General features: G+C 68.0%; 74 protein-coding genes (1 of these 74 running past the window's edge). 14 read left to right on the top strand and 60 right to left on the bottom strand.

Features of this window, described 5'->3' with window-relative positions; genetic code table 11:
* From ACZ7DL_RS35080 to ACZ7DL_RS34930, 31 genes are all read right to left on the bottom strand, one after another.
* Positions 1-295, bottom strand: partial view of a hypothetical protein gene (locus ACZ7DL_RS35080; protein ID WP_470780542.1) — the 5' portion only. The gene continues 227 nt to the left of window position 1, outside the view; 295 of the gene's 522 nt are visible here — the first part of the coding sequence; the start codon lies at positions 293-295; its stop codon lies beyond the left edge, outside the window.
* A 29-nt stretch (positions 296-324) separates the two neighbouring features.
* Complete coding sequence (locus ACZ7DL_RS35075; RefSeq protein ID WP_470780540.1) at positions 325-750, bottom strand: hypothetical protein; 426 nt, start codon at positions 748-750, stop codon at positions 325-327.
* 149 nt (positions 751-899) lie between these two features.
* Complete coding sequence (locus ACZ7DL_RS35070; RefSeq protein WP_470780539.1) at positions 900-1,319, bottom strand: hypothetical protein; 420 nt, start codon at positions 1,317-1,319, stop codon at positions 900-902.
* Positions 1,320-1,587: 268 nt separating this feature from the next.
* Positions 1,588-2,088, bottom strand: coding sequence for a single-stranded DNA-binding protein (ssb, locus tag ACZ7DL_RS35065; protein WP_470780538.1), 501 nt, complete (start codon positions 2,086-2,088; stop codon positions 1,588-1,590).
* 107 nt (positions 2,089-2,195) lie between these two features.
* The gene (locus tag ACZ7DL_RS35060) at positions 2,196-2,759 is read right to left on the bottom strand and encodes a hypothetical protein (protein ID WP_470780537.1); all 564 of its coding nucleotides are present in this window, start codon (positions 2,757-2,759) and stop codon (positions 2,196-2,198) included.
* Complete coding sequence (locus ACZ7DL_RS35055; RefSeq protein ID WP_470780535.1) at positions 2,756-3,199, bottom strand: WhiB family transcriptional regulator; 444 nt, start codon at positions 3,197-3,199, stop codon at positions 2,756-2,758. The genes ACZ7DL_RS35060 and ACZ7DL_RS35055 overlap by 4 nt, the downstream gene beginning before the upstream one ends.
* Positions 3,196-3,687: a hypothetical protein gene (locus tag ACZ7DL_RS35050; protein ID WP_470780534.1), complete on the bottom strand. Its 492-nt coding sequence runs from the start codon at positions 3,685-3,687 to the stop codon at positions 3,196-3,198. The genes ACZ7DL_RS35055 and ACZ7DL_RS35050 overlap by 4 nt, the downstream gene beginning before the upstream one ends.
* On the bottom strand, positions 3,684-4,031 hold the full coding sequence (locus tag ACZ7DL_RS35045) for a hypothetical protein (RefSeq protein WP_470780532.1): 348 nt from the start codon (positions 4,029-4,031) through the stop codon (positions 3,684-3,686). Before ACZ7DL_RS35045 ends, ACZ7DL_RS35050 begins: the two co-directional genes overlap by 4 nt.
* Positions 4,032-4,244: a hypothetical protein gene (locus ACZ7DL_RS35040; RefSeq protein WP_470780530.1), complete on the bottom strand. Its 213-nt coding sequence runs from the start codon at positions 4,242-4,244 to the stop codon at positions 4,032-4,034.
* Entirely contained in the window at positions 4,241-4,849 is a 609-nt protein-coding gene (locus ACZ7DL_RS35035; RefSeq protein ID WP_470780529.1) for a hypothetical protein, read from the bottom strand. The genes ACZ7DL_RS35040 and ACZ7DL_RS35035 overlap by 4 nt, the downstream gene beginning before the upstream one ends.
* A 108-nt stretch (positions 4,850-4,957) precedes the next feature.
* Positions 4,958-5,308: a hypothetical protein gene (locus tag ACZ7DL_RS35030; protein WP_470780528.1), complete on the bottom strand. Its 351-nt coding sequence runs from the start codon at positions 5,306-5,308 to the stop codon at positions 4,958-4,960.
* Entirely contained in the window at positions 5,308-5,535 is a 228-nt protein-coding gene (locus ACZ7DL_RS35025) for a hypothetical protein (RefSeq protein WP_470780526.1), read from the bottom strand. The genes ACZ7DL_RS35030 and ACZ7DL_RS35025 overlap by 1 nt, the downstream gene beginning before the upstream one ends.
* A 16-nt stretch (positions 5,536-5,551) precedes the next feature.
* Positions 5,552-6,199, bottom strand: a complete 648-nt coding sequence (locus ACZ7DL_RS35020) for a DUF6197 family protein (RefSeq protein ID WP_470780524.1) — start codon at positions 6,197-6,199, stop codon at positions 5,552-5,554.
* A gap of 77 nt (positions 6,200-6,276) precedes the next feature.
* Complete coding sequence (locus ACZ7DL_RS35015) at positions 6,277-6,600, bottom strand: hypothetical protein (protein ID WP_470780522.1); 324 nt, start codon at positions 6,598-6,600, stop codon at positions 6,277-6,279.
* A 205-nt stretch (positions 6,601-6,805) separates the two neighbouring features.
* On the bottom strand, positions 6,806-7,033 hold the full coding sequence (locus ACZ7DL_RS35010) for a hypothetical protein (protein ID WP_470780521.1): 228 nt from the start codon (positions 7,031-7,033) through the stop codon (positions 6,806-6,808).
* A gap of 134 nt (positions 7,034-7,167) precedes the next feature.
* Positions 7,168-7,740: a hypothetical protein gene (locus tag ACZ7DL_RS35005; protein ID WP_470780520.1), complete on the bottom strand. Its 573-nt coding sequence runs from the start codon at positions 7,738-7,740 to the stop codon at positions 7,168-7,170.
* Between the two features lie 231 nt (positions 7,741-7,971).
* Positions 7,972-8,187, bottom strand: a complete 216-nt coding sequence (locus ACZ7DL_RS35000) for a hypothetical protein (RefSeq protein WP_470780519.1) — start codon at positions 8,185-8,187, stop codon at positions 7,972-7,974.
* A 925-nt stretch (positions 8,188-9,112) separates the two neighbouring features.
* Complete coding sequence (locus ACZ7DL_RS34995; protein ID WP_470780517.1) at positions 9,113-10,309, bottom strand: ParB/RepB/Spo0J family partition protein; 1,197 nt, start codon at positions 10,307-10,309, stop codon at positions 9,113-9,115.
* Positions 10,309-11,037 (bottom strand): nucleotide-binding protein, encoded by a 729-nt coding sequence (locus ACZ7DL_RS34990; RefSeq protein ID WP_470780515.1) that lies wholly within the window; start codon positions 11,035-11,037, stop codon positions 10,309-10,311. The genes ACZ7DL_RS34995 and ACZ7DL_RS34990 overlap by 1 nt, the downstream gene beginning before the upstream one ends.
* Positions 11,038-11,226: 189 nt before the next feature.
* The gene (locus tag ACZ7DL_RS34985; RefSeq protein ID WP_470780514.1) at positions 11,227-11,436 is read right to left on the bottom strand and encodes a hypothetical protein; all 210 of its coding nucleotides are present in this window, start codon (positions 11,434-11,436) and stop codon (positions 11,227-11,229) included.
* Entirely contained in the window at positions 11,436-11,630 is a 195-nt protein-coding gene (locus ACZ7DL_RS34980; RefSeq protein WP_470780512.1) for a hypothetical protein, read from the bottom strand. Before ACZ7DL_RS34980 ends, ACZ7DL_RS34985 begins: the two co-directional genes overlap by 1 nt.
* Before the next feature lie 68 nt (positions 11,631-11,698).
* Entirely contained in the window at positions 11,699-12,124 is a 426-nt protein-coding gene (locus tag ACZ7DL_RS34975) for an SLOG family protein (RefSeq protein ID WP_470780510.1), read from the bottom strand.
* Positions 12,125-12,135: 11 nt separating this feature from the next.
* Positions 12,136-12,933, bottom strand: coding sequence for a DciA family protein (locus ACZ7DL_RS34970; RefSeq protein ID WP_470780508.1), 798 nt, complete (start codon positions 12,931-12,933; stop codon positions 12,136-12,138).
* 2 nt (positions 12,934-12,935) lie between these two features.
* Positions 12,936-13,424 carry a hypothetical protein gene (locus ACZ7DL_RS34965; protein ID WP_470780507.1) on the bottom strand — a complete coding sequence of 163 codons (489 nt, stop codon included), beginning with the start codon at positions 13,422-13,424 and terminating at the stop codon, positions 12,936-12,938.
* A gap of 11 nt (positions 13,425-13,435) precedes the next feature.
* Positions 13,436-14,740: a helix-turn-helix domain-containing protein gene (locus ACZ7DL_RS34960; protein ID WP_470780505.1), complete on the bottom strand. Its 1,305-nt coding sequence runs from the start codon at positions 14,738-14,740 to the stop codon at positions 13,436-13,438.
* A 1,163-nt stretch (positions 14,741-15,903) separates the two neighbouring features.
* Positions 15,904-16,341, bottom strand: coding sequence for a hypothetical protein (locus ACZ7DL_RS34955; RefSeq protein WP_470780503.1), 438 nt, complete (start codon positions 16,339-16,341; stop codon positions 15,904-15,906).
* Positions 16,338-17,138 carry a WhiB family transcriptional regulator gene (locus tag ACZ7DL_RS34950; protein WP_470780501.1) on the bottom strand — a complete coding sequence of 267 codons (801 nt, stop codon included), beginning with the start codon at positions 17,136-17,138 and terminating at the stop codon, positions 16,338-16,340. The genes ACZ7DL_RS34955 and ACZ7DL_RS34950 overlap by 4 nt, the downstream gene beginning before the upstream one ends.
* A complete protein-coding gene (locus ACZ7DL_RS34945) occupies positions 17,135-17,422 on the bottom strand; it encodes a hypothetical protein (protein ID WP_470780500.1) in 288 nt (95 codons plus the stop codon). The genes ACZ7DL_RS34950 and ACZ7DL_RS34945 overlap by 4 nt, the downstream gene beginning before the upstream one ends.
* Positions 17,423-17,458: 36 nt before the next feature.
* Positions 17,459-17,716 carry a hypothetical protein gene (locus ACZ7DL_RS34940; protein WP_470780498.1) on the bottom strand — a complete coding sequence of 86 codons (258 nt, stop codon included), beginning with the start codon at positions 17,714-17,716 and terminating at the stop codon, positions 17,459-17,461.
* Positions 17,717-17,831: 115 nt separating this feature from the next.
* The gene (gene bet, locus ACZ7DL_RS34935; protein WP_470780497.1) at positions 17,832-18,872 is read right to left on the bottom strand and encodes a phage recombination protein Bet; all 1,041 of its coding nucleotides are present in this window, start codon (positions 18,870-18,872) and stop codon (positions 17,832-17,834) included.
* A gap of 86 nt (positions 18,873-18,958) precedes the next feature.
* Positions 18,959-19,828 carry a hypothetical protein gene (locus ACZ7DL_RS34930; protein ID WP_470780495.1) on the bottom strand — a complete coding sequence of 290 codons (870 nt, stop codon included), beginning with the start codon at positions 19,826-19,828 and terminating at the stop codon, positions 18,959-18,961.
* A 157-nt stretch (positions 19,829-19,985) separates the two neighbouring features.
* Here ACZ7DL_RS34930 and ACZ7DL_RS34925 point away from each other — a divergent pair, with 157 nt between their 5' ends.
* The 9 genes from ACZ7DL_RS34925 to ACZ7DL_RS34885 all read left to right on the top strand — a co-directional run bounded on the left by ACZ7DL_RS34925 (position 19,986) and on the right by ACZ7DL_RS34885 (position 24,942).
* Positions 19,986-20,384: a WYL domain-containing protein gene (locus ACZ7DL_RS34925; RefSeq protein ID WP_470780493.1), complete on the top strand. Its 399-nt coding sequence runs from the start codon at positions 19,986-19,988 to the stop codon at positions 20,382-20,384.
* A 9-nt stretch (positions 20,385-20,393) separates the two neighbouring features.
* Complete coding sequence (locus tag ACZ7DL_RS34920) at positions 20,394-20,741, top strand: hypothetical protein (protein WP_470780492.1); 348 nt, start codon at positions 20,394-20,396, stop codon at positions 20,739-20,741.
* Between the two features lie 126 nt (positions 20,742-20,867).
* Positions 20,868-21,068 (top strand): DUF6011 domain-containing protein, encoded by a 201-nt coding sequence (locus ACZ7DL_RS34915; protein WP_470780490.1) that lies wholly within the window; start codon positions 20,868-20,870, stop codon positions 21,066-21,068.
* Between the two features lie 349 nt (positions 21,069-21,417).
* On the top strand, positions 21,418-22,218 hold the full coding sequence (locus ACZ7DL_RS34910; protein ID WP_470780488.1) for a hypothetical protein: 801 nt from the start codon (positions 21,418-21,420) through the stop codon (positions 22,216-22,218).
* A gap of 358 nt (positions 22,219-22,576) precedes the next feature.
* Positions 22,577-23,437 carry a hypothetical protein gene (locus tag ACZ7DL_RS34905; RefSeq protein WP_470780486.1) on the top strand — a complete coding sequence of 287 codons (861 nt, stop codon included), beginning with the start codon at positions 22,577-22,579 and terminating at the stop codon, positions 23,435-23,437.
* A 64-nt stretch (positions 23,438-23,501) separates the two neighbouring features.
* Complete coding sequence (locus tag ACZ7DL_RS34900; RefSeq protein ID WP_470780484.1) at positions 23,502-23,657, top strand: hypothetical protein; 156 nt, start codon at positions 23,502-23,504, stop codon at positions 23,655-23,657.
* Between the two features lie 15 nt (positions 23,658-23,672).
* Positions 23,673-23,960 carry a hypothetical protein gene (locus ACZ7DL_RS34895; RefSeq protein ID WP_470780482.1) on the top strand — a complete coding sequence of 96 codons (288 nt, stop codon included), beginning with the start codon at positions 23,673-23,675 and terminating at the stop codon, positions 23,958-23,960.
* Positions 23,961-24,035: 75 nt separating this feature from the next.
* Entirely contained in the window at positions 24,036-24,398 is a 363-nt protein-coding gene (locus ACZ7DL_RS34890) for a hypothetical protein (protein ID WP_470780481.1), read from the top strand.
* Between the two features lie 16 nt (positions 24,399-24,414).
* Positions 24,415-24,942 (top strand): zinc finger domain-containing protein, encoded by a 528-nt coding sequence (locus tag ACZ7DL_RS34885; RefSeq protein WP_470780479.1) that lies wholly within the window; start codon positions 24,415-24,417, stop codon positions 24,940-24,942.
* Here the strand turns inward: ACZ7DL_RS34885 and ACZ7DL_RS34880 are convergent.
* The 5 genes from ACZ7DL_RS34880 to ACZ7DL_RS34860 form a co-directional block, all read right to left on the bottom strand.
* On the bottom strand, positions 24,939-26,087 hold the full coding sequence (locus tag ACZ7DL_RS34880; RefSeq protein ID WP_470780477.1) for a tyrosine-type recombinase/integrase: 1,149 nt from the start codon (positions 26,085-26,087) through the stop codon (positions 24,939-24,941). The two genes, ACZ7DL_RS34885 and ACZ7DL_RS34880, sit on opposite strands and share 4 nt — an antisense overlap.
* On the bottom strand, positions 26,084-26,401 hold the full coding sequence (locus tag ACZ7DL_RS34875; RefSeq protein ID WP_470780476.1) for a hypothetical protein: 318 nt from the start codon (positions 26,399-26,401) through the stop codon (positions 26,084-26,086). The genes ACZ7DL_RS34880 and ACZ7DL_RS34875 overlap by 4 nt, the downstream gene beginning before the upstream one ends.
* A 138-nt stretch (positions 26,402-26,539) precedes the next feature.
* Positions 26,540-26,863, bottom strand: a complete 324-nt coding sequence (locus tag ACZ7DL_RS34870) for a DUF6221 family protein (RefSeq protein WP_470780474.1) — start codon at positions 26,861-26,863, stop codon at positions 26,540-26,542.
* 75 nt (positions 26,864-26,938) lie between these two features.
* Entirely contained in the window at positions 26,939-27,253 is a 315-nt protein-coding gene (locus ACZ7DL_RS34865; protein WP_470780472.1) for a hypothetical protein, read from the bottom strand.
* Positions 27,254-27,336: 83 nt separating this feature from the next.
* Positions 27,337-27,552: a hypothetical protein gene (locus ACZ7DL_RS34860; protein ID WP_470780471.1), complete on the bottom strand. Its 216-nt coding sequence runs from the start codon at positions 27,550-27,552 to the stop codon at positions 27,337-27,339.
* Positions 27,553-27,627: 75 nt separating this feature from the next.
* On the opposite strand from ACZ7DL_RS34860, the gene ACZ7DL_RS34855 reads away from it, so the two are divergent.
* The 3 genes from ACZ7DL_RS34855 to ACZ7DL_RS34845 all read left to right on the top strand — a co-directional run bounded on the left by ACZ7DL_RS34855 (position 27,628) and on the right by ACZ7DL_RS34845 (position 28,996).
* A complete protein-coding gene (locus ACZ7DL_RS34855; RefSeq protein ID WP_470780469.1) occupies positions 27,628-27,972 on the top strand; it encodes a hypothetical protein in 345 nt (114 codons plus the stop codon).
* 13 nt (positions 27,973-27,985) lie between these two features.
* Entirely contained in the window at positions 27,986-28,186 is a 201-nt protein-coding gene (locus ACZ7DL_RS34850) for a hypothetical protein (RefSeq protein ID WP_470780467.1), read from the top strand.
* A 582-nt stretch (positions 28,187-28,768) separates the two neighbouring features.
* Entirely contained in the window at positions 28,769-28,996 is a 228-nt protein-coding gene (locus ACZ7DL_RS34845; protein ID WP_470780466.1) for a hypothetical protein, read from the top strand.
* 47 nt (positions 28,997-29,043) lie between these two features.
* Here ACZ7DL_RS34845 and dcd read toward each other — a convergent pair whose 3' ends face one another.
* From dcd to ACZ7DL_RS34805, 8 genes are all read right to left on the bottom strand, one after another.
* Positions 29,044-29,625 carry a dCTP deaminase gene (gene dcd, locus ACZ7DL_RS34840; protein WP_470780463.1) on the bottom strand — a complete coding sequence of 194 codons (582 nt, stop codon included), beginning with the start codon at positions 29,623-29,625 and terminating at the stop codon, positions 29,044-29,046.
* Between the two features lie 327 nt (positions 29,626-29,952).
* On the bottom strand, positions 29,953-30,294 hold the full coding sequence (locus ACZ7DL_RS34835; RefSeq protein WP_470780462.1) for a putative phage holin: 342 nt from the start codon (positions 30,292-30,294) through the stop codon (positions 29,953-29,955).
* Entirely contained in the window at positions 30,294-30,524 is a 231-nt protein-coding gene (locus tag ACZ7DL_RS34830) for a DUF7620 family protein (RefSeq protein ID WP_470780461.1), read from the bottom strand. Before ACZ7DL_RS34830 ends, ACZ7DL_RS34835 begins: the two co-directional genes overlap by 1 nt.
* Positions 30,487-30,822: a hypothetical protein gene (locus tag ACZ7DL_RS34825; protein ID WP_470780460.1), complete on the bottom strand. Its 336-nt coding sequence runs from the start codon at positions 30,820-30,822 to the stop codon at positions 30,487-30,489. Before ACZ7DL_RS34825 ends, ACZ7DL_RS34830 begins: the two co-directional genes overlap by 38 nt.
* Positions 30,823-30,899: 77 nt before the next feature.
* Positions 30,900-31,274 carry a hypothetical protein gene (locus ACZ7DL_RS34820; protein ID WP_470780459.1) on the bottom strand — a complete coding sequence of 125 codons (375 nt, stop codon included), beginning with the start codon at positions 31,272-31,274 and terminating at the stop codon, positions 30,900-30,902.
* Positions 31,275-31,307: 33 nt separating this feature from the next.
* On the bottom strand, positions 31,308-32,717 hold the full coding sequence (locus tag ACZ7DL_RS34815) for a peptidoglycan-binding protein (protein ID WP_470780457.1): 1,410 nt from the start codon (positions 32,715-32,717) through the stop codon (positions 31,308-31,310).
* Entirely contained in the window at positions 32,714-33,538 is an 825-nt protein-coding gene (locus ACZ7DL_RS34810) for a hypothetical protein (RefSeq protein WP_470780456.1), read from the bottom strand. The genes ACZ7DL_RS34815 and ACZ7DL_RS34810 overlap by 4 nt, the downstream gene beginning before the upstream one ends.
* A gap of 110 nt (positions 33,539-33,648) precedes the next feature.
* Entirely contained in the window at positions 33,649-34,011 is a 363-nt protein-coding gene (locus ACZ7DL_RS34805) for a hypothetical protein (protein WP_470780454.1), read from the bottom strand.
* Positions 34,012-34,502: 491 nt separating this feature from the next.
* Here ACZ7DL_RS34805 and ACZ7DL_RS34800 point away from each other — a divergent pair, with 491 nt between their 5' ends.
* Both ACZ7DL_RS34800 and ACZ7DL_RS34795 read left to right on the top strand, forming a co-directional pair.
* Positions 34,503-34,664 carry a type II toxin-antitoxin system Phd/YefM family antitoxin gene (locus ACZ7DL_RS34800; RefSeq protein WP_470780452.1) on the top strand — a complete coding sequence of 54 codons (162 nt, stop codon included), beginning with the start codon at positions 34,503-34,505 and terminating at the stop codon, positions 34,662-34,664.
* On the top strand, positions 34,657-34,989 hold the full coding sequence (locus ACZ7DL_RS34795) for a DUF6221 family protein (RefSeq protein WP_470780450.1): 333 nt from the start codon (positions 34,657-34,659) through the stop codon (positions 34,987-34,989). Before ACZ7DL_RS34800 ends, ACZ7DL_RS34795 begins: the two co-directional genes overlap by 8 nt.
* Positions 34,990-35,155: 166 nt before the next feature.
* Here the strand turns inward: ACZ7DL_RS34795 and ACZ7DL_RS34790 are convergent, their stop codons facing one another.
* From ACZ7DL_RS34790 to ACZ7DL_RS34715, 16 genes are all read right to left on the bottom strand, one after another.
* Positions 35,156-35,380, bottom strand: coding sequence for a hypothetical protein (locus ACZ7DL_RS34790; protein WP_470780448.1), 225 nt, complete (start codon positions 35,378-35,380; stop codon positions 35,156-35,158).
* Positions 35,381-35,383: 3 nt separating this feature from the next.
* A complete protein-coding gene (locus ACZ7DL_RS34785) occupies positions 35,384-37,480 on the bottom strand; it encodes a beta strand repeat-containing protein (RefSeq protein ID WP_470780446.1) in 2,097 nt (698 codons plus the stop codon).
* On the bottom strand, positions 37,480-38,583 hold the full coding sequence (locus ACZ7DL_RS34780; RefSeq protein WP_470780444.1) for a hypothetical protein: 1,104 nt from the start codon (positions 38,581-38,583) through the stop codon (positions 37,480-37,482). Before ACZ7DL_RS34780 ends, ACZ7DL_RS34785 begins: the two co-directional genes overlap by 1 nt.
* Entirely contained in the window at positions 38,580-39,518 is a 939-nt protein-coding gene (locus ACZ7DL_RS34775; RefSeq protein ID WP_470780442.1) for a hypothetical protein, read from the bottom strand. The genes ACZ7DL_RS34780 and ACZ7DL_RS34775 overlap by 4 nt, the downstream gene beginning before the upstream one ends.
* 8 nt (positions 39,519-39,526) lie before the next feature.
* Positions 39,527-40,426 carry a phage distal tail protein gene (locus ACZ7DL_RS34770; RefSeq protein ID WP_470780441.1) on the bottom strand — a complete coding sequence of 300 codons (900 nt, stop codon included), beginning with the start codon at positions 40,424-40,426 and terminating at the stop codon, positions 39,527-39,529.
* Entirely contained in the window at positions 40,416-45,665 is a 5,250-nt protein-coding gene (locus tag ACZ7DL_RS34765) for a phage tail tape measure protein (RefSeq protein WP_470780439.1), read from the bottom strand. The genes ACZ7DL_RS34770 and ACZ7DL_RS34765 overlap by 11 nt, the downstream gene beginning before the upstream one ends.
* 15 nt (positions 45,666-45,680) lie before the next feature.
* Positions 45,681-45,830, bottom strand: coding sequence for a hypothetical protein (locus tag ACZ7DL_RS34760; protein WP_470780437.1), 150 nt, complete (start codon positions 45,828-45,830; stop codon positions 45,681-45,683).
* Positions 45,831-46,063: 233 nt separating this feature from the next.
* Entirely contained in the window at positions 46,064-46,615 is a 552-nt protein-coding gene (locus tag ACZ7DL_RS34755; protein WP_470780436.1) for a hypothetical protein, read from the bottom strand.
* A gap of 114 nt (positions 46,616-46,729) precedes the next feature.
* Positions 46,730-47,200 (bottom strand): phage tail tube protein, encoded by a 471-nt coding sequence (locus ACZ7DL_RS34750; protein WP_470780434.1) that lies wholly within the window; start codon positions 47,198-47,200, stop codon positions 46,730-46,732.
* Positions 47,201-47,312: 112 nt separating this feature from the next.
* A complete protein-coding gene (locus ACZ7DL_RS34745; protein WP_470780432.1) occupies positions 47,313-47,756 on the bottom strand; it encodes a hypothetical protein in 444 nt (147 codons plus the stop codon).
* Complete coding sequence (locus ACZ7DL_RS34740; RefSeq protein ID WP_470780430.1) at positions 47,753-48,139, bottom strand: HK97 gp10 family phage protein; 387 nt, start codon at positions 48,137-48,139, stop codon at positions 47,753-47,755. Before ACZ7DL_RS34740 ends, ACZ7DL_RS34745 begins: the two co-directional genes overlap by 4 nt.
* Positions 48,136-48,591, bottom strand: a complete 456-nt coding sequence (locus ACZ7DL_RS34735) for a DUF6093 family protein (protein WP_470780428.1) — start codon at positions 48,589-48,591, stop codon at positions 48,136-48,138. Before ACZ7DL_RS34735 ends, ACZ7DL_RS34740 begins: the two co-directional genes overlap by 4 nt.
* Positions 48,591-48,983 carry a hypothetical protein gene (locus tag ACZ7DL_RS34730; protein ID WP_470780426.1) on the bottom strand — a complete coding sequence of 131 codons (393 nt, stop codon included), beginning with the start codon at positions 48,981-48,983 and terminating at the stop codon, positions 48,591-48,593. The genes ACZ7DL_RS34735 and ACZ7DL_RS34730 overlap by 1 nt, the downstream gene beginning before the upstream one ends.
* Positions 48,980-49,174 (bottom strand): hypothetical protein, encoded by a 195-nt coding sequence (locus ACZ7DL_RS34725; protein WP_470780424.1) that lies wholly within the window; start codon positions 49,172-49,174, stop codon positions 48,980-48,982. The genes ACZ7DL_RS34730 and ACZ7DL_RS34725 overlap by 4 nt, the downstream gene beginning before the upstream one ends.
* A 14-nt stretch (positions 49,175-49,188) precedes the next feature.
* Positions 49,189-50,037, bottom strand: a complete 849-nt coding sequence (locus tag ACZ7DL_RS34720) for a hypothetical protein (RefSeq protein WP_470780422.1) — start codon at positions 50,035-50,037, stop codon at positions 49,189-49,191.
* The gene (locus ACZ7DL_RS34715; protein WP_470780420.1) at positions 50,034-50,360 is read right to left on the bottom strand and encodes a hypothetical protein; all 327 of its coding nucleotides are present in this window, start codon (positions 50,358-50,360) and stop codon (positions 50,034-50,036) included. Before ACZ7DL_RS34715 ends, ACZ7DL_RS34720 begins: the two co-directional genes overlap by 4 nt.
* Between the last annotated feature and the right edge of the window lie 108 nt (positions 50,361-50,468).

Raw genomic sequence — 50,468 nt, 5'->3', positions numbered from 1 at the left:
GCAGCTCGTAGAGGGCTGATGCCCGGTTGTGGTCGGGATCGGCGGCGAGCTTGGCGTCGGTGGTTTCGGCGGCCCAGTGGATGGCCTGCTCGCGTGCGGTGGCGACCTGGGCGCGGAGGCGGCGGATCTCGTCGGCCATCGCCGCGACGTCATGCGGTGCGTGGGCCAGCGCGGCGAGCAGAACACCGGGGCTGGACGAGTCGGTGACCGAGATGGACGGGCGCTCCCACTTGGGGACGGGCGCCCAGCGGGCTTCGATCGCGTCGAGGTCGAGGGGCTGCGGGTCGTGTGGCATGAGGTCTCCAGGGGTGTGAGGGCGGGTGATCAGGCGGTGGCGGGCGTGAGGCGAGCGGCTTCGGCTTCCAGGGCCTCACGTAGCGGCATGTGCGGACCCATCGCACGGGCGGCTTCCTCGGCGGCAGTGAGGGCGTCCTGCTGCTGGACCTCCCGGGGCGTGGCCGGGCGGTAGACGGTCGTCTCGCTGATCTGGACGAGGGTGTTCTGGCCGTGGTCGAGGAGGTGCCACGATCCGTGCTCCTTAACCCAGGTGAAGTCGGGGGTGGAGTGGGGCTCGTCGTCCTCGTCTTCGTCGTCCCAGTGGCCGTACTCGTCGCCTTCGTAGTCGTAGGCGGCGTGGGCCTTGGCGGTTTCCAAGTCGAGGTAGAGGGCGTTGCCATCCCACATGTCGCTGTCTTCCATCCAGGCGTGGAAGACAGTGAGGGCTCGGGCCAGGCGAGGCGTGCTGTTCACGGCGTGCTCCTTCGTGGTTGGGGTTGTGGTGCGCGGGGTCAGGCGGCGGGTATGGGACTGCCCCACCCCGCCGGGGGGTGCGGGATGGGGCAGCGGACCGCGCCGGGGTGCGCGGCTGGCGGTCCCCGGAGGGGGCGTGGGGACCGGGTCTACTCGGCGAGCAAGGCGCCAACGGTGGAATCGCCGACCCGCACAGCCGGAGCAGCGACACGGGCCAGACGCAGTGCAGTTTCCAGATCGAACTCCCGCTGCGCCCGCCACTCCTGGGAGCGCTTGGAGGCCTGTTCCCACCTGCCGTCAGCGTCCAAAAGGAAACCGAGGCGGCTGATCTGCCAGAGTCCCGAGTCGCACAGGCGAACGGTGATGGCTGAGAAGCTGCGCATGGGGTGCCCGGGCGGCAACAGAGCGATCCGGTAGGACGACACCTCAACGTCGGAAGCCTGGGCCAGCACAGCGTCGGCAGCTTCCTCGTGCAGTGCTGCGTGCTCCTCTCGTAGCTCGGCGATGGGCTGCCCGTCGTAGGAGCGGGCCAGTACGTCGGCGATCTGTTCGCGGGTGACAGCGGTCATGGCTGGCTCCTACTGGCCGTAGTGGTCGGACGGGTCGTCGGTGGGGCCGGTGAGGCTGGCGCAGCCGGGGCCGTGGATGCCGGCGGCGATCTCTTCGGGGGTGGCGTCGCAGTCGCAGTTGGGCATGGGGTCCCCCGGGATTCCGTGTGGTGGGGCGTGATATCTCCACCGTACCCCTATAGGCATGGCATGACAATGCTTAGCAAGGTTGGTTACAGCAAAGGGGTCCAGCCACACGGCAGACCCCTTCGCAAGCGAACCAGGAAGCTCAGAAAGGAGGCTCGGTGTCCCAAGCGTTCTGCCCGCCACCGCCCGCCGGCGACGACCCCCACGGATCCTCCATCCCCTCCCGCGACGACTGCTGACGGGCCGCCTGGTACGCGTCCTGCTTCCCCGTACCGGACCCGCCCCGCGCCTTCTCCACCCGCGCAGTCGCAGAGCGCAGAGACGGGCCGATCGCATCTACCCGGAACACGATCTTCGACCGCTTCTGGCCGGTCTGCTTGTCCTCCCAGGACTCCTGTACCGCCCGGCCCACCGCAATCACTTCCATACCCTTGTCCAGGGAGCCCACGATGTTCTCCGCGAGCTGCTTGAAGGCCTTCGACTCCCAGTAGGTCGTATCCGCATCGGACCACTCGTTCGAGGCCGGGTCCTTCACCCGCCGCGAGGTGACGATCGTGAACGCGGCAATCGCCACGCCCGATGGACTGAACCGAAGCTCCGGCGCCTGGGTGAGCCGGCCGGTGAGGGTCATCGTGGTACTCATCGAACACTCCTTGCTACGTCAGGGGCCGCTTTGGTGCGCTAGCACCGAGCGGCCCCATGAAGAATTTCGCAGCTCAAAACCTGTTTGTCTGAGGCGCTTCCCCCGGCTCACGCCACATCGGACACGGCCACCAAGGGTCGCTGTGGTACCGGCTCACCGGCCTCCCGGGCCCGCCGCTTGATCCGCTCCCACGCCCTCTGGACCGCCGGCACCTCCATCCCCAACCGGCGTGCCACCAGCTCGTAGGACAGACCACGCCGCAAGCCGACCTCAATCGCCAGACGCCGCTCGTCCCTATTCAGCGGTTGCCGCTCGTTCTTCGCAGACAAGGCCCGGTTCACCGCAACCACGTCCACCCCGGCCATCTGACGCCGCAGCGTCGGCGCCAAGTCCCGGATGGCCTTCTCCGACCTGGTCGTGTGCGACCGAGCAATCCGATCGCCGTGCTCATCGAACGTCACCCACGCCAGCGCTTCCTTCAACGAGCGCTCCGGGTCAGCGACCGCAGCCAGGACGACCGCCAGGGCCTCCAGCTCGTGCCGAGTCAAACCGGCCAGCCGCGTCTTGATGTCGTCAGCAGAACCCTCATGGACGTCCACGACCAGGCCGGCCGCCTCGGGCATCAGGGCCTCAACCATGTCGCCGCGCTGCTCGGCACTCAGGATGCTCATCCCGCCGTCACCCCCGCACCCGCGGCCGCGGCCCGCTCCTGCTCGAACTCGGTGAGGCAACGCCACAGCGTGATCCGCGACACCCCCAACTGCTTCGCGACCCGCGACTGCGGCACCCCAGCCGCCAGCTGCTCCTCAATCCACTCCTGCTGCTCCCAGCAACGCTCCCTCTGCGACTCCACCACCCCCAGGGCCTGCCGACGCTCGTGCTCGTCCATGCCCCCCCACACGCCGGCTGGCTCCCGGTTGGCCAGCGCCCAGTTGAGGCAGCCGACACGGATCGGGCAGCGTCCGCAGACCTTCTTGGCCTGCTTCACAGCGGTGGTGATCTGGGAGCCGACGCCGCCGGGGTTGAAGACCTCGGGGTCGGTTTGGGCACAGAGGGCGTATTCCCAGTTGGGCGTGGCGGGTGTTGTGCCGAGGCGTGTGGTGGCGGTCATCGGGGGACTCCGGTGAGGTCCGTGGGCGGGTTGAGGAGAGCCAGGTGGTCGGGGTGTATCTGGTCGAGGTCGGTGACGATGAGGACCAGCTGGGAGCCTTTGATGGGGGTGCCTAGGCGTGGGTCGGGGCCGAGGAGGCGGGTGGAGTCGTCGTCGGTGAGGATTCCGGCGTCTACGAGGGCTCCGTCGACTGCGGCTTTGGCGGATTGCATCCAGTTGCCAGGGTCTCGGCGTACAGCGCGGGGGCCGGGGTGGATGACGTAGTAGACGTGGGCGGCGCGCATTTGGGGGAGGCCCTGTTGGCGGGCGTTGCGGCCCGCGACAGCTCCGGCGTGGCGGACGATGCTGGCCATTTCGCGGACGCGGCGCCAGTGCATGCGGCGGGTTTCGTTTTCGTTGAGGAGCTTGAGGCCGGCGGGGAGTTCGATGCGCCATGACGGGGGGCGGCTGATGTCGTGGCGCTCGGTCTCGGGTGCGGTGGCAGTCATGCGACGTCCAGGAGGGTGACGGGGACGGCTCCGGGGGTTGTCTCGGTGGCGGGCCTGCCTTCCCAGGTCCATTCGCCGTTCGGGTCGCCTCGGTGGAAGGTCAGCCAGATGTGGCGGATCTCGTCGATCCAGTCGTCGAGGTGGGCGTGGCGGTCGTCGGCGAAGTTGGCGAAGCCGAGGAAGGTTCGGGCGTGCTTGTTGAAGGTGGCGAAGGCTCGGCGCTTGTCGTGGTGGCCGAGGGCAAGCATGTTGCCGTCTTCGCCGTAGGTGCTGACGGGGATGCCGTAGTGGGTGGCTTCCATGTCGGTGGCGGTGGGGGTGAAGGTTTCGGGGGCGGTGGTCATCTACTTCTCCGGGGTTGGGAGGTGGAGGTCTCGGGCGAGGCCTTGGCGGATGTCGAGGGCGATGGCTTCGTTGTGGATGAACCGGGTGATGGTTTGCATGCGGCTGCGGTGTTCGGCGAGGTCGTCTTCGAGGCTGTCGACGATGGCCGCGTGCTGTTTGCAGAGCTGACCGGCGAGGGTGGCGACGTAGCCGGGGTCGGGGGCGGTGGTCACGGCTCGGGGTGCTCCCTCGGGGTCTCCTGGTCGACGCGGACGATGGGGCTGAGGGTGGGGATGGGTTGGGTGTCGGCGGCTGCGCTCTTGGCGCGGGTGAGGGCGTCGCCGAGGGCGCGGACGGCCGGGTTGGGGGCCGGGATGCTGGGGGCGGGAGTGGTGCGCTGTTGGCACTGTGCGGTGAGGGTTCGGGCGCGGCGGAGTTCGTCGGCGGTGTGGATGGTGTAGGCGTGTACGGCGCCGTGGCGGCAGCGGATCGCGGCATGGAAGGTGGGCCGCTGGTCGGTGGTGGCGTGGGCGGGGGTGTGGGTGATGACGGTGCCGTCGGCGAGGCGGGCGGTGGGGCCGGTCCAGGAGCGGACTGGGACGGGGAGCCGGGCGGCTGCGCTGGCGAGGGCGGCACGTATGGCGGCCTGCTCTACGGCGCCCATGGGGCCGACGAAGACGCGGCGGCGGATGGGGAGGGGCCGGCGGAGGTCGACCACGGTGTTGACCGGGGCGGTGCTGGGGAGGGCCTTTTTAGCGGTGGTGGTCTTGCGGGCTGCCCGGGCCGGCTTCTTCGCGGTGGGTTTGGCCGGGGTCTGCTTGCGGGTTCGGGTGGCCATGGTCGGCCTCCGTCCTGTGCTGGGTTCTGGTGGTGCTCCGTCTTGGGTGGAGGGTGAGGAGTGCGAGGGTGGTGATGCCGATGGCGAGGGCGGTGCCGTCGGGCCAGGTCACCTGGTGCTCGGTTCCGCTCGGTAGGCCATGAGTGCATTGACGGGACTGAGCAGGTCGTGACCAGCGACGTACTTTCGGCAGCTCTTTTCGTGGAGGCCCCAGCTGCGGGCGCAGGTGCACCGCTGCATGCCGCGGAGCTTCAGCAGCACCTCGTACAGGGCGGAGGCCCGGGTGTTGTCAGGCTCCTTGGTGAGCATCGCGTCGACGACGTCCGCGGCTTCACTCAGGTGCAGGGCTCGCTGCTGCTCGTACTCCGTGCGCGGGACCATGACGTAGTTCGTCATCTCCTGCTTGATGTCTGCCAGTTCGGCCTGCGCCCTGGCGAGGTCCTCGGCGAGGTTCGTCATCAGCTCTGCTCCTTCTCCGTGAGGGCGGCGTTGACCTGGATGGCGTGGAGGTAGCCGTCGATGAGGCCCTGGGCGTAGAGGACGTCGTACTGGTCGGCCATGGAGGCGCGGGCGTGGATGCGGCGGGAGGGGAGGTGGGTGATGGCGGCGAGTTCGCCGTCGGTGTAGCCCTCGTTGTAGGAATCGGCGGAGCCGGTGGGGGCGGTCTCGGGGGTCATGAGGCTCATGGGGGTGGCCTTTCAGTCAGAGGGAGGCTTCGTAGGCGGACACGACGGCGTCGGTGACGCGGTCCTGGCCGTCGCAGTCGGGGCAGGGCTTGCTGGTGTTCCGGTAGAAGCGGTGTCCGAGGTCGTGGCCCTGCTTGCGGCGCGGGCTGAGTTCCTCGTAGGGGATCTCTTCGCCGTCGACCATCAGTGATCCGTGGCCACGGCAGGTCGTGCAGAGCCCGTAGGCGTCGGTGAAGCCGTGCCGGGTGCTGGGGGTCTGGGTGGCGAGGGTGTTAGCGGCGCGGAGGATCCGGGCCCGGACCTCGTCCACGGTGGGCGGCTCGGTCTGGCCGATGCCGGGGGTCATGGCCCACTGCGAGACGTGCTCGATGTAGTCCGGGACGTACAGGCCGGGGGCGATCTCGGTCTCGCAGACGTCGGTGTCGAGGACGGCGCTGATTGCGCGGATGGCGGCCATGGCCGGCGCGGAGGCCTCGATGATGGCGAGGGAGGCGTCCTCATCGGCGGCGAACTCGGGCGGGCAGGTGCCCTCGGCGGCCATGTAGACGGCGGCGCAGATGTCGACGGCATCGGAGTCGTTGGCGGCGAACTGGGGGCCGGTGTGGAGGCCGTGGGTGGTGATGATGTGGGCGGTCTCGATCAGGGTCTGGGCCGTGGTCTGCATGCGCTTCTCCCGAGAGGGGTTGGCGTCCCCGGCCGCGCAGTGTGGGCGTCATGCGTGGCCGGGAAGTCTGTGGTGGGTCAGGCGGTTTCGCGGTGGTGGTCGGCGCAGGTGGGGCACTGGTGGCGGCCGAGGTTGTAGCCACCGGACTCCTCGATGACGTGGGCGTCCGGGTCGGCCGGGTTGAAGACGGTGCCGCAGTAGCAGGAGCAGCCGCACTTTCGGATTTCTGCGCCGTAGGGGATGTGGAGGCCGGCGAGGGCGGCGGCGGCGAGCATCAGGGCGACGAACTCGCCGTTGTCGGCGGTGTTGTCGGCGAGGTTCATGACCTGGTCGAAGCGCTCCTGGATGGCCGTGGGGAGGGTGTTGTAGTCGGCTTCCGGGCGTGCGGAGGCATGCGTCATCACGGCCACGGTGGCTCCAGGGGTGCGTGAGAGGGGTCAATCAGCCCTGGTGGGTGGGCTGTTGCCTATCGATGGAACTACCGTACCGTGCTAAGCATGGCATGGCAATGCTTAGAGGGGTTGTATGTGATGCGGGCATGAAAAAGGGCCCCTGACGGTCCCCCTATCTGCCTAAGGGGATCGGCGGGGCCGGCGGGTTGACGGTTCAGCGGTTGGCTTGACCGGAGTTCACCCAGTCGCGGTGCAGTTCCAGGATTTCGGTCCAGGGCGCGTGGTTGGTCCGTCCGTACTTGACCAGCCGCACACCGTTCCTACGGCACAGCCGCTCAAGGGTGCTGCGCGAGACAGGGTGATCGGTCTCCGCCAGAAGCTCTACCGCTTCAGGGATCGATCGGACGTCATCCTCATTAGGCGTGAAGTAGCTGACGGCCATGCTGGGCTCCCGGGCTCGGGCGGCACCGCAGTTCGCAGCTACGACGGCGCCGAGACGGGTGGACCTCACGGTCCGGTTGTTTCGAGACGGTCTGCAGTTGTGGATGGTGCTAGATACGACTCACGCTCAGGCCGTCAGGTTGCACGGGCCTGGCGGAGTTTTTTCCGCGTTGTCACAACCGCGTGCGCGAACCGGCTGAGGGACAGAGTGGTGGAGGCTCCGTCCTGGCCGACGCACTTGCGGTTGGTGCAGATGGCCCGGCGTCGGGTGGGCATCCACATCAGGCCCCAGCAGCCGCATGCGGGACAGGCCTGTTTACGGACCTCCTTGCGTACGGTCTCGTTGTCGCGGGCTTCCAGGCAGTGTTCCAGCCACTGCCGGTATTCGATGACCTCTGCGCGGAACTGCTCCGCCTCCGGGGCGTCCTGAGTGTTGTTCAGCATCCACCGGTAGGCGTCCTCGACTCGGTCGGGCATCGGGCCGGCGTTGGGGTTGGCGGCCTGGGTGTGGTCAGCGACCTCGCGCAGGGAAGCGCGGATGTGGTCCGCGGTGCGAGTGTTGTACGGCAGCGCCGGCGTCACGGCTGTGCCCCGCGGTTCTGAGCTGATGTACGAGTGGCCGGCCGGACCCGTGACGGGGTGCTCGCGGTAGTAGGCGGCGAGTTCCCGGAGTCTTGCTGCTGCGTTGTCGGTGTCCCCGTGGGCCATGCGTCCCCCGTCCCTCGCGCGGTCCCCGGGGGCGCGGGACGTCCTGTGTGCGTGAGCAGGGGCGCGCGCCGGAGACCGGATGTTGTCACTCCGGGTAAATCCGGACGCCTCATCATGGCACGCGCGGGGCGGAAGTTGAACGCTCAGCTTCAGATGATCAACAGAGTGTTCAAGAAAGGGCCGTTGCACCTGGGGTACAGATGGCAAGAATCCCTGGCATATGCGGGCAGTTCAGACGAGCCGTGGAGCCTCGCTCATGCCGGCCAGGAGGGCACCGAGTTCGTCCCGCTGGTCCTCGGTGATGATCCCGTTCACGGCTGCGCCCTGGAGGGTGTGCCCGACCAGGCCGAGAGAGTGCCTGAACACGAACGCCGTCTCGTCGTCGGCGAGGGTGCGTCCCACGGCGTTGAAGGCCTTCTCCATCTGCTCGGCGACGAGTTGGAGCACTGCCTCACGATCAGCGTTCTGGGACGGTCCGGGAGGGCCCGGCTGGGTGGCAGGCGTGTCCACGGTCGTCCACCCCCCCGGGTTGTGGGTTGCGCTCCGCCTCGTGCGTCGCGCGTTGATGGGGATTACGGCCGCGCCCTCGCCCGTGTTCAGGGTGGGTGGTGGTGTGGGCGGGGTGGCCGGCTCTGCTGCGGACATGGGGCGTCTCCGCTCCTCCGGCAGATATGGGAAGGGGCTTGACCTCTGTCCGCTTGGTCGGGGCGGTGAGGTCACCCGGGATGCGGCTGCCAGTCCACGTCCAGGGATCCCTAGCCTGACATCGTTTCCAGTCACTGCGTAGGGCTGAAAGTTGTTTTCACCGCGTTGTGACCGGATTCCTAACAGCGGTGGCGAGTTCTGTGATTCCCGTGTAGCTGTGCGTAGTCGACGGGTTCGGTTAGTGACCACGCGAATACAGGTCAGCCTCCGCGGCTGGCGCGGAGGCTGTGAGGTGTCGACGGGGTGTGGTGGGCGTGCCCGTCTCGTGGACGGCAGTCTAAGCGCGCTACTCATCAGCGCCTAGACCCTGTTCCCTGCCGGTTCCAGTCGGCTGGTGTTGCTGCTGGTCACGCTGCCCGGTGTTGGGGGATGGGCGGGCCGCCGTGGCCGGGGAGAGGCGCCTGGAAAGTCGCAGACCTCGCGGCGCCTCCTGGCAGTCCCCGACCGGGCGGCCGGCCATCCCACCTGTGGGGGGTCCGGACTCCCAGCCAACCCCGCAGATATATGCACTGTGAAGACATCCGGCCTGAAGATCACTCGAACGAGTGATCGGAAACCCCGGCAACCCGCATCAAACCTGACCTCTGGTCAAAGGTCTGGTCCACGAACGCATGCAAGAGCCCCGCCCACCTGCAAAAAGACAGGAGGCAGGGCCCAGTGGTACAGGTCAGTTGCTCGCGCTCTGCTCGAGTACCGGATGCAGGATATGGCGGAGGCGTTCCGGGTCCCTCTCGAGAGCCTTCGCAGCCAGAATCGCCACTGTCTCGAGCAGCACCTCTGTGCTCATCCTCGCGTCCAGGTACATCGCTGCATCGCCGGCGCTGTCGTAGGGGAAGGGTCGCGGCTTAGCTGCTGGCTCCTCCTGCTGTTGTCGGGGCTCCGGAATCGCCTCGACAGGCCGCTTGGGATTGGCAACCTGGACCCCGGTCGGCTTGGCCAGCGCTTCGGGAGACTCCGGAGCGGGCGAGAGGACAGGCGGGTCTACCGCGGTGTACCCCAGTTCCACGGTCGTCTCTTCGACGGAATCCACCGTGTCGATGGGCGGCTCCTGTTTTACGGCCGTAAAACTCGGGGGGGGCGAAGACACTGGCTCAGTGGTTGGCGGAGCGCTAACCGGAGCCGTGGTAGAGGCTTGCTTGGCTGCCTTCCGGGCGGCGGACCGCGTCGCGGCCGCAGCCGCACGTCGTTGCTGTTCCTCTTCCCACCATGCCAGCTGCTGGCTTGCATCCCAGGAGTTGTCCCGGGCCTGCTTGCCGAGAGAGCGGGCGGCCTCGAGCGGGATGGCCTTCTGCCGCACCAGGTCCTGCACCTCGCGAGCAAGGTGAGTGAGCAGGACGCGTTGGGTGACCCAGCCGTCGACCCTCTCGAAGTGCTGCGCCACGGCCCGGTTCGACCCGAACTCGGCGACCAGAGCCTGCACGGCGTAGGCCTCTTCGATGGGGTCGAAGTTCTGCCGATCGACGTTCTCGGAGACGACTGCCTCCATGAACGTCTTCCGGTCGGTGGCGAAGTCGTCGTTGACGACGCAGTCCAGGGCGGGCAGACCGACTGCGGTGGCCGCTCGGTATCGTCGTTCACCGCTGACGAGGACGTAGTCCACGTCGCCGATGCGATCTTCGTGGTCGGGCCACAGCTTGAGGTAGGCGGTCCGGGAGACGACCGGGCATGCCTGGTTCTGCCTGCGGGCCAGGCTCTTGCCCAGGTCGATCAGTTGGTCTTCGGTTCCGAAGTCCGTACGGGGGTTGACCAGGTTGGCGGCCAGCCGGCCGAGCGGCACTCGGTACAGGCGTCCGTCCGCCCGGGTGTCGATGACGGTGTCGTCGTCATCACCGAAGAAGTCTTCGTAGTCGTCGCGCTTGCCCATCACCGGGCTCCGGCGTTCTTCTGTCGGCGGAGCTGGTGCTCGAGAGCCAGCGCCATGAAGTCCTGCTTGGCGTTGGCGGCGATGCGGTTGGGCTCGTACTGGGTGCAGAACCGTCCGCTGGTGATACCGCGGGCGTGCGGCTTGTAGTGGCGGATGGTGGTGTTGTACAGCTCCCAGCCGACCTTCTTCACCATGTTCTGGGTCTTCTCCAGATCCGCGGTGCTGTCGCGGGGGTCCCAGTTGCTGATGAGGACGCCGTAGGGGATTTGCCGGGGCAGGACGACGCGTTGGATGGTTGTTTTGGTGGGGGTGAAGCCGGCGCCTTCGGCTTCGACAGGGACGATGACGTCGTCTGCGATGTCGAGGATGGCGCGGAGCGAGTCGCCGACGGTTCCGTCTCCGAGGGGGTCGATGGATTCGTCGGACGCTTTGCCCTTGAGGGGCATGAAGCCGGGGGTGTCCACGATGATGATGTCGGCTTTGGCGCGGCGGAGCCGACGGAGGTTGTCGACGTTGTCGCTGGCGTCAACGACGCGGAAGGGGACCGGGCGGCCAGCCTTCTCGACCTTGTCGGCCCACTCGATGCTGGTGCCCTGTGGGTCTATTGAGACGACCGCTACGGACTGGTTACCGCCGAGGATCTCCGCGTAGACGGCGGCTAGGTTGACCGTGATGGTCGACTTGCCGACCCCGCCCTTCTGGTTCAAGAGCACGGTGATGTAGGGCATGTTCTGTTCTCCGATTACTTCCCGAGGTTCCGGTACTTCGGACGGGAAGCATCCTGCCAGATGATCACAGAGGGTTCGGAGAGGCGGGGGTGTCTGGTGTTTTACGGCCGTAAAACTCGGGGGCGGCATCGTGGAGGGGTGGGGGCGGGTGGTCTCCGGGGGTTGGCTGTTTTACGGCCGTAAAACGGGTCAGCCTTCGGGGTCGTCTTCGTCGTCCCGGGCATACGGCTCACCGTCGGCGTACACGGGCTCCACGAACAGCTCGGCGTGGCGTGCGGTGACTGGGGGTCGCGGGTAGTCGTGTGCTGGCTTGGGCCTTGCGTGCCGGATGGCCATCCCAACTTGGGCGCCGATCTCCTTGGCGGACATGGTGGTGCGGACGGTGACGGTGGGGAGCATCAGGGCCTCCCGGCGGTGGCTCGCAGGTTCTGCACGAAGGCTTGAAAGTCGCCCATGACGTCCCAGTCGGGGCGAGCCCAGGGACATGCTGGGGCCTGTACGGCCCGTGCCCACTGGTCCAGCCAGGAGCGTTCGTCGGCTTCCTCGGCGGCGTGCCAGGCGTCGGGGTACAGGCTGGCGGTGGTGGGCTGCATGGCGGCTCCCTGTTGTGCTCGGTGATCGCTCACACGGTGCACCACATCCGCCGCGGTGTTCCCTCCGCTCAAGCTGTCCATCTTCGGACAGGGATCCCAGCTTGTTCGGCCCGTTCCGCGCAGTGGCTGGCTCCGTGGGATCCGTGAGGAATTGGTCGGGTGCACCCGGTCTTGGAGCAGGGGGCGATGAACGCGTGGCATTCGTCGGCTCCGCGGTCGACCATGTGCTGGTTGCGGATGGGTCCGGCCTTCTTCCTGTGGGTGAGCCAGTCGGCCTGGTGCTTTTCTTCGATCACAGGCTCGCCCTGGTGTTGGCGGCGGAGGCACCAGGCGTGGGCGTCGAAGTCGACACCGCGGGAGGCGGCGCCGTGGACGACAGTGAGGGTCTGGCCGGATTCCAGCCTGGCAAGTATCGCGTCCAGCTCGGCGCAGACCTTGTATGGGTTGGGCCAGTCTCTGCTGCCGGTGACGAGGACTCGATAGGACTTGGGCATGGGGTGGCTCCTCAGGCGACGTCGAAGACGCGGCGGGGCTCGGCCAGGCTGGCGGCCTCGCTGCGCTTGCGGGCGATGGCGGCGGCGATGGACGCCTCAAGGGTGCCCGGGCGTGGGCCAGCTTTCCGTTCGGCTTCCGCCTGCGCCCACTGGCCTTCGGTGTGCTCGGTCTCGGGGAGTCGGTTGGCGCGGGCGGCGGCTTCTTGCCGGGCCATGGCTTCGAGGGTGTAGGGGTCGGTGGGCTGGTGGGGTCGCCGGTGGGTGAGGGCTGCTTCGAGGGTGGCCTTGTAGCCGGGTGAGGCGGTCTCGCGGGTCTTCACCGGTCCTTGCGGCTCGGCAGCGTGGGGCGTGGACGGCGGCGCGGCGGCCGCGGTGAGGTTGCCGACAGGCAGGACGCGGATGCTGTGGACCGTGGGGCGGCCGAGCTTGTCGTTGATCTGCTTGGCGAGCTGGCCGCCGAGGAGTCGGAGTTGTGCGGCGTAGGCGTGGGTTTCGGGGCGGAGGTCGAGGCGGCCGGTTGCTTCGTCGTAGCTGACGGCGTCGACGTGGCCGGCGTACTGGGGGCACAGCTCGGGCCAGCGGTCGAGGAGGCTGCCACCGGCAACTCCGGTGTCGAGGGGTAGGTCGGCGCCGAGGGCGGTGATGGCGGTGGAGAGCCGGATGGGCTCGCGGCCGTCGCCGCGGTGGACGATCCGCTTGCGCTTGGTCCGGGCGGGCCCGGGAGCGGGTGCGGTGCGGGCGGTGGCTTTGTAGGCGGCGAGGGCCTGCCGGGCGAGATCCTTCCCGGACAACTGCGGAGTGTCGGTCATGGTCAGTCCCTCCACCAGCGCAGGCCTTCGGGCTCCTCGGAGCGGTCGGCGCCGTCAATCGTGTCGAGGTAGCACCCGTACCGGGCGACCGCATCGGCGGCGTGCTCCCGCTCTGGGGTGGTCATGTTCTTCGTCAGCCAGCGCCAGTCGCCGTGGAGCCACACGGAGTGCCACGCGGCGTCCCCGGGAAGCGGCTGGCCGTCGCCGATGGAGTCGATGACGGCGAGGGTGTCGCGGGCCTGCTGCACGGCCTGGACACGGACGGAGCCGGCAATGGTCATGTCGCACAGGCGGCGCACCTCGGCGAGGGCGGCCTGCGCGGTGACGGCTTCGGCGTGGGTGCGGGCGGTGCGGGCGTTGGCCCGGGCGATCTCGGCCTTGGCGGAGTGAAGCTGGGCCTCCATCTCGGCACGTTCGGCGTCGGCCCGGTGGGCGTGCTGCTGGGCGAGTCGCAGATGCGCTTTGGTCTGGGCGAGTTCGTCACGGGGCATGGCAGGTCTCCTCAGAAGGCGGGGGCGACGGTGCGCTGGGCGTTGAGGGCCTGGTCGACGAGCCAGTTGGTGAAAAGGCGGCGGGCGTCCCGCTCGCTCATGCCGGTCTCCAGGGCGCTGTAAATGAACGCAGGGTCAATCTCGGCGGCGGCCCGCATCTGCAGCACGGTCTCCCGGTCCAGGCCCTCCAGGGCGACCGGCTCGGGCGCGGTCTCCACCGGGATCTCGAAGCAGCTGGCGTCGTCCACGGGGCCGGCTGCAATCTGCCGGGTGCGTCGGAACGCCTCCCGAACCAGGGACTGCACGCTGACCCGGGCAGGGGTGCGGTCGGCGCCGAGACCGCTGTAGGCGGCGTCATCGTGACGGGCCTGCTCGGCGGCACGGGACTCCTGCCACGCCTCCACCAGAACCTTGCGGCGGGCGGGGGTGGTGTACAGCAGGTGGCAGGACGCGAGCCGGTAGGCCAGCAGCCCGGAAGGACGGCGGGCATCATCCGCACCCACGGGCAGCTGCTCGGCGGCGGCCTGAACTTCGAGGGCGGTCCAGCCGGCGTCAGCGACGTGCCGGACGATCCACGCGAGCCGGGGGACGGAGGCGCGGTTGAGCCAGGCCACCATCTGCTTCAGTTCACGGGCCAGCTGGTAGCGGTGACCGACCTTGTTCAGCTTGCGGGGCCCGCGGTTGGACTTCTTCGGGGTGGGGGATTTGCCTTCCCCGCTTGCGAGCTTGCTCTCAGAGGGAGAGTGAGTACCAGCAGGAGAAGAAGACGTTGAGGTACCACCCTGCATTGGGGTGCAACGCCCTCGCTCCGAAACCGTGGTCCGGCGGCGGGGGCGGCGGGTCTTCCGGGCGGCCTTCTTGGCGAGCTTCCCGAGCAGGGTCCGGGACTCCTCCGCGGCGCCGACCGGGCGGCGCGTTGCACCCTCCCCGACCGTGCGGATCCCGAGCGCCTCATCGAAGGCGGCGGGGATGGTCCGCTCGAACTCGGAAGCACGGCCGCCGACACCGGAGATGCGGGTGCCCTTGCTGCGGTACACGAGCAGCCCGGCCTCGCGGAGCATGCCGAGGTGGTACTGGACGGTGCGCTCCGAGGTCTTCAGCTTGCGGGCGAGGTAGTCGACGCCGGGCCGGCACTCCTTGAGAGCGGCGATCTCCTGGGCGATGGCGATGGTCGTCGGCCCCCACTTCGGGCCGTGGGCGCGGGAGGGGGTGTAGAGGCCGGAGCCGGCGACCCAGTGGACGGCCTGCATCCAGGAGTAGGGGTCGGTGGCGATGCGGCCGGTCGTGGTGTGCAGCCACTGGCTAGCTGCGGTCACCAGCAGTCGCGCACCACGACCGTGACCTGCACTGTAATCGGTCATCTGTTCGATTACGACGGTGGTGGTGGTCGTGTCGAAGGGCTGCTGGGGGCACTCGGTGTCGTCCGTGCGGGGGGAGATAAGCCGCGAATCGCCCACGACGGGATTGCCAAGCTGACAAGAAGGGGTGCGCTGAGGCACTATGTACCTGCCGTCCTGCGGACATGAAAAAGCCCGCTCGGTGGTGAGTGGTTCGGTGAGAACCTGAAGGACGCTCCGGGAGACCGGAGCCTTAGCTCGAAGCGCCAACTTCGAGCCGTGGTACGAGGCCGCGCACGGTGCGCCAACACCAGCGGCCAGGCGGTAGAGGATGAGCCCCCGCCAAGGGGCCCAGGAACCTCCCGCCCAGGAAGCCCTACGTCATCGGATCCCTTTCTCGGAACGGCCTGTGCCGCTCCCTGTCGTCCATAACGCACATGTGGATGCCGGCGGCACGCTGCCGCTCGAACATGGCAGCCACCCACACCTCTTCGGGTGCGTGCAGTGCGAGATCAGCCCACCCCTGCGGGCTCAGCCGGGCCGGGTCCTTCCGGTCGCCGCAGTCGCAAGGGCAGTTCGGGATGGGGTTGAGGAGGACGTTGACACCCGCGCACTTGTGATGCCAGTGCCGGGAGCACGCCTCGCAGGCGTCCCTCGGGATGAAGAAGAACGTGATCCAGCCGGGCAGGTCGTCGCGGCTGGAGGGGAGCTGCGCACCGTTCGTAGCACGCCGCTTCGTGTTCGCCCGGTTCTGACGGCGAGCAGCCAGCTCGTCGCCCGGGGCGGTCACGCGACTGTGGGGGTTGAAGGGACAGGGCCCGGCTGCGTCGGCGGTGTGATCTTCACGCCGGATCCGCAGAAACTTCGGGGCAGCCTGTCTACGGGGTCGAGTCCCCGGGTACTCTTGGCCATCGTCGGCACCTTCGTCCAGGTTGTGTGTCGGCCCGGCCCCGCACCCGGTGTTACCAGCACCAGGACCACTGCGGGGCCGTTCCATGTTGTCTGACGGCCAGCGACTCCCCCGTTCGCATCTGAGGAGTCGTCTGGCACAGGCGCCAGCCTACCGTTTCGAGTCATCACCTGTCTCCGGTCCGTCCTCACGTGTCTCACGAACGTCTTGTCACACCGGTCATGACAGCTCGTCAATGCTCCCGGCCTATCTCCGAGTCCGCCGGATGCCCCGCCACCACCAGCCGCAGCGACCGCTGCACCGAGCCGGCCATCGCATGAAACCCGGCCTCCGCCAACAGCTCTTGCAGACCCTGCAAACGATCCCGGTGCAACCACGGCGACGACGCGAACTGAGCCGCTCGAACCGCCACCACACACGCCCGATCCCATACCTCCTGCACCACCGCCGGGTCCTGGTCCGGCCACATGTCCGCCGGCAGCTTCCGCGGCGACCCAGCCGTATCCACCAACGCGGCCGCCAGCAGACCCGCCCAGAACTCCGCCGACGACACCGCCTGACCCGTACACATCGCACGCCCAGTCAGGACAGCGTCCGCCGACATCACCGCGAACGCGGCCTCCTCCTCGGCAGACACGGCAGGGGACTCGGTGGTGGGGATCTCGGTCATGCGACAGCTCCAAGCGGGGAGTGGGTGGGGAACAGAGTCATCTGGCCGGGGATCACCCGGACCTGGGACCGGCGAGGGCGCCGGCCAGTAAGCGTCACAACCGGCGGCAGCGCCACCGGCTCCTCGGTGGCCGCGGTCTCCGAGGCGGCGGGCAGCTTCGTCGGCGGCGGTATCGCCGGAACCGTGCCGTCATCCGGCACCAGCTCCACACCCTCCAGCAGCCCACGCTCCCGCGCGGCCGCCAAAGCCCGCATCCGCGTGGCGTCCTTCGGCAGGCCCAGCTTCGTCACGATGCTCGACCGCTGCCAGTTCGCCGTCCGCACATCCACATTCGCCCGGGCCGCCACCTCAAACGGATCCCACACCACGGCCAGAGCCTTGAGGACCGCCTGCTTCTGCGCCGTCTGGAACGCCCGGTCCGGCGCCGCAGCCACCGTGTGCCGCGCCCGGATGAGGGCCTTGTGCCGTTCCAGGGCCCGCCGGCCACCCCACACACCTTCCGGCTCCGCCAACTTCCCGTCCGGCGTGACGGACGACGCGTACCGGTCGCAGGCCACCATCACCGGGCAGTTCAAGCAGACCTCGATCGCCTTATCCTCACGCTCCCGACGCTCCACCTGCCCCTCTGGCAGGAACGCGTCCGGACCGTGGTGAGCACCGACGTGCAGGCTCGGATCCCCCGCCATCCGCAGCGGGTTGTCGACGTCGGGGGCGCACCCCCGGTACTTGAAGTGCGGGTGAATCACCCACTCACGGCGCAACTGCTCGCTGCTCTTCACTGTGGCCGTCTCCGTCATTTGGGGCCTCCCTCCATCGGCGGGATCGTGTGGTCGTAGCGGGCAAGAGACTCATCCAGCACCCGGCCAGCAGCCGCAGCAACGGCCTCCTGGACGACGGCCTGGTTCAGGCGGTACCGGAACCGGTCGATATCCCGGGCCAGACAGCCGGCCACCAGATGGTGCGACGCCCGCTCCCGGGCAAGCTCCCGACGCAGCCGACCGGCCCGGCGGGACTGAACAAGGGCGTAAACGGCAACCGCCGCGGTGAACACCGCGGCGGCAGCACGGACGCGAACCGCCATCGCGGTCTCACCTCCATAAACAGGGGAAGGGAATGGTCAGTCGTACAGATCCGACAAGCGGGCCGCCTCATCACGCACGATCCGCTCCGCGGCCTCCTGCGCCGCCCGCACCGCCTCATCGACCCCGGCCTGCAACTCGGACGGCATCACCCGCACCACCGTCCCGCCCCCAGCCAGCACCCGGCGACGCGGCCGCCGCAGCAGAAAGAACAGGCCGATCACGAACAGCAGCACGTTGCCCGCGACCAGGAATCGGAGCTGGGACGCGAACAGCCAGGACACGAATTCGGGCATGACGGACCTCGATTCGGCGGACAGCCGGGAAAGGATGAGGCAGCGCCCCAAGACGGGGACTTCAGGGGAGGCTCGACGGCCTCCCAGGGGCCGGCCGCATGCCGGCCCGGGTGGTTCAGGCGGCCCTCTGCTCTCCGCCGCCCTGCTCCTCGTCACCGGCGGCCTGCCGCTTGGCGCCCGGCTTGGTGGCGCCGATCGCGGCGAGGCGAGCAAGGTGGTCGGGGTGCACACCCCGGGCCTGCGCTGCGCTGTGCAACTCCCGCACCGGGCCGACAGTCTCGGCGGCATGCGCGTCGCGCAGATCGGCCAGACATGCCATGTACTCCGCAGGAGCGCCAGCCGCTTCGGCGTCGGCGAGGATCGCGGCGAGCTGCTCGGCGTCAGCCGTCTCGGCTGCCTCAGCAAGGTAGTCACGCGTCGTCGGCGCCGCCCCGGCCGGCGGAGTGTTCGGCGTCGACTGCACGACCGTCACACCCGCCTGGGCCTGCTCCGGCTCCGGGTTATCGGCCTGCGCCATCTCCTCAGCCGTGTACACCCCAGCCAGGTCGTTCGGGAACGCCATACGCAGCGCCAGCGCCTCGGCGCACTTCGCCGTCATGGTCGCGGGCATCTTGCCCCACAGTCCGATCGGCTTGTTCTCCTTGCCCGTCTGCACGTACTCGCTGTACTTCGCCACCGCCGGGAACCGCTGACCATCTCGGACCACGACCACCTTCGCGGCGGCCGGCGGCTCATCGGACAGCCACACGTCGAACCAGCGACCGGACGAGTCACACCAGACGGTGTCCTCGTAGCCGAGCTTGTGGCCGGCCTTCGCGGCCGCTCGGTGCGCGGTGACCCGGTACCCGTCGATGCTCGTCTGCGGGGTGAAAACCTTCCGACCGGCCCGCCTGTCCCATCGACCGATCAGGTAGATCTGTCGTGAGAACGGATCCAGCTGGGTGCGCTGGCACAGGTGCAGGAAGCTGGACAGCTCGGCTGCCGTCACCTCGTCGTCGATGCCAGACTGCCGGAGGACCGCGGCCTGCTCCGGCGTCCACGTGGTCTGGTCAGGGCGGATAGCGAGGGCGCCGGCGGTCTTGGCCGCCTGGTTTTGGGTGTGCGAGGTCTGGCCCTCCGCCGTGCTGCTGACGGGGGCCTCAATGCCCTGCGGCATGAAGCTCTCCTATGAGGTTGTGCTCAGTGAAAGGGGGCGGTGGCCGGTCTGGCGTCGGCGCTCAGGCCGGCCCACCCCAGAAGCCGTTACTCGGTCGGCTCGCCGAACCGGTCGACCAGGATCTGCCGGATCACCGTCCCCGGGAACACCCGGACACCAGCCGCCTCCGACAACTGCGGCGCCATCTCATGCAGCCGGTTACGCAGCGAGTCCTCAACACGGACCCGCATCTTCGCCTGCTCGACATTCCCCCACGTCCCCTTCGGAACCCGGGTCGGACGCGGCAGCGACCACGAGCCATCGAACAGCTGCCGCAGCCGCTCCGCGACCACAGCCTCCATCGACACACCCGCATCCTCCGCCGACCTGACGAAGTGCTCCCTCAACGGCCTCGGCAGCACCAGATCCACGGTCAAGCCCGTGCCGGTATCGACACCCAACTCCTCGCACGCCCACGCGACGACGATGCCGGCCTCACTGATCCGGCGCCCCTCACGCTTAGACAGTTCCGGAAGCTTCGCGCGGACCTGCTGACGCAGCTCGGCGTCGATACCCACGTTGAGGACAGCCTTGGTGAAATGCTGGTACCGCTGGCCGGCCTTCGGCGGCAGCCACTCGTCCGCAAGGACCTTGCGGTACGCCTCCTCGGCCAGGGCCCGCACCGTCACCCCGAACTCCTCGGCCGCCTCCAGCAGAGCGGCCTTGACCTCGGCGTCGATCGTGATGGACAGCGGGCTCGTTCCGCCAGCCTGCTTCAGCAACTGCCAGCCGCCGGGCGCCAGCACCGACTCCACCGCCTGGGCGGAGTCGTGCTGGCCGGCCTGCTTCAGCTGGCTGACTGCGGTGGTGAGGCGGTCGCGGAGGGATCCGGCCACGAGGCGGGGTCCTTTCTGTGGACGCCGCCGAGTGTGGTCCGGGTGGCCCGGGGGACGGCGGCGCGTGGGGGCGTTGACCACGCCAGTTTCCTCCAATCTGCATGACGGCGCCATGCCTAGCTAGGTACGGCGGCCAGGGCAACGCCCCAACACTGAGTAATCTACCGCACTAGACATTGCTAGGCAATGCTTGAACGGGTAGAGTGAGTCTCACACCGCACCAAAGGGGGACACCACGATGAAGCTGACGGCCAAGCAGACCCAGACCAAGACGCTCACCGACCTCTACCGGGCCATCGACCGGCAGACCGCCGTCACCCTCACCTACCGCGACGCCGACGGCACCGAGACCGTCCGCACCGTCGAGCCCTGGGACATCCGCACCACCAAGAACGGCCGCATCCAGCTCCGCGCCGGCTGCCGCCTCCGCGGCGACGCCCGCTCCTTCTTCGTGGACCAGATCGCCGCCTACACCCTTCACCGGATCGGCTTCATCCTGGACCGCCCCGAGGCAACGACCCCGGCCGGCAAGGGCATCGTGGTCCGCAGCGAGCAGCAGCTCATCGCCCGCGAACTCGGCCGCGACTACCTGCCCATCCGTCGGATCGTCCGCTCCGACACCGACCTTGCCGCCTAGGAGGACCCCATGTCCGTCAACTACTACGCCTTCGGACCGTTCCCCGGCGGCGACCCGGACGGTGAGGGCCTGCACATCGGCCAGTACGTCCACGGGCACCGCTTCCTGATGCGAGCCCACCCCAGCCAGAACCTCACCACCCTCGCCGACTGGATGACCTTCCTGCGCCAGGACCACGTCGTCATCCGCGCTGAGCACGGCCGCCAGCTCAGCGCCGACGAGTTGGAGGCCACCATCCGGGAGCGCGAGACCGCCGACGGCTGGCCGCGTAAGAGTCGGTGGGTCCACGGCTATGAGCGGCCCGGCTACCACGTCGACTCTGACGGCGTGGAGTTCTGCGCCCTGGAGTTCTGCTGACCCCGCATACAGCGAAGGCCACCGCCCCGAACCGGGGTTGGTGGCCAGTCACACGCATTGCGTAAGCGCATGCTAACCGCTCGTCTCGTCAGCGCGCTACCCCCTCGCACGGATCACACTGGAGTCATGGCCTCACAGCAGCAGGAAGCCCTCACCGACCAGCCTGCCGGGCTGCGCCGGCGGGTGTGGTGCCGCGGTCTGGGCTGCGGCAGGGAACTTCATGACGAGGAATCGCGGCGCCGCGGATACGGGCCGGAGTGCGATCCGGACTACCGGACCCGGCTGGAGCGGCGGGACGTCGACCAGGACCCAATACCAGGACTGTAGAGAGGAGCACCGTGCATCCCAGTGACCCGCGAGCCCAGTTCGATCTGGAGGCTGACCCGTTCGGCCCGTACGAGTACGTGGAGGCAGATGACCGGTGCGGTGGCGCCGAGGGTCTGTGTACCTGGAGCCGGTGTGCGCAGCGGCAGAGCGTGTGCCGGTGCTGCTGTCCGGCGTGCGCGGGCGATGACGTGCACACGTGGGGGTACGACGGGGATTATCCCTGGTGATCCATCGTTCTGACACGCCGCGCGGGGAGCGGGGGGAACGCGGGCCGGTCTCGGTCGTAGCCAGTACCTGATGCCGGGCCTGTGAGCGGCCGACTAGGCTGCCTGCTGTCAGGAAGGATTCCGTGCCCTACCTCTACGCCAGCGCCGTCATCCAGGTCCATCCGCGCCGCGCGCCGATCGGGCCCACGACGCTGACGCTGCTCGCGGACACGATCAGTCGGCACCTCACCCAGCGGGAACGCTTCACGGTGTACTTCGACTGGAGCAGCTGGCGAAGAGTCCAGTTCCGTATGGCCAGCGCGCGGTATGCCGAGGTGGCTGCCTATACGATCGCCCGCGCTGTGGAGTCCCGCCCGGGCGCGCGCGACATGAGGATCGAGTGGGTGTACCACAACCGGTTCAGCCTCGCGGTGCGCTTCATACCGGTCCATGAGTGGCACCCGCATCTGCCCGAGGTGCCCGGCACACCGGTCACGGCCTACTGCGACGCCTCCCTCTCGGAAGGGCAGGTCCGTGGCGGGATCGCCGTCGACCGGGAGGCCCACACCATCGACCTGTCCGCCACCGGTATCAGCCGCAGTTCCGACGCCGAGTTCCTCACGGTGTGCCTGGCCCTGCTGACCGCGGCTGAAGAACGCAGCCCGCTGACTGTGTACGCGGACGAGCGGGAAGCCGTCCGCGCCGGCCGGTTGCTGCGCGAGGGGCAGATGCCTCCCTGGGTCTACCGGAACGGCACCGACCTGACACACCGGATCGTTATTGCCGCGATGACGGCGAGCAGGCTGCGGCCAGTGCATGTGGAGCAGATCCGCCGCGGCCGCGTGCACCGGGCACACGCGGCCGCGGACGCCACCGTGCCCAACGCGTACATGCTGGCACCCCAGACCTGGGCGAAGCGGCAGGGCATCGCTCTGGAACGATGAGCAGCGGGCCCTGGACTGTTACGGCCCTCTCAAGCCGGACTTCTACCGCAGGTCCGAGAACGCTGCCGTGGACCCCGTCTGGGGCTAACACGCCGCAGGGGGGAGCGGGGGGAACGCGGGCCCGGATCGGCCGTAGCGTGATTTCAGCACGGTGGAACCCCCGAGAACCCACCCCTCCACCCCCATGATCAGGATTTTTACGGAACCTCGGCCACCCCACCCACCAGGAGAAGTCGCGCGCGCAATCCCCCCGCACTTCCCCACGCACGGCACGGAAGACGCCCCTTGAATGGGCGGACCCCGAGGTTCCGTAAAACAAGATCCGCATGAAGCCGTGGGACCGGGCACGATATACGCCATGGACCCACGGACCCTGCTCGAACACTGGCTCACCCACGGCACCCTCCGCCCCACCAGCCAGGCCACCTACCGCATCGAAGTCACCTCCTGGCTCGACTGGTGCGACGAGAACAAGGTCGACCCGTGGGCCTTCGGACTGGAGCACATCGCCCAATGGGCCCATGACCGCTACCTCCGCGACATCCTCAAGGGCCGGCCCTTCGACGGGCCCAACGCCCTCGCATGGCTCGCCGAACACCACCCCGACATCGCCAAGAGCCACGACAAGCGGATCACCGCTCTCACCGGCTACTACACCGCCGCCCGCGACGCCGGCCTCATCCGCCAGCTCCCCGAGTTCAACCTCATCCGCTCCGGAGTCGACCGCGACGCCACCCCACCCAAACGCCTCACCCCCATGGAACGCGCCGTCCTGCTCACCTGCATCGGCATGTGGGGCAAAGACCAGGCCCGCCACTACCTCCGCGACCGGCTGATCGCCTACCTGCTACTGGAGGGCCTGCGCCCCGGGGAGATCGTCCGACTCGACATGCGCCACCTGTACGAGCTGCCCGACTTCACCTACGAAGTCCGCGCCCCCGACAACTTCGAGAACGTCGGCAAAAAGTTCACCCTGGAACCCCTCACCGTGGCCGCACTCAAGGCGTACCTGCCCTACCGTCCCACCCCCGAGGACGGAGTCCACGAACTCATCCTCGGCCAGGGCGGCCGCCCCATCGTTTCCCGCTACCCCAACATGCTCATCCAGCAGATGTGCGCCACCCACCCCCTCCTCGCCGACCGTCGGCCCCCGGTCACCGCCGACACCATCGCCCACACCGGCTACTGGGACACCCCGCCGGCCGGCTCGGCAGGCTGACCACCCGCCACTCCTCCGCGTGAACCACCCGCACCGACCCGCCCAATCCGGCATCCTGGATTCCATGCCTGGAGACCAGTCGTGCGGCGCCTGTGGCGGATCCGGAGTGACCCAGCACACCGAGCACACCGTCGAATACGACAAGGACGGCAACCAGCAGCCCGTCACCCGTACCTGGACCGGCCCGTGCTCACAGTGCCACGGCAGCGGCAGCAGCTAGAAGAGGGAGAGCACCATGCGACCGATCTACGTGTGCATCGGATGCGGAGCCGTCTACCTGCCGCCCGAGCAGCCACAGTCCGGGCCGCCGGTGTCCCCCGCGCACTGCTCCCGGCCCGACTGCCGATCTGCCGTCCGCGAAGCCGTCGAACTGTCCGGACTGCCGGAGGAGAAGCTGGGGGAACTGGCGCGGCGCGCCGCCGGCCTCGAGGGCGAACCTCGCCGGCCCCGGCTGGGACGCCGGCCCGCCGCCGGGCACCGTGCCGCTTCCGCCCCACAAGGCGGCCGCAGCAAGCTCCGATGATCACAACAAGCCAACCGGCGAAGTAACCCGCCAGTACCCGCATCCGGCACCCCATCCCTGCGGGAAGATGCGGGCATGACCTGCGAAGACACGCCTCCCCGCCTCACCTGGGAAGTCCAGATGCACGAACCGTACTCCCGCGTCTGGATCTGTAAGGGCTACGGACGTGCCACCACCACCGCGGCCCCCGCCGACATCGCCCGCGCCGTCCTGGCCAGCCACCTCACCACCAACCCGGCCCGCACCGGGGAAACGTTCCGTGCCATCGCCCGCACCGACACCGGCCGCTCGGCCACCATCACCGCCGACCAGCTCACCAGCAACAAATGGACAGCGGACGAAGTCGTACGGCAGGCCTTACCCGTCTACCTCCGGGAAGCGCTCCCGCAGTGCGATAGCGTGCCGCCCACGACGCCGAACTCCAGTCGTCCCCTTTGACATCCAGAGGTGCTTCGTGTCTCGACGCGCCAACCAGCAGAACGGTGGTGGCCGCAGCAGCCAGCCCACCATCAAGCAGATGCAATCGGTGCCCTGCCCCTCATGCAAGGCTCTCCCTGGTGAGCCGTGCACGATCCAAGGCGGGCACCGGTCCCGCGCCGAGGCGTATCAGGCGAGCATCCCACACGGCGCACAGGCACAACGCGCTCCCGCCGCGCCCGCGCAGAAGCTGAAGACGAGCGAGCAGCGCCGCGCCAACAGCAGGTCCTGCCCCATCTGTCGCAAGCCCATCGGCAAGCAGCAGCCCACGGCCAAGAGCCGGGCGGGGAAGACCTGCCATGCCTCCTGCATCAAACAGGCGCAGCAAGCTGGCACTGGGAACCCTCAGTCGGCGGGTCCGCGGCAGTGGAACACCGCGGCCGCCGAGCGGGAATTCGCCCGGAACAAGGCCCGCATCGAAGCCGGCGCCACCTTCCGGGCCCGCCAGTCGACCGGGTGGAAGGTGGGCGGCTCCCCCTCTACCGCGGGCGAGATCAAGCGTTAGTCGCCGTCTCGTCGCTTGGCCTGCACCTTCAGCCACGGGTTCTCCGCCCGCGACTGAGCCCGGTCCAGGTACTCGCGCTTGACCACAGCAGAGCCGGGCTTCCACCGCCCCTGTTTGGTCGGGTCGCCGCCAGCGTCCGCGATCTCCTGGGCGCCGCCGCGGCGCAGCCCGTGCGCGGTCAGCTTCCACCAGTCCTTCAGGCCGGCCTTGTGGGCGCGGACGCGGACCCAGTCGTTGATGGCATCGCCGGTGACGTGGTCGCCTCGGTCGGTGGCGGTACGCCGGTTCTGAAGAGTTCCGGCGGAGGTGAGGGCGCGCATGAAGGCGCCGTCACGGACGCCGAGCCGGTGCAGCATCGACAGCCACGCCCGGGTGGCGTCTACGGGGCACAGCAGGGGGTCGTCGGGTTCGGCGGGGATGTGGGTGTCCTCGCCGTGGCCTTCCTGGTCGGTCTTGGAGAACTGAATGTGGAGGGTGACGAAGTCGTCGTCTACGGAGACGTCGGCGATGGACAGGTCTGCCAGTTCGATCCTGCGGTTGAGGGCGCCGCGGGCCAGGAGCAGCGCGCACCGGTCGCGGATGCCGGCCGGGTGCTTCAGGTCGCAGGTGGCGACCATGGCGCGGAGCATGTCGCGGGTGATGGGCGGGGCCTTCTTCACCCGGGTCCGGTTCGCCCATTCCTTGCGGTACTCGTTGAGCATGCCGCGGGCTTCGCTGGTGCCGGGCTTCTTGTCGTCGGGCATCCAGGTGCGGATGGCGGACATGTGGGCGCTGATCGTGTTCGGGGAGCGGCCTTCGGCGATGAGGTGGCCGACGTAGTCGATGTAGGTGGCGGTGGTGCAAGGGCGGGCGACGCGGCCGTGCTCGGCGCACCAGGCGGCGAACAGAGCGCGTTGGGAGCGGTAGTTCTTGTTCGTGTTGCGTGGCTTGGAGTGATTCTTCAGGCGTTCGGCGGTGGCCGGGGAGACGTAGAGGTCGCGTTCGGTGTACGTCGGGGCGTCGGCTTCGGTGGGCAGGTCCTGGCCGGGGAGGAGGACGGTGTGCCGGTCGACCCGTGGCCGAACGATTGGGCGGGGTTCGATCGTTGCGGGGAGGTGGTCTTCGACCAGCTCGGCGTCGGCCACCTCCAGGTCGTCGTCGGTCACGGTTGCCCTGTTTCGTGAGGCGTCTGGGCGTTGGCCGGGGAGACCGGGGCCTCGTGCCGGTCGTCGTCCGATTCCCAGGGGCCGGTGCGGCGATAGCGCAGGGTGGCTAGCGCGGCGTCCAGTTCGTCGGTGGTCAGGGGTACTTCTGGGTGGTGCCGGGTGCCGATCTTGCTGTCGACGAGGTCGCCGGTTGCTTCGTCGGTAACTTCGAAGATCTCGGTCCAGACGATGCTGGGTCCGAAGGGGTCGAAGTCCGGGTAGACGCGCACGCGGTGTGATGCGGGACTGGGCAGGGCGTTGCTGTGTTCGCTCACGGCGCCTCTCTGAGATCTAGCCTCGTATAAGGGAAATTATACGAGGGTGATCACTCGAAGATCCCTCCGCGCGGTTCGTGGCGTCGGAGATGGAGAGGTTATCCGACGCCACACGAAGCGGTGCTGCCGACAGCCCGCTCAGTCAGTGCCTAGCTGGTGGGCCAGCAGTGTGAACTCGCTGAGGTAGTCCGGGTGGTCGGCCCATTCCTTGGCCATGCTGGCGAGTTCTCCCCAGGCGAGGGTCATAGCGAGGTTGACCGCTACAGTGAACGCTGGCTCGTCACGCCGCTCTTCCAGGGACCTACTGGCGCGAATCTCTTGTACGACGCGGCGGAGCGCGCGGAGTGAGCGGGAGATCGGGTCGTCGTCCGAGTGTCGCGAGAGTTCCGCTGTGAACTGTTCGTCGATGCGCGCTTCAACGAAGGCTGCGATGCGGGTGATGTGCTCTGCGGTGACGGTCACGAGCCGAGTCTAGGCAGACAGTGCGCCAGCTTGTTGGAAGGAACATTATCCAGAGTGAGACGGTCGGTTCCCCCGTCACCGGTCTGCTGCGCCCTCCTCAGCTATCCGCGCCGCGTCCAGGAACGCCTGGTGCCGCGCTGTCCCCACCGGGTGCCGGCGAGCGGCAGTCCGCAGCTCGTCCGCCACCTTGCGCCGAGTCTGCTCGGCATCCCATCCCTCCTCCGTGATGCGCAGTTCCTTGGCGAGGTGAACGGTCAGCGAGCCGATGATGGGGAAAAGCAGCGTCTCGTCAGGGTCGCCGATCCGCCAGGTGGACTTCGCCAACCCTTCGCGGGCCGCGGCGAGCATGGCGTCGAGGATGGGGCGCACGTCGTTCTGGGAGCCGCTCATGATCAGCGAGCCTACTTCCCGCCCACCCGCGCTGCTGAGACGCATGTGAGCTTATCGCGCATGACGAGGCGTCAGATTCTTCGTCAGGAGCGATCCTCCGGTGCGGGCCTCTTTGGGAGTTCGGCGCCCGGGCGACCGACGTACCACTCCCAGAGCTTCCGCGTGATGTTGCTGCGGTCGCTTCCTGCCCTGTCCGTGGCCGCGTCGAAGTCTGCGGTGAGTTGGTCGTCGATGCCTCGCAGGACGCGCTGCTTGTGGCGGTGGCGGTGCTGCTTGCGTCGCTCTTCGTCGGTGGCCATGAGGCAATCATGAATGGTGGCTTGCCACCGGTCAAGCCTCCTGCCATAGTGGTGGCAAGCCACCAGGAAGAAGCGATGAGCGCCACAAGGGAGATCGCCTTGAAGGTCACCACTGACATCGACTGGACCCTCGTCGTCAACTTCGACAACCACGGCACGCTGTGGGGCCTCGACAGTGTCGAGAACACGGACGACATGATCGATCGGGAGCGGGCCGATGGTGCCGCCATCGACGAGTGGTACATGAGGGACCGCGACGGGCTCCGCCACCGGATCGTGCGGATCGCCGACCCCGAGTTCCTCGACACGATCTGCGTCTTCCCCGACGAGTGCGACGACTGTGGTGCGCCCGTCACGTCGACCAAGCGGGTTTCCGACGAGCACCATGCGAAGTGCCCGCGCCGCGACCCACACTTCTAGAAGGAACCACGTCATGGCCAACGCCAGTACGCACTACGGGAACGACCCTATGGGCGCCCCGACCCAGCACCGAGGCGCGCTGGAGAACTGCCCCGCCCCCGAATGCCAGGACCGCGTTATCGAGTCAATGGACGGCGATTACCTCGCGCAGAGCGCTGCCGAGTACTTGGACGACCCCGCGACCGAGACCGCCGACCGCGCCACCGAGAAGTGAGGACACCTACCCGTCAGACGTCACGGTGCCCTGGCTGAGGAAAGCAGCCGGGGCACCGTCATGCAGGCTATCGGCTGGTGGCGAGAATCGGACAACTCACGGACAACACGCGAAACCGCAGGCTAGCGGTAGTTTGCGGAAACTCGCGAATACTCCCGTGCACTCACCTGTGGTCATGTGTGGTCGTGAGTGGCCTCTTCGTGACCTGCGGAGATGCCCGATTGACTGGGACCCTCGGCTGTTTCGTGCGGTGGCCGATCCGCTCCCCTAGCGTGTACCCATCCTGAAGCGGAAGGCCAGACGTGGCCGACTGTGACGGACCACACAGGAGTACAGGGGACGTTGCACCGGAGCGCCCTAGCGGGTCTCTGGCGCGACCTTGGCGGCACCCGGCACGCCCTTCGGTCAGAGGAAACTCATTCCAACGGCCAGGGTTTGGAGCCGGATTGTCACCGGCTCTACCAGAGTTCCCTAGACTGCCACCAACGCGAAGAGAGCCCTGCTTCCCGGCACTGGTTCCTAGGCCTCCGCCGGAGGGCTCTCTGCGCGCACCCATCCGTTCGAGAGAAAGGGTGCTTCATCATGAAGCCAGAGCATGACCCTGACGATGACAACCCCACCGTAACGCATCCATGGATGCGTGCGCTTCGTCGCCTGCGTGATTGGGCTGCAGAAAAGGCTGCCCGCATTAAGCGCGCGGTGGACCGGCACCGCCGGGACGTGAAGGGCCAGATGATCCGGGGTGTCTCGTACGGCGTCGGGAGTGGCGCCGTCAGCCTGCTGGTCTTCTGGTGGGAGCGTCACCACTAGCAGCCGGACCCGGAAGGCCCCTACCACTGGTGGGGGCCTTCCGGCTGTCAGGTCGGCAGGGCGGTGCGGTGAAAGTTCTGCCAGGACCGGGACGCGGTCGGCCCCCGCTGCCCCTGATACCGCGACCCGCGCTCCACGGAGCCGTACGGGAACTCCGCCGGCCCGCTCATCTGGAAGACGGCCAGTTGGCCCACCTTCATCCCCGGCCACAACAAGATCGGCAAGGTGGCGAGATTGGACAGCTCCAAGGTGACGTGCCCCTCAAAGCCCGGGTCGATGAAGCCCGCAGTCGAGTGCGTGACCAGGCCCAGCCGGCCAAGCGACGACTTCCCCTCCAGACGCGCGGCCAGGTCGTCCGGCAGGTGCACCCGCTCATACGTGGAGCCGAGGACGAACTCCCCCGGGTGCAGCACGAACGGATCCCCCTCGGTCGGCTCCACCAGGCGCGTCATCTCCGGCTGTTCTTCGGCGGGGTCGATGCACGAGTAGCGGTGGTTTTCGAACACCCGGAACGACCGGTCGAGGCGAACGTCGATGCTGGCGGGCTGGAGCATCGCCTCGTTGTACGGGGTCAGGCCCAGCCGGCCAGCGGATATCGCCTCGCGGAGGTCTCTATCGGAGAGGAGCACCCGCAGAGCATAAGCGCAGGCCAGACCGGTGTTCCCTCCGGGCGGTGCCGCTACTTTCGGTCCCGGTTGGCTTCCACCTCGGTCCGGCACACCAGGCAGAGCGGGTTGCCACCGGATCCATAGCGGTGGGTGGGGTGCTGGCAGCTGGCGCATGGGCCGACCTGGGCTGGTGCGCAGGTCGGCAGGGGCGGAGCGGGTCTGGCAGAGGGGGCGGGGCTGCTCATGGCGTCCATCGTACGTTCGAGCGGAGGGAACGCCTCCGACCCGCTCCGGGTGCGGGACGCCGATCAGCTCGCCAGTCACCGCTGGTCATCGTCGTACTCCAGATCAGCGTGCAGGATCATCCGTGCGGGACTCGGCAGTCTCACGACGGTCATGGTGCTGCGCTGCCATCACCATCCGGACCCGCTGCAACACCAGCCCGGCAATCAGCAGCAGGAGCAGCGTGCGGGAATACCGCAGCACAGTGGCTGCTGTCCCCTCCGGCCACACCGTGACGGCCACCGTGTACGCGGCCAGCGCCCCGATAGCCAGGGTGAACAGCATCAGATGGCGGCCCACCGGCGTCGACCGCCACGGGGCGTGCGTGTGATAGATGACAGCGAAGGCGAGGCTGCACAGGGCGACCAGACCGGACGCTGCAACGTTCGCGACCTGCGCGAAGTCCATCAGCGGTCTCCCTCCAAAGCGGCGCGAAACAGCTCCGCGAAATGGTTTCTCTCACGCTCGGACCGGAACCGGTCGGCGTGACGAGTGACCTCCGGCCAATACGAGTGGATCTCCCGCCGGGCATCACGAGACCGCGACAAAGCCGACTCGGCCTCTTTCCGGCCCGGCGTATCAGAACGCTGCGGGACAGGCTCAGGACGGCGGCGCAGCAACCGACGGATCCATCGCATCCCCGGGCACCTCCCCTCGTAGTGAACGCAGGACATGGTCGGCGACCCGGGACAGTTCCAGCAGCTCCCCGACCTGTGATTGCGCCTCGATTCGTGCGGCTTCGCTCTGCCGGTGGGCCTCCCGCCACGCGTCCCGCTCGGCCACAAGCTCGGCGATGCGGGCGTCACGGTCCTTGCGGACGTCCTCAAGGACCGCGCGGGAGACCAGGCCACCGCGGAGGATGAGCAGCACGATGAGGGTGACGAGTGCTGCGGCGCCGCCTTGTACGAGCACGTTGACGCCTGTCAGCTCGGCCACTGGTGCCGCTCCTTAAAGGTGTGTGGGCACACTGCCGCCGCTGCCAGACGGCGGCCGGCGTGCCGTAACGCCATCGGTCAGACCGCGGTCGGCTTGGCAGGACGGCTGACGGCTGCGGCCGGGACGGGCGCGGTCACGTTCTGCCGGATCACGAACTGCACGACGATCGTGACGAAGGTTAGGACCAGGGCCTGCTTGTCTGCGGACCAGTCCAGTCCGAGACCGACAGCGAGGGTCAAGGCAGCCTGCGTGAAACCGGCGATGGCTGCGATCACGCCGTCGTGGACCATGAACGCGACGATCAGACCGAGAACGGCCACGACGACACCGTTGACCCATGCCTGGGTGTCGGAGTCAAAGTCGGCGACGAACGCGCCAATCACTTGGAGCAGGATGGAGGCGAGGGCCGCCCATGCGGCGGGCTCACGCCCGAAGATCTTGACGGGGGACACAGTGGTCTCCTTACTGAGGGTTGGTAGGTGGGGTCAGACGTTCGGGACCTTGAGCGCTTCCCAGGTCTCCTTGTCGGGGATCCCGGTCTGCTTGCGGCCAAGCTTTTTCTGAAAGCGGCGCACGGACTCTGCGTCGGCGTTCGTCCAGTCCGGGCCGGGACCCTGCTTGTAGGCGCCGCAGCCCTCGGCGACCAGGCGGCGCCCCATCGCAGTGATTACGGCGGAGTGGCGGCCGCCGTGGAAGAAGGACTCTCCGGGGAACGGCTCGTGCTTCGGCAGGACGGGGATGTCCTTGCCCTTGCCCTTCACCAGGTACTCCCAGGTCGTCGGCCCGGGAAGGCCATCGGCGTCCGCTCCGGTCCAGCCCTGGGCCTGCTGGAAGGCGCGGGTGGCGTTCCTGTCCGCAGTGCTCCACTTCGGGCCGGGGCCGACCGTGTAGAACCGCTTTCCGCCGCGCTTGACGAGCATCTGCCCAAGCCGGGTGACGTAGGCGTTGTCCGCTCCCGGCCCGAACTTCGAGGCACCTGGGAAGGCGTCCTTGTCTGCCGGCGTCGGGGCAGGCTTCGGTGGGGTGGACGGTGCCTGGCCCGGCACGATGGCCGTGTCGATCGCACCGGGATCGCCGTGGTCATTGCCGGGGACCTGAGCGTGGGCGTAGTGGCCCGGCTTCGACTGCCAGATCGTGCGGGAGCGGGACGACTTTCCGGTCGGGTAGGCGGGCGGCTTCCCCGCCGGCCAGTCGTCGGGGATGCCCCAGGCGCGGCCCGCGGCGAGCAGCTCCTGAAAGTTGGGCTTCTGTGAGGCGTCGAAGTCCTTCGTCCACGGGCTGGCCGCGCGCCCGAGGACCTCTACCTGAATGTTGACCTTGCCCTCACGGTTGGTGCGCCGCGATCCGTCGTTCTTCAGCGCCCGGGCAGACAGGTTCAGCGGCCCGAACTGGCCGATCTTGTCGGAGATGGGGTCGTAGATGACCTGCGGCTCCGACGCCACCCGGATCAGGTACAGGGCGACGGACTCGAAGTAGGAGGCGCCGGCCGGGGACTCGGTGGTGTGCCAGGTGAAGCGGGGCCCGGATTCAGGGTGGTCCATGGCGCCACCGATGGACTGCGATCCGAACTTCACGGCCCCGGAGATGTAGGCCGGGCCGGTGGCGCCGCGCGGAAGGTCCTCGGGGTCGAGGCTCTTCGGCTCCGGGTCGGGTTCGTAGATGCGGAACTCGGGCGCATCGACCGGGACGTACACGTCCAGGTCGCCGTCGTCGCGGAGGACGAGAAAGGAGCCGGCCTGACGGGGGTGTTCCTTCGCCCAGCGGTCGGTGTCGGGAAGTCCGGCGATGGCGCGGACCTCGTCGGCGTGCTCCTGCGTGCAGGTGCCGAGGTAGGTGCTGGTGACTTCGGTGGTGTCGGGGTCCAGGTGGTCGATGGCGACGTGGTACTCGGTCATCGCGAGGCGTCCAATCGGGGCTGGGTCAGGTCGATCTGAGGGCGGAGGGCCTGGTAGATCGCCAGCGACATCCGGAATTCGCCTTCGTCGCCCCAGCTGCGGGACCACGAGTTACGGATGCGGAGGATGCTGCGGGCGTAGTCCAGGTGGCCGAGGGAGTCGAAGACCACGTCCTCGAGCGCGACGATGCACACCTCATGGCCGCCGGCCACCGCCGACTTCTCCCAGTCCGGGATGTCGTCCAACAGGGCGGAGGAGCCGGCCGGGGAGAAGAACGCGTCCAGCCACGGCATGCCCATCAGGACGGGTCCGCTCTGGAGGTCCCGGCACAGTTCGAGGGCGGTGGTGGCATGCCCGTACTGGTCGATGAGGCCGCGGCCGCGCAACGCTTTGGCGACGCCGAGGCCGGAGGATCCGCAGTCGGTGGACGGCCACGCTTGGTCGTGCCACTGGTCGCGGTGGGTGGCGTCCGAGTAGAGGCCGATCGCCCACGCTTCTGCGGCGACGGGGTCGGTGACGTCCAGGCCGGCCGCGGCAAGGTCCTCGGCGGTGCGGAGGATGGAGATCAGGGCCGCGGCGGCGTTCGCGGTGCAGGAACCGAGCGCATCAACGTTTTCGACGCCTTCGAACAGCTCGGAGGTGTGGATGCCTTGGGCGAGGAGGTTCTGCTGGTCCAGGACCGGGACCTTCGGGGCCCATTCGACGGGACGGATCGGTTCGCCGTCGTAGCGGCGCCGGTAGGCGAGGCTGCGCTCGTCGAGAACGAGATGTCTTCCGAGTGCACCTGTGACGGTGTACTCGGTGATGTCGAGGTCGGGCACCCGCCCTTGCTCCTGAACTCCCCGCGCCCAGAGTTGGCATTTTGCGGACCGCTGTTGTGCGGCCGTCCCTCGGGGGTTCAGCAAGGGCGGAGGGTCACCCAGAGATCAGGCTAAGCGCTTCTGCTGGCTTCGTTGCCCCCGTTGCCCGCCTGCATGTGGGGAAGAGCCTTGCGCGCCTTGTTGTTGCAGATCAGGTTTATCAGCGAGCGTGAGACGCCGTACTCTCGGGCCATGCCAGCCTGCGTGGCTTCCCGGGCATCCCACCGCCGCTTGATCTCCACGACAGCTGCGTCAGGTAGCTTCGTGGTACTCCAATTGTCTCCTCGGTGCACCTTGTTGTTCTCTTTTCGCTGTTCGTTCCACCATGCCTCACCACGGCAGACCCTTTCGAGCTTGTGGGCTGAGCGGTGCTCTTCTCCGCTGAGGAACCGGTTCCGACCTTTTCGCGTCATGTCGGCGTTGTTGTCAGCCACTGTTCCGAGGAAGAGATGTCCTGGGTTCACGCACGCAGGCGTGTCGCAGGTGTGGCATACGAGAAGTCCCAGCGGGTGGACCCGACGGTGGAAGAAGTAGGAGTACCGGTGCGCTCGGACGTACCGATGTCCGTCAGCCGTACCTGAGAAGAGGCCGTATCCATCGAGGTCCGTGGTCCCATCCCAGATCCAGCACTCCCCCCTGCGCTTGGTCTCGGCAAGTGCGTCGCGGAACCTTTCCTCCGCTGGTCTCCGGTCGCGAGCAGGTGGTATGCGGTTTTCCAACTGCTGCTCACTGTCGCCAAGCTCAACAACACAGCGGTGATGGAAGTAGCACCATCCTCTTTGGTGGCTGGTACGAGTGCACCAGCTCACTGCGCACGCGGATCGCATTTTCCGCTTACTGAGTCCACTCACCTGATTGCGCCCCCTCACCCCACCTACAGTTCTGTAAGGTTCTTCAGATTCTATCAAACTGGTAGGGTCGGCGTATGGAACAGATGACAGCTGAAGACGCTCGCCGGAACTTTGCCGACCTGCTGAACCGAGTTGGATTCCAAGGCGAGGAGATCCTGATCACGCGACATGGGAAGCCGATCGCCAAGCTGGTCCCGGTAGGCAGTGGTGAAAACGGGGAGACGCCAGATGAATGACCTAGTCAAGTTTTTGCGGGACCGGCTATACGAGGACGAGCAAACGGCGCGTGCGGCGTCCGACCGGGAGTCGGACTGGTGGTGGGGGCCGGACGCCGAGACGCCAGCGGAACGTCACATCGCTCGTCACAATCCGGTGCGTGTGCTGCGCGACATCGAAGCGCGGCGCGCCATCGTAGACGACCTCGCGCAGGTAATCAGGGAAGGTGAGGAGTACAAGGGTCCGGACTACTACGAGGGCGTGGACGCCTGCGAACGGACACTGAAGCGGCTCGCCCTGCCCTACGCTGACCACCCGAACTACCGAGCCGAGTGGCGGGCATAGGTCGGGCACCCGCCCTGGCTCCTGGATCTCCCCGCGCCCAGGTGAACATCTGTGGCGGACCACTGTGGTGCGGTCGTCCCTCGGGGGATGGAGTAGTGGGCGGAGGGTCACCCGGTGATCTCAGGCTACGGCCTCATGTGGGGCGTGTTCCCTGCGCTCGCCTGGGTCAGGCGGGGAGAGGCGGGAGCTGGGTGACGGGAAAGGTCTGCTCCCGTCGCTCCGCAAGGGTGGAGACGACGTCGGGAACGTTGTCGAGGAGCCACTGCTGCACGTGCGCGGTCAGGGCAGCTTCGTCGATGGGGAAGAACTCGGACTGTACGTGGATGTGAACGAAGGCGCTGGCGTCCTCGTTGGAACTCTGTCCGGTGATCTTGTTGTGCGGGTAGTCCATGGCTTAGCCCACTCTCTCAAGGCGGATATGGGAGTCGGTGTACAGGGTGGTTGCGGTCGCCCCGGATGTTCCTTGCGCCCATTGCAGGGCGAAGGTACCGCCGGTGGAGCCGATGCGGATGAGGCCGCGGACCTGGACGCCGAAGGGTGTTGTAGTGACTCCGCCGTAGGTGCGGGTGTTGGCGATGTCGGTGCTTTCGGTGCGAACGGTGTAGCCCCAGGTGCTGATGGTGTCCTGCTGGGTGCCGTTGGTGTTGGTGCCGGAGACGACGCTGGTTCCGTTTCCGAGTCCCTGCCATTCGCCGAGGCTGCCGGTTGGGTAGGTCCAGCCCATGAGGAAGTCGTTGGCTCCGGAGTACTTCAGGTATCCGTCGAATTGGTAGACGGCGTTGGCGACGACGGTGAACGTGATGAAACCGTCGGTGCCGGGGGTGATGGTGTTCGTTTTGTTGGCGTCGGTGGTGCGCCATTTGGTGGCGCGCTGGCCGATGCCGGAGACGGTGAGGTTTCCGGTGACGGTGGTGTTCCCGGTGACGCTTGCGGTGCCGGTGACGGCGACGTTGCCGGAGATGGTGGCGTTGCCGGTTGTGGCGATGTTGCCGTCTTTGTCGACTGTGACCTTGTCGACGGCGTTCACCGACAGACGCAGCAGGTTGCCGGTGTGGCCGGTGGCTGCGTTGCCGTAGAGGACGCTGTTGGCGCTTGCCGGAGGGAGTACCTGTAGGCGGCCGTTGTCGAGGTGAGCGATGCCGGCCTCGGTGATGAAGGACGTGTTCTGGGTGGTGTCGTCGGTGTTCTGAAAGCCGATCAGTGACTGGGAGGCGTTCAGGTACAGGCGGCCACCGATGCGTGTGGTGTCGGGGTCGGATGCCCGTAGACGGTCGATGGAGTAGGAGTCGCGGGCCAGGACGGTGCGCCAGACCATGTTGCTGTAGCCGCTGCCGGTGAACTGGCCGCTGACGAGTTCCATGTTGGCGTCGCCGGTGACTGGCTCTCCGGCCTGGACGACGGCTGCGTTGGTGCCGCTGATGTTGTACAGCTTCAGCTGCGGGAAGGTGGCGTTCGGGTTGAGCCACAGGACGGCTCCGTTGGTGCCTTTGACGAGGAGGCCTTGGGAGGACAGTTCGCCGATGGCGGTGCCGCTGCTGTTGTAGACGAGGACCTTGTTGGCCCCTGCTTCGTTCAGGGTGATTCGGGTGCCGCTGGTGGCCGTTTGTATGGTGCCGCCGGTGATGGTGCTGCCGGTGATCGTGCCGCCGGTGATGGTCTTGCCGGTGATGGCGTCGGCTGCGAGGGCGGTGGCGTCGACGGACCCGGCCTGGAGCTTTCCGGCGGTGACGGCGTTCGCGGCTAGCTCGGAGGTGTTGACGGCGAGGGCGGCGATTTCCCGGGCGGTGACGGCGTCTGCGGCGATGTTCCCGGCTTGGACGGCGTCTGCGGCGATCTTCCCCGCCTGCACGGCGCCGGCGACCAGCTTCGGGGTGGTGACGGCGTTGTCGGATATCTCGGTGGTGCCGATCGCTCCGGCTGCGACCTTGGCCTGGGTGACGGCGTTGTCGGCCAGTTTCACGGTGGTGACGATGCCGTCCAGGATGTCGTCGGCGACGACCGGCGTGGGCCCGTACGGGCCGACGATGTCGGAGGCGGTGGAGGCGGTGCCGGAGGTGTTGCGGGCGAGCAGGCGGACGTAGACGGGGGTGTCGCAGGGGACGACGACGGTGGCGCCCTGCGCGGTCTCGATCGTGCCCTGCAAGGTGGCCGGAACGGGGTCGTAGGAGGAGAGGATGGAGGCGTGGACCTCCACCCGGGCCCAGTCCAGCGGGAGGGTACTACCGTCGGTGAAGGTGCCGTCCCAGGAGACGGTGACCCCGCCGAGGACGGACGCGACGATCGGTGCGGACGGTTGAGGTGGGGCGGCTCCGTTGACGATGTTCACCGCGGTGGTGCCATCGGATTGGACGCCGATGATGCCGCGAAGCCCGCCGTTGCCGTCCGTGACCTGCACGGCGGTGTTGTCGATCGCGGCGTGGGACAGCCGCGCGGACCGTTCGACGTTCTTCAGCCGCTTGTCGATCTCATTGAGCTTCCGGCCGATGTCCATCACACGCCTCCGTACTGGTACATCGACGCCGGCTTGAGGCTGATGACCGCCTGTGGTCCGCCCTGGGCGGTCGGCTTGACGGTCCATCCGGTGATGCGGCACCAGCCGGTGTAGTCGGTCCAGGCGTTGTGCACGCGGGTGTAGACGTCGTCACCGACCTGCCACGACCCGAACGGGGCCGCCGTGGTGTTGCGGATGGTGATCTGGTCGATGGAGCCGAGGACCTGCCGCCACGCCCGTTCGGCGTTCGCGCGCGCCTTCAGGGTGTCGTTGCCGTTCAGTTCCGGGGCGTCGATCGCGGCTTCCATGCGGAGCCGGCCGTTGCGTACGGCGGAGATCTGCTTCAGCTTGGCGGAGCCGTCTCCGGCGCCGGTGGCGACGACGACCTGCGCGTAGTCGTCCCCGCCGAGGACGACTTCGGGGTCCTCGATGATGTTCACGCCGGAGGAGAAGCTGATGTCGGTGCGGCGACGGCCGAGACGGGGCCAGCCGAGCCGGATTCGTTTGGTGACGCCTGTCTTGGTGCTGTTCCAGCTGGTGACGCAGGTGTAGTCGGGGGTGGCGTCACCGGAGATGAGGTCGTCGATCTGGTCGCCCAGACAGGGGGTGTCCCACCAGTCCGATCGGTAGACGTCGCTGGGTTCGCCGATGGTGCTGGTGGAGGTGGTGGAGTCGACGGTGACACCCAGGTCGCCGTCGGCTGCGGACTGCGCGTACTCCCAGATGTTGCGGATGACCTGGCAGCGGTCGGCGTAGGTGTAGGGGCCGCGGCCGCCGTGCTGGCCGTCGAGGTCGTAGCGGTGCTGGAGGTAGGAGGACCAGGACGCGGCCTCGATGGCGTAGTCGGTGCCTTGGGTGCGGACGTCCCAGACGATGCCGCCCCACACCAGCTGGCCGGCCGATTCGACGTAGATGAAGGTGTTGCCGGGGTCGGCCAGGGTCGGGTTGGAAGCCAGCAGCCGCGGTGACAGCTTCCCGGAGAGGCTGCCGGGCCCGTTGAGTTCGGGGCCGTACTCCAGGTCGTTGAGCGGTAGCGCGGTGGACAGCCAGGCGCCGGTGAGGGCGTGCTGGGTGAGGATCCGGTCCGGGATGGGTGCGGTCATCGGGGCGCCTCGAAGAACTCCACGTCCGCGATCAGTGTGGACGAGGTGTCGACGGAGACCGTGCCGGTGTTGCCGGCGTAGCCCGCGAACTGGACGCGTAGCAGCTGGTTGGTGCCGCGGTAGGAGGCGGGGATGGTGAGGTTGTCGGCTGCGATGGCGTTGATGCGGCGGGTGGCGCTGCCCTGGTTGTCGTCCACGATGACGGGCTGCATGTTGAGGGCGGTGCCGAGCGTGCCTCGCACCGCTCCGTAGACGTTCGCGGCCGTCAGGCGCAGGCCGGCGATGTCGATGCGGATTTTCGCGGTGGTGGCCCAGTCGGGGACGGGGATCGTCCATCCGGAGGCGGTGGTGAAGTAGAAGTACTGGCTGGTGTTGCCGCCGATCTGAGCGGAGGAGCTGGCCGGTGACTGGATGTAGATGTTGCGGTCCCGGCGTGGGTTGGCGATCTTCCGCAGATCGGTGATCATCGCGCTGGTGATGGTGGCCGTGGACGAGGGGATGTCGATCCGGGCCAGTGGGATACCGGTGCGGCCGTCGGGGATCGCCGTGGCAGACGAGGACACGTTGGAGATGACCTGGAAGTAGGCGATCTGGTCCGTCGCCGGGTTGAGGCTGCCGGTGTACTGGGGGTCCTCGATCCGCAGGATGAGCATGTCGGAACGGGCGGTGCTTGTGGTGGGGGCGATGTTGACATCGACCGCGCCGACGTTGCATGCCGCGTAGTGCCCTTGGAACGCGTCGTCGCGGCCCTTGACGACGGCGGACCCGTCGCTGACTGTGACACCGCCACCGGGAGTGGACCGTTGTGTCACCTTGAGGTCGTCGCCTTGGGTGATGCCCTCGTTTCCGCGGGCCAGGTCCCGGACCAGCATCCTGAACTGCTGCGCGCTGTGGGTGGCCCCGTTGGTGAGGATGGGCGCTGGAAACAGACTCATGGCTCTCCTCAGAGGGCTACGTAGGCGTCGCGCCAGGTCAGGCGGAGACGGGCGGTGTTCGTTGCGTCAAAGGCGGTCCAGCGCATCTCCGAGGTGCCCGGGGGCAGGGAGAACAGGTCGATACGCGAGGCCGGGGACAGGTAGCTGGAGGCGTTGCCGCCGTTGTCCCAGGTGACTGTGCGGTATCCGGGCCGGGTGTCGATCTCGATCCAGCGGCCGATGGCGAGGTTCAGCGTTGGCAGGGACAGGGTGCGTCCGGTCGGGACGTGGATGATGCTGACGTTGGCGCAGGGGCCGGTGATCCGGATGATGGGCCAGGTGTCGGTGTCGCCGGCGTTGGTGACCCAGCCCGGCCGGTCCGCGGCCACGGTGCCGTCCTGAACGTAGATCGGGGCGACGACCGGGGCCGCGAATCCGCCGCCGGTCAGCCAGCCCAGGGGAATGTCGGTGGCGGAGTCCTCGTCGGCGTAGAAGGTGGGGTCGTGGGCGAGCAGCTCGATGTCGAGTGGCACGTAGCCGTGCACGACCTGCTTGTACTCGGGATCCAGCTTCCGGGCGCGGACGGTGAGTGCTTTGGTGGGGCCGCCGGGCCGTTTGATCCGCAGGGTCATGCCCTGTCCGCCGACCAGGCGGACCGAGGCGGCGTCGGTGGCGGCCTGGAGCGCGGCGACCGTGTCGTAGCAGGCGCTCGCGTCCCCGGGGATTTTGATCGCGGCGTCGAACTGGACTTGTCTCGGGGCCCAGTAGTCGGGGCCAGCGAAGGAGCCGTCCATGCTGGGCTGGTCGACGTCGTTGTCCCGTACCGGGGGCCGACCTAGCCCGGTCACCTCGATGACGTTCACGGACGTGCCGGCGCCGATGACGACGCCGCCCAGGTCGTACTGCCAGTCGGCTAGTTCAAGCGGCACGGGCGGCCACCCCTCCCCTGCGGGCCCGGCGGACGCTACGGCCGACCTGGGCGCCGATGTCGGAAGCGGTCGCCCCGGTGCGTACCGCGGTCACGTTGACGTGGGTGTCGCCGCCCTCGCGGATGACGACGACCGCGCGGGATGCGGCCACGTCGGTCAGGCCGAGTCCGAAGCGGTGGGCGACGTCCGCGAGGACGGGAAGGGCGGAGCGCCGCTTGGACGGGCTGAGGGGCAGGTAGGCCTCCCCGTGCGTCTCGGGCTCCGCAAAGCGCACGATGCCGTTCTGGGTGGCGTACATGCCGGCCCGGATACCGCCGTCGGCGTACGACAGGTGTTTGTTCGCTCGAGACAGGTCGGCCATGAACTTGCTGGCCCGGGAGCCGAGCGACTTCGTGATCTGTGCCTTCGCCTTGTTGGCGACCGTGATGATCTCGTCCTCGCCCAGCTGCGTTTTCGCTGCGACGTCGTGGATGCCGGTCTTGCTGCTGCTGATCGCTGCGATGATCTGCACGAGGTCCGCCACCTCGTCGGACGTCAGCGAATGGTTCGCGGTCTTGGCTTCCTTGTTGGCCTTGGCTGCCTTCTTCTTGTCCTTGACCGCGGCCTCTGCGAGCTGCTGTGCGGCCTCGTCGCCCTGCGCCGCCAGTTGCGCGGCCAGGTCCCCGTAGCCGGCGGCCGCCAGCTTGGCCAGGTTGTCGGAGAACTTCTTGTTGGTGGTGTTGGCCTTGCCGAGCTGCCGCGTGTAGTCGGTCAGGGATGCCTTGGCGGTCTTCTGTAGATCGCGGAGGGCCTTGGCCATGTCGTTGATGTACTTGGTGCTGCCCTTGGCCATCTTGTGGGCGAGCTTCTGCCCGTCCTCGCCCATGCCGGCCAGAGCTTCCGCGACGTCACCGCCGACCCGGTCGGCGACCTTCTCCAGGTCCGCGTTCCACGCCCGGGTCGCCTTCGCGGCGGACTTCAGCTTCTTCTCGACCGCGCCGATGTCGAAGTACTCGACTTCCTTCGTCTTGCCCTTGACCTTGACCTTCTTGGTCTTGTGGCCGGCCTGCCCCGCGTCGGAAGCGCTATAGAGCGTGCCCGTGGTCGGGTCGTAGCGCCAGTCGGTGATGGAGCCGTCAGCGTTCCACTCGATACCGCGGGGGTCGCCTCCAAGCCGGCGGACGATCTCTTCCGTGATGGCCCGGGACCGGGGCCGCTTGGACCGGGCGAAGGGGACGTACCCCTCGCCTTCGGTTTCCGGCTCCGCCCACACGCGCCACGATCCGCCGGGGGCGATCTGCGCAACGTGGTCTTCGGTTCCAGCCGCGAAGTGGCGGATGCCGCCGCGCTGGATACCGCCGTTGGCGTAGTAGTCGATGACACCGCCATCCGCGCGGTAGTCCCGCTTGGCAACCGGGACCTTGCCCTTCTGGATAGCGGTGAAAGTCGTCTGGTGAACAGTATTGATGTAAGTCGTGGATACCTTGCCGTTGAGGTTATCCAAGGCCTGACGGACAGCACCTATAGCGCTGATGGCCTGCCCGTTTGCAGCGGAGACGCTGACCTTGCCGTTGGGAAGATGAGTGACGGTGAGTCCGACTGCCTTCAGAGCGGACATGGCCTGAGCATTCAGCGTCTTAACGGTGACCGACTTGGCACCAGGCGTCTTATGAATGGCGCTGATGACTCCGTTGATTTGCCCAATGGCAACGGCGGTCTTGGCGTCGATGTGGACGTTCTTACCGTCGGGCACCTTAGACATGGTGTTGATCAGCTCATCGAGCTGGGCGCGAGCTGCCTGCGTCGGCGCGGTGATCTTGTATTCGCGGGTGCCGGGAATCAGCTCGATCTTGTAACCGAGTTCCGTCAGCTCCCTCTTCGCGTCCTCACCCAACGCATCGACCTTGATGGTCTTGGCGTTCGGGACCTTCTCGAACTCCGCCTGCACGGCAACCAGCTCGGCCAGGGTGCTGTCGACGCCCTGAGCGGACAGCAGGATCGACACCTGGCTCGGGATCAAGCCCATCGAGTCGGCGACCTTGCCCATCTGCTCGGCGGTCAGCCCGTAGGCGGGGGCCATGTCGATGACGGACTTGCGGCTCTTCTCCATCTCCTTGCGCGCCGCTGCCATCGACTGCGGGAGGGTCTTGTTCTGCGACTGAGCGAAATCGAACGCGGCTACCGCTGCGCTGGCGCTGCCGTCGGCGATCGTGTTCAGGGTGTTGAAGAGCTGCTGGCCGTTCTTCGTGGTGGTGTCGATGGAGCCGTTGGCCTGAACGAGGGCCTTGCCCCAGCCGTTCGCCCGGTCGATGCCGGCCTTCATGGCTTCGTTGGCGTTGGTGATGGCCTCGTTCACGCGGGCCTGCGCCGCCTGGAGGGAGACGCTCCCGCCGGAGAGCAGGTCGAGGGCGTCGCGCAGGGCGCGGGTGCGGGAGTCGGCGTCGGCGGTCTTGTCGGCGAGGGCCCCGACCGCGGCCTTCAGCCGGTCGTAGGCGCTGACACCGTCGCCGGTGCCCTTGGTGGCGGAGTCGAGGTCTCGGGCGTTCTTCGCGGCCTCCTTGGCGTCCCCGGACATGCCGCGCAGGGCCGTGCTGGCCGCCGCGTAGGCGTTGGCCTGCTTCATGGCGTTCTTGTCGACGTCGTGCGAGCCGTCGGCGAGCGCTTCCTTGGCCTTGGCCTTGGCCAGCGTCTCCATCTTGTCGGCGAGCTGGTCGACGCTCTCACCCTGGCCGAGGTAGGAGTCGGTCAGGTCGGACAGGGTGTAGCCGACTTTGCCCATGACGCCGGCGAGGGTTTTGCCGGTGTTGCCGAGCTTGGTGTTCTGGATGGTCTGGGCGGCCTGCTGGCGGACGGTCTCGTCGATGACGCCGTTGGACTGGCGCATGGCCTGGGTGAGGCCGTCGATGTTGGCTTTGTGCTCGGCGGCTTTGGCGGCGGCTTCCTGCTGGGAGCTGGCGAGCATCCCGAGACCGACGGTCAGGCCGGTGAGGGCGAGGCCCCAGGGGCCGCCCATGGCGCCCATGAGGCCGCCCATCGCGCCGCGCAGGCCGGTGCTGGCGGCCGCGGTTACGCCGCGGAGTGTGCCGGCGAATCCGGCGGACTGGGCTGAGGCGGTCCGAAACGATTCGCCCATGCGGCCGATGATCGGTACCCGGGTCTGGAGGACGGCGATGGCGGCCCCGTACCGGGACAGGGACATGCCGGACGCGGCGGCCAGGGACTGCTGGAGCCGCATCTGATCATTCAGGGAACGGAAGGATCCCGTGACCCGGCCGCGGACGTTGTTGGCCAGCCCGGTCAGGGGGCCTTGTACGCGGCGGATGAGGAGAGCGGCGAGGACGAACTGCTGGATCGGTCCGGGCAGGGCAGCGAATCCGGAGACGAGGCCGCCCACGATGTGACCGATCGGGACTAGCGCGCCGGACAGGTCGCTTGCGACGGTGGCGGCCAGGTCGAGGGCGGTGATGACGAGATCGAGGCTGGAGGCGACGGTGCCGGACTCCCCGGAGAGGTCGCCAAGGCCGGCCAGGACGGGTTCGACAGCGTCGGCGGTGTTCTCCAGGACCTCGATGGCGAGCTGACCGCCGGTGAGCAGCACGTGAAGGAAGTCGGCGAGGGCTTCGGTGCCTACGTCCTTGAACGGGTCGAGCATGTCCGAGGCTGCGTCGCGAATGCCGGAGAACTTCTTCCGGAGCGCTGCTTCGATGTCGGGTCCGAACAGGGTGGCTGCGTCGTTGAAGTACTGGAAGAAGTGTTCGATCTTCGGGGTGGCTTTGGAGAGGCCATCGGTGGCGTTGCGGACCAGCCATTCCAGGCCGGGGGCCATGCCCTGGTAGATGGTGAGGCCGGTCTGCCGGGCCTGCGTCTTCAGCTGGAGCATCGCACCGGCCAGGCCCTTGCCCTTGGCGGCCGCGATCTCGGAGGCGGCCCCGGTCTGTGAGACCGCCTGCATCAGGTTGTCGAACGAGGCGGTGCCCTGATGCGCGAGAGCGATGGCCCCGGACATGGCGGGCTTGCCGAACGCCTTCTTCACGGCGGCCGCGAAGTCTTGCTGGGTCATGTGGTGCTGGGCCTTGGACAGGCCGTCGATGACCGTGCGTAGGCCCTTGAAGCGGCCCTGAGCGTCCCACGCCTGGATTCCGAGGGCGTCGAGGCCCTCGGTCATCTGCTTGGTCGGGGAGGCGAGGTTGGCGAACATGCCGCGCAGCGTGGTGCCGGCCGTCTGCCCGAGGATGCCCGCTTTACCGAGCATGCCGACGCCGGCGGCGGCCTCTTGCATCGTGACGCCGAGACCGTGCGCCACGGGACCGGCGTACTTCATCGCGTAGTAGATGTCGATGATGTCGCCGGACGCTGCGTTAGCGGTGGCGGCGAGGGTGTCCGCGGCGACGCCGGCCTGGTCGGCTCCCATGCCGAACTGGTCCATCATGTCGCCGAGGTACTTGGCCGAGTCGGCGGCGTTGACCTGGGCGGCGGAGGCCAGGATCAGGCTGGCCCGAGTGCTGCTGATGGCCTGGTCCGTTCGGAAACCGGCCTTGGCCAGCTCCACCATCGCTTCAGCGGCATCCGCGGCCGTGGCACCCGGCAGCTTCAGGTCGTTGCCCAGCTGAGCGGCGACCGCGGCCGCGCGCTGCATCTGCATCTTCGTCGCGCCGGTCGTGGCGCCGAACGCGTTCATGGCCTGCTGGTATTCGTTGCCTTCCTTGACGACCTCGGCGGCGCCCAGGGTCAGGCCGAGGCCTGCGCCCATCGCTGCGAGAGAACGCAGGCCTTCACGGGCCCGGCTGGTCTCCTCGCGGTAGCGGCGCAGGTGGTTGGCCCCGGCGCCGCCCACACGGTTCAGGCGGGCGTCAGCGCGCTGTGCGGCCGAGGCGAGGCGGTCCAGGTCCCGGATGGCGCCATCAAGGCGGCTGGACAGCCGCGCCAGGTCCCGGCCAGCCGTACGGGAGTGGTCGCCGAGACTGTTGAGCTGCCGGTTCGCGGTACGGGCGGCGTCACCGTAGCGGTTGAGGCGGCGGGCGGTGGTCTGTGCGCGGTCGCCGAGGGTGTTGATGTGCTGGGCGGCGGAGCTGGTGTGGACGCGGAGGGCGCGCAGGTGGTGGCCTGCGGCCTGGGCTGCCTGGCCTAGCTCGCGGATCTCGTGCTTGGCTGCGGATGCAGCCGTGGCGAGGCTGCGGGCGTGGTGAGCGGCGTCCTTGAGGGAGTGGGCCAGGTCGTTCCCGGTGCCCCGCAGGTCGACGGACAGGTTCCAGTTCGCCACCCGACCCTCCCTTCGCTAGTCGTTGCTGTGCTGGTGCTTCAAGCCGCGGAGCAGTTCCATCGCCGCGTGCGCGGCCGCCGGGACCAGCGCGACCTTCATTCCGTGCAGGGGGTCGCCGCTGTCGGCGAGTTCTTTCTGCTTGTCGGCGATGACCTCGCAGCCCACGCATTTCTGGAGGACTGCGATGTAGCGGTCTTCCTCCTGGTCACCGCCGTGGTCCCAGTCGTCGTAGCGGGTGCCGCATTGAGGGCAGACGGTCCGCTGGTACTCCTCCAGCGCGAGCGCCTTGGCCCGGTCGCGTTCGGTCCAGCGGCCGTCACCGATGCCGAGGAAGAGGCTGTGCGGGATGCGGTAGGCCTTGCACAGCTCCAGTTCCCGGCGCAGACGCTCATCTCGGATCAGCCTTTTCCCAGGTCAGCGCGGGTTTCGCCCTGCACCTGCCAGGCGGTGTCCCACAGTTGGGCGGCCTCGCCCTCGGCCCACTCGGTGAGGTACTCGGTTGCTTCTTCCACCGTGATGCCGTCCAGGCTGGACGCCGCCACCAATTCCGGGCCCAGCGTTTCCACGTTGAACGGCAGACCGTCCTCGGCCTGCTCCTCCGTCGCGGGGTGGGCCTTCTTCAGCGCCTCGAAGTCCGGCCGGCGCAGCGCCTGGAAGCGGAGCACGATCGCTGCCTCGTCGAATGCCTTTTGGGCGGCTTCCGTCTCGGCCTGCGCGACGGTGAGGGCCTTTTTCAGGTCCTTGTCAGCCGGGTCGGCCTCGGCGGCCGCCCGGGCTCGGCGTTCGTTGTACTGGGCGGCACCGAGGCGCTGCTTGACGTCGGGGTCGTCGCAGATCGTCATGGTGAGCACGGGCCGCTGGCGGGCGGCGAGCCGTGCTCGGGTGGCGGCCCAGTGCGGGTCGCGGTCGACGGCGTTCTGCGGCGGTGTGGGCTTGCTGGTGGTGGTCATGGTGGGTGGTCCTCCAGGGGAAGGGGGGACCTGGCCGGGCGCCGCAGCGGGCGCCCCTTCCCGAACGTCGTCACGGGCCCGGCCAGGTCGTCTTGGGGGATGCGACAGGCTGGGTCAGCTGGACGGGACGGTGGCGTTGAACAGCGGCCGGTCGATGATGGAGAACTTGACCATGATCTTCGCGGCCTCGTTGTCCGCGGTGATCGCAGCCGAGTTGGAGGCGACACGGACCGGGTAGACGTCCATGCCCTTGGTGGAGGGGGCCTTGCCCTTGCGGCAGATGATGATGAATCCGGTGGTGCCTTTGGCGAGGTCGGTTTCGATGGTGTCGGTGACGTCGTCCTCGTAGAACGTGAGGGAGGAGTCGGCGGCACTGTCGTCGCCGGGGATCTTGGAGACGAACGTGGACGCCATGTCCGGCGTCTCGATCTCCTGGTTCTCCAGGCTGAAGCCGTCGACGGCGGCGATCTGCTTGGTGTAGTCCGTCGCACCGGTCATCTCGGCGGCGGTCGGAAGGTATGTGGTGGATGCGATGGTGTCAGTGAAGAGGATCTTCGTGACGCCCTTGCGGTTGAACCTGGACATGCGGTGGACCCCTACAAGCGATGTCGGTGTGCGTTGGCGGCCACCTGTGGTGGTGGCGTCCGCGTGGGGTCCCGCCGCGGTGCGGTCAAGCGTCCGTCTGCCCTCAGGAGGGTCAGGCGGGGGTCAGGTCGAACCTGAACCTCTGCACGTAGCTGATGATCCCATCTGTGGCGTCACTCGTTCCCCCCGGTTCCGTCTCCAGCTCACGGCACATCACCTTGGCGCCGGCCACGGTCAGCGCGGACACCCACGCTCCGGTGGTCGGGTCGCGGCGCAGGATCGCATCCCGGGCTTTGTCCGCCCAAAACTCGGCCTGGTCCAGGGAGCCGGCGGAGGACTGCGTGTTCGGATCGGGCCCGGACACGGTGGTGACCTGGTAGACGACGGACAGGTCCTCGTTGTCGTCGGCGAACGGCGCCCCGGAGACACTGGTGTCGACGTCGTAGAGGATGAAGTAGGGCGGCTGCGCCTGCGGCATCCTGCCCAGCCCGACCGGCCGGCCCGTGCCCTCGAGGAGCGCCTTCAGTGCGGCGGTGACTGCTCTTCGCTTGATCACAGCAATACCTCCGCGGCGGCGAGCCGCATCTGCGCCAGCAGCGTCGTCCCGATGAAGCCGAGAGCGGGCTGGACGTGCGGGAACGGCGGCTGCGCATAGGAGCGGCCGAGGCTGTCGGTGCCGGTGAATCCGAACTCCAGACGCCGCCCGTAGGGCAGTTCGGTGCCGATCGTGCACAACGCTTCGTAGGGGAGGCGGTGCATCTCGGGCCGCCAGGAGTTGCGGTAGGCGCCGGTGATGACGTTCGGTCCGGGACGGCCGGAGGCATTGCCGCGGATCCGGGCGATCCCCAGCGTTGCGGTGTGCTGCACGGCCCTGTGAATGGCCGGACCGACCTTGGTGGAGGCGCGTTCCAAACGGGCGGCAAGTTCTTCCGGGGTCACGGGCTGACCTCCCGTCCCGCAACCTGGTTCTGATCCAGGGCGGTGATACGAACGACTTCGGTGGTGGCGGCGATACCGGGGTCCTGGCAGATCCATGACCGGCCGATCAGGTCAGTGCGGGCCGGGTTGTGAACCTGCACGACGGTGACGATGGCGTCTTTCGGTGCGATCGGCGCAGCTAGGGGGGTCATCAGCCGGTACCGGGAGGTCGTCTCTTGCAGCCAGGGCTGGCCGGCGTTGGGGATCGCCGATACCTCGGACTGGGCGATGCCGCCCTGCACCGCGCCGGGCCCCTCATAGACCAGGTCGCCCTCCGGGTATTCGAGAAGTCCGGTGTCCTCGTTGAGGACTGGCTCGCCGACCGGGGCGGTGGTGATACGGACGGTGTCAACGAGGAGGTTCGTCTCGATCCAGGTAACGGTGCTGGCGAGGATCGCATCGAGGCCGGCCATCACGCTCCCCTCCCCCGGGCCCAGTCCGCCAGTGTGGCGAGGATGGCCGCGGTCAGCGAGTAGCGTTCGTTGCCGAGGTCGTCCCGCTCGAGCGCAGCGCCCTCGAGCGCTGCCGGATTGATGCCGGCGAGGAACTCCGCGATCTGATCACCGATGTCCTGCTGAGGGTCGGCGACCGCCACGCGGGCCAGTCCTTCCCAGACGGCGCCGACTGGCTGGCGCACGTGGAGGACGAGCATGGGTAGGGCGTTGGCGACGTCGTGCTCCAGTTGGTAGCCGACGACCTGCCCGGAGGGCAGCGGGGTGCCGTCCAGGCTGATGGTGGCGTGGCCCGGCTGAGCGTCGATCCGGACACCGTGGGCGGTCGGCTCGGGCGGCGGAGTGGTACTCATTCCTGCTCGGCTTCCTGCTCAGCCCGGGACGCCTGCCAGGAGCTGATGTGGCCGATGGCGATGGCGTACCAGGACATGAGCACGACGTAGGTGATGGAGTTGCGCCACCACAGGAGCGTGGGGGGAAGCAGCACCACCCAGACGGTGAACAGTGCCAGGTGCAGTCGCTTCCAGAAGACAGCGGATCCCACAGTCATTCCTGCTTTCAGATCGGATCGCCGGAGACGAGGCCGGGGTGGCCGTTGAGGTCGGGGCGGGGGACCCACTGCCGTATGCAGCCGTGGTGGGCCACGGGGAACGTCTGGGCGTCTTCAGCGGAACGGATCGTGCCGTCGGCGTGGTCGGTGTCCGGGTGGTTCTCAAATCCGCACTCCGGCCCGTCGATGCACTGGAACCACTGCGCCTCGAGTTCGTAGCGGCCGGTGTTGATGGCGCCGTGGTTGGCGGTGACCGCGCCTTGGTAGGTGAGGGCGGAGCGGGCCCAGTCCTTCACCGGGTGTCGTGCGTTGTTGCGGTAGATGACAGTGGACAGTGGGTGGTCGGCGGCAAGGCGAGCGGAGTCGATGCCGGCGTGGTTGCGTCCGAGGGTGACTTCGCGGGTGGCGTCCTGTGCGACGCGGGCGAACGCTTGCGCGCGGCGGACTGCTTCTTGGATGCGGCCGACGAGGTCGGTGTAGAAGGTCGCGGTGAGTGCGGTGATCGCGGCCTGGTGGTCGGCTGTCCACCGGAACAGGGTGATGTCGGCGTCTGCCTTGCGGAGGGCGCGCAGGGCTCCGTCGCGGTAGGCGGTGGGCAGATCCTGGGCGGCCCACCGTTCGGCAAGAGCGCGTGTCAGGCGGGAGAACTCGCCGACCTCCTGGTGGAAAGTGGTGATATGGCCGTTGACACGGGTGGTCGCACCTAGGCCCGGCCGGATTCGTTCCAGGGCGCGGAGCAAGGTGTCCTGTGCGGTGACCAGGCGCTGCCACCGTCGGACCAGCTCGAGGGTCGCGGCGGTGATGAGGGCGGTGAGTTCGCTGCGCTCGTCGGTCTGTTGCCGGACGGGGGTGGTCATCGGCGGGGTCGTTCCCTGAGCTGGATGATGCCGAGGGTGCCGGGGCCGTCCTGATCGAGTTCGTCGGGGGCGGGAGGGTCGCCGGCTTCGAGTCGGGCGATCTGACGCTCGTAGGCCGCGAGGTTCGCGCTGAAGTTGACGGCGACGACGTTGGTGACGGTGACCGATGTGGGCTGGGCGCGCATCGCGGCCAAGCGTTCCCGGAGCACCTCAAGGGCTACCGCTCGGGCGGAGCCGAGTCGGGTGTAGCGGGTGGTCAGGTCGGTGAGGTCGGTGTCGGTGCCGAGTTCGGCGAGCAGCCAGGCCTTGACGGCGTTATCCACGGCGGTCTCCAGAGGGGTGGGCGGGAAGGGGGTCGCGGGTGCGGGCCCGCCGGTTGGCGCCCCCACCAGAGGGGCGGGCCCGCACGCCGCTAGTCGCCGCTGGTGCCC

Source organism: Streptomyces sp. NPDC036984 (assembly GCF_055607665.1).
This window is presented reverse-complemented; position numbering and strand designations above follow the sequence as displayed.

What these genes read in the sequence shown, in the direction of transcription:
- ACZ7DL_RS35070 (WP_470780539.1), bottom strand. Translation starts at nt 1,319, where the DNA reads ATGACCGCTGTCACCCGCGAACAGATCGCCGACGTACTGGCCCGCTCC.
- ssb (WP_470780538.1), bottom strand. Translation starts at nt 2,088, where the DNA reads ATGAGTACCACGATGACCCTCACCGGCCGGCTCACCCAGGCGCCGGAG.
- ACZ7DL_RS35060 (WP_470780537.1), bottom strand. Translation starts at nt 2,759, where the DNA reads ATGAGCATCCTGAGTGCCGAGCAGCGCGGCGACATGGTTGAGGCCCTG.
- ACZ7DL_RS35055 (WP_470780535.1), bottom strand. Translation starts at nt 3,199, where the DNA reads ATGACCGCCACCACACGCCTCGGCACAACACCCGCCACGCCCAACTGG.
- ACZ7DL_RS35050 (WP_470780534.1), bottom strand. Translation starts at nt 3,687, where the DNA reads ATGACTGCCACCGCACCCGAGACCGAGCGCCACGACATCAGCCGCCCC.
- ACZ7DL_RS35045 (WP_470780532.1), bottom strand. Translation starts at nt 4,031, where the DNA reads ATGACCACCGCCCCCGAAACCTTCACCCCCACCGCCACCGACATGGAA.
- ACZ7DL_RS35035 (WP_470780529.1), bottom strand. Translation starts at nt 4,849, where the DNA reads ATGGCCACCCGAACCCGCAAGCAGACCCCGGCCAAACCCACCGCGAAG.
- ACZ7DL_RS35030 (WP_470780528.1), bottom strand. Translation starts at nt 5,308, where the DNA reads ATGACGAACCTCGCCGAGGACCTCGCCAGGGCGCAGGCCGAACTGGCA.
- ACZ7DL_RS35025 (WP_470780526.1), bottom strand. Translation starts at nt 5,535, where the DNA reads ATGAGCCTCATGACCCCCGAGACCGCCCCCACCGGCTCCGCCGATTCC.
- ACZ7DL_RS35020 (WP_470780524.1), bottom strand. Translation starts at nt 6,199, where the DNA reads ATGCAGACCACGGCCCAGACCCTGATCGAGACCGCCCACATCATCACC.
- ACZ7DL_RS35015 (WP_470780522.1), bottom strand. Translation starts at nt 6,600, where the DNA reads ATGACGCATGCCTCCGCACGCCCGGAAGCCGACTACAACACCCTCCCC.
- ACZ7DL_RS35010 (WP_470780521.1), bottom strand. Translation starts at nt 7,033, where the DNA reads ATGGCCGTCAGCTACTTCACGCCTAATGAGGATGACGTCCGATCGATC.
- ACZ7DL_RS35005 (WP_470780520.1), bottom strand. Translation starts at nt 7,740, where the DNA reads ATGGCCCACGGGGACACCGACAACGCAGCAGCAAGACTCCGGGAACTC.
- ACZ7DL_RS34995 (WP_470780517.1), bottom strand. Translation starts at nt 10,309, where the DNA reads ATGGGCAAGCGCGACGACTACGAAGACTTCTTCGGTGATGACGACGAC.
- ACZ7DL_RS34990 (WP_470780515.1), bottom strand. Translation starts at nt 11,037, where the DNA reads ATGCCCTACATCACCGTGCTCTTGAACCAGAAGGGCGGGGTCGGCAAG.
- ACZ7DL_RS34985 (WP_470780514.1), bottom strand. Translation starts at nt 11,436, where the DNA reads ATGCTCCCCACCGTCACCGTCCGCACCACCATGTCCGCCAAGGAGATC.
- ACZ7DL_RS34980 (WP_470780512.1), bottom strand. Translation starts at nt 11,630, where the DNA reads ATGCAGCCCACCACCGCCAGCCTGTACCCCGACGCCTGGCACGCCGCC.
- ACZ7DL_RS34975 (WP_470780510.1), bottom strand. Translation starts at nt 12,124, where the DNA reads ATGCCCAAGTCCTATCGAGTCCTCGTCACCGGCAGCAGAGACTGGCCC.
- ACZ7DL_RS34970 (WP_470780508.1), bottom strand. Translation starts at nt 12,933, where the DNA reads ATGACCGACACTCCGCAGTTGTCCGGGAAGGATCTCGCCCGGCAGGCC.
- ACZ7DL_RS34965 (WP_470780507.1), bottom strand. Translation starts at nt 13,424, where the DNA reads ATGCCCCGTGACGAACTCGCCCAGACCAAAGCGCATCTGCGACTCGCC.
- ACZ7DL_RS34955 (WP_470780503.1), bottom strand. Translation starts at nt 16,341, where the DNA reads ATGACCGAGATCCCCACCACCGAGTCCCCTGCCGTGTCTGCCGAGGAG.
- ACZ7DL_RS34950 (WP_470780501.1), bottom strand. Translation starts at nt 17,138, where the DNA reads ATGACGGAGACGGCCACAGTGAAGAGCAGCGAGCAGTTGCGCCGTGAG.
- ACZ7DL_RS34945 (WP_470780500.1), bottom strand. Translation starts at nt 17,422, where the DNA reads ATGGCGGTTCGCGTCCGTGCTGCCGCCGCGGTGTTCACCGCGGCGGTT.
- ACZ7DL_RS34940 (WP_470780498.1), bottom strand. Translation starts at nt 17,716, where the DNA reads ATGCCCGAATTCGTGTCCTGGCTGTTCGCGTCCCAGCTCCGATTCCTG.
- bet (WP_470780497.1), bottom strand. Translation starts at nt 18,872, where the DNA reads ATGCCGCAGGGCATTGAGGCCCCCGTCAGCAGCACGGCGGAGGGCCAG.
- ACZ7DL_RS34925 (WP_470780493.1), top strand. Translation starts at nt 19,986, where the DNA reads ATGAAGCTGACGGCCAAGCAGACCCAGACCAAGACGCTCACCGACCTC.
- ACZ7DL_RS34920 (WP_470780492.1), top strand. Translation starts at nt 20,394, where the DNA reads ATGTCCGTCAACTACTACGCCTTCGGACCGTTCCCCGGCGGCGACCCG.
- ACZ7DL_RS34915 (WP_470780490.1), top strand. Translation starts at nt 20,868, where the DNA reads ATGGCCTCACAGCAGCAGGAAGCCCTCACCGACCAGCCTGCCGGGCTG.
- ACZ7DL_RS34905 (WP_470780486.1), top strand. Translation starts at nt 22,577, where the DNA reads ATGGACCCACGGACCCTGCTCGAACACTGGCTCACCCACGGCACCCTC.
- ACZ7DL_RS34900 (WP_470780484.1), top strand. Translation starts at nt 23,502, where the DNA reads ATGCCTGGAGACCAGTCGTGCGGCGCCTGTGGCGGATCCGGAGTGACC.
- ACZ7DL_RS34895 (WP_470780482.1), top strand. Translation starts at nt 23,673, where the DNA reads ATGCGACCGATCTACGTGTGCATCGGATGCGGAGCCGTCTACCTGCCG.
- ACZ7DL_RS34890 (WP_470780481.1), top strand. Translation starts at nt 24,036, where the DNA reads ATGACCTGCGAAGACACGCCTCCCCGCCTCACCTGGGAAGTCCAGATG.
- ACZ7DL_RS34865 (WP_470780472.1), bottom strand. Translation starts at nt 27,253, where the DNA reads ATGAGCGGCTCCCAGAACGACGTGCGCCCCATCCTCGACGCCATGCTC.
- ACZ7DL_RS34860 (WP_470780471.1), bottom strand. Translation starts at nt 27,552, where the DNA reads ATGGCCACCGACGAAGAGCGACGCAAGCAGCACCGCCACCGCCACAAG.
- ACZ7DL_RS34855 (WP_470780469.1), top strand. Translation starts at nt 27,628, where the DNA reads ATGAGCGCCACAAGGGAGATCGCCTTGAAGGTCACCACTGACATCGAC.
- ACZ7DL_RS34850 (WP_470780467.1), top strand. Translation starts at nt 27,986, where the DNA reads ATGGCCAACGCCAGTACGCACTACGGGAACGACCCTATGGGCGCCCCG.
- ACZ7DL_RS34845 (WP_470780466.1), top strand. Translation starts at nt 28,769, where the DNA reads ATGAAGCCAGAGCATGACCCTGACGATGACAACCCCACCGTAACGCAT.
- ACZ7DL_RS34835 (WP_470780462.1), bottom strand. Translation starts at nt 30,294, where the DNA reads ATGGACTTCGCGCAGGTCGCGAACGTTGCAGCGTCCGGTCTGGTCGCC.
- ACZ7DL_RS34830 (WP_470780461.1), bottom strand. Translation starts at nt 30,524, where the DNA reads ATGCGATGGATCCGTCGGTTGCTGCGCCGCCGTCCTGAGCCTGTCCCG.
- ACZ7DL_RS34815 (WP_470780457.1), bottom strand. Translation starts at nt 32,717, where the DNA reads ATGACCGAGTACCACGTCGCCATCGACCACCTGGACCCCGACACCACC.
- ACZ7DL_RS34800 (WP_470780452.1), top strand. Translation starts at nt 34,503, where the DNA reads ATGGAACAGATGACAGCTGAAGACGCTCGCCGGAACTTTGCCGACCTG.
- ACZ7DL_RS34795 (WP_470780450.1), top strand. Translation starts at nt 34,657, where the DNA reads ATGAATGACCTAGTCAAGTTTTTGCGGGACCGGCTATACGAGGACGAG.
- ACZ7DL_RS34790 (WP_470780448.1), bottom strand. Translation starts at nt 35,380, where the DNA reads ATGGACTACCCGCACAACAAGATCACCGGACAGAGTTCCAACGAGGAC.
- ACZ7DL_RS34785 (WP_470780446.1), bottom strand. Translation starts at nt 37,480, where the DNA reads ATGGACATCGGCCGGAAGCTCAATGAGATCGACAAGCGGCTGAAGAAC.
- ACZ7DL_RS34780 (WP_470780444.1), bottom strand. Translation starts at nt 38,583, where the DNA reads ATGACCGCACCCATCCCGGACCGGATCCTCACCCAGCACGCCCTCACC.
- ACZ7DL_RS34775 (WP_470780442.1), bottom strand. Translation starts at nt 39,518, where the DNA reads ATGAGTCTGTTTCCAGCGCCCATCCTCACCAACGGGGCCACCCACAGC.
- ACZ7DL_RS34755 (WP_470780436.1), bottom strand. Translation starts at nt 46,615, where the DNA reads ATGACCACCACCAGCAAGCCCACACCGCCGCAGAACGCCGTCGACCGC.
- ACZ7DL_RS34750 (WP_470780434.1), bottom strand. Translation starts at nt 47,200, where the DNA reads ATGTCCAGGTTCAACCGCAAGGGCGTCACGAAGATCCTCTTCACTGAC.
- ACZ7DL_RS34735 (WP_470780428.1), bottom strand. Translation starts at nt 48,591, where the DNA reads ATGGCCGGCCTCGATGCGATCCTCGCCAGCACCGTTACCTGGATCGAG.
- ACZ7DL_RS34730 (WP_470780426.1), bottom strand. Translation starts at nt 48,983, where the DNA reads ATGAGTACCACTCCGCCGCCCGAGCCGACCGCCCACGGTGTCCGGATC.
- ACZ7DL_RS34720 (WP_470780422.1), bottom strand. Translation starts at nt 50,037, where the DNA reads ATGACCACCCCCGTCCGGCAACAGACCGACGAGCGCAGCGAACTCACC.